The following is a 56859-nucleotide window of genomic DNA, read 5'->3' as shown; positions in this document are numbered from 1 at the left end:
CCTGCCCGCTCGCAGGCCGCAAGCCCGGCGACATCGACTACTACGTGGTGCGCGAAAACACCGAGGGCGAATACACCTCGCTCGGCGGCATCATGTATGAGGGCACGGACCGCGAGATCGTCATCCAGGAATCGGTCTACTCGCGCAAGGGTGCCGAGCGCCTGCTGAAATACGCCTTCGATCTCGCCCAAAGCCGCAAGAAGAAGCACGTCACGCTCGCCACCAAGAGCAACGGCATCGCGATCAGCATGCCCTGGTGGGACAAGCGCGCCGAAGACGTGCACCAGAGCTATCCCGAGATCACGCTCGACAAGCAGCACATCGACATCCTGACTGCACGCTTCGTGCTGCAGCCCGACCGCTTCGACGTCGTGGCCGCCACCAACCTCTTTGGAGACATCCTCTCCGACCTCGGCCCCGCCACCACCGGCACCATCGGCCTCGCGCCTTCTGCCAATCTGAACCCGGACCGCGTGTTCCCCTCGCTCTTCGAGCCCGTGCACGGCTCCGCGCCCGACATCTACGGCAAGAACATCGCCAACCCGATCGCGATGATCTGGTCCGGCGCGATGATGCTGGACTTCCTCACCAGAAGCGAAGGCGCAGGCCGCGCCGCGCACGACGCCATCCTCAAGGCCATCGAAGACGTGATCAAGAGCGGTCCGCTCACCCCGGACCTCGGCGGCAAGGCCAACACGACGCAACTCGGAGAAGCGATTGCCGCACGCATTGCGGCGCTGTAAGCCAGAGCCGCGAGTTGGAAGAAGGAGAGCACAGCGGACTCAAAAACCCGTGCCTCACACAGTCTTCTTCCAACTGAGCGAGGCGGAGTTTCAGTCTCGCATTTCGTTGTTCAGATGCCGAAGAATCGCCTCGCGCGCAGGCTGGTCCTTCAACCATGAGGCAAACCGCTGCACCTCATCAAAGCCCTCATCCCCCACCACCGTGCGAAAGCGCTGCTGCGCCGATTCGCGCAGCGCCTGGTCGCGCAGACGGCGCTGATAGGGATCGGTCGAAATAGACGTGATGCGGGTGTGCAGGCCCTGGGCCTGCAGGTACTGCCACTCGCCCGCATCGAGCCAGACTTCTTCACAGTGAAAGCAGAAGTCCAGTCCATGCGCCTTGTCGGCCAGCACATTGAAGCGCAGCATGATGCGGCTGCATTTGGGGCATGGCAGCGCGCGTTTGGTGTCCTTGGCTTCATCCTCGAAAGTCTGCGTCGAGGCGACAGGAGCGGGCTGCGTTCTGACCCAGTCGAGATACGGAGCCAACGACAGCAGAGCGCCGTTGCAGTGGTTGCACTGATAGCAGGCCGGCCCTTTGTCGTCGATTCGCGTGGGCATCAAGGTGCCGGTGTTGCAGCTGCTGCAAAGCATGGATTCTGTCTCCGTTGGAACGATGTCCGGGCCAGTGTAAAACAAGCCGTTACCTACACGTCGTCGGCAATGTTCTCGAAGTCGCGAAACCGCCACGACAATGGGCGAGCATCCTCTCACCGCCTCATCGACCGTCAGGAAGCCACCGACATGAACATCATCGCCTCGACCTTTCAACGCCTGAGCATCGCGCTGGCATCGGCCTTCGTGGCACTGGCCGCACATGCCGTCGACATCGACATGCCAAGCGGCGTGCTCAAGCTCGACATGCCCAAGGGATACACCGAGCTGAGCGGGGCCGAGATCGATACCAAGTTCGGCCGCAACGGACGCAAGCCGCTCAAGGCCTACGGCAACGCCAGGCGCACGAGCACGGTGTCGGTGACGTGGTCAGAGATGAAGAAGCCGCTCTCGCAAGGCAGCCTGCCCGAGCTGAAGGAAGCCATGGAAAACATGATGCCCAAACTCACGCCGGGTCTCGCGTTCAACGACAGCAGGATGGTGAAGATCGGCGCGCGCCAATGGGTGCTGCTCGACAGCACCGTGCCGGCCATAGACACCGAACTGCGCAACGTGATGTACCTCTCCGACATGGACGGCCACATGGTGGGCGTGAACTTCAACTCCACCGTGCAGGAATTCACCAGCCAGCAGAAGGCGTTCGAGACATCGGCTCAGACACTCAAGGTCGATTGAGCACCTTGTCACGCATCACCGCTACCAAAGCACCAGCAGCCGCGATCCTTCCTCATCCCTGATCGACTGCGCCAGTTCCTTCGCGGTGCTCAGCGCATTGTCGAAGTCCTTGTCCCGCGATTGGAAAATCCGGAGCAATGCACCTTCGCGGCTACCGTCGCATTTCCCGGTGGAGGCACAAGGCATCGCCACCGAGAATTCGCGCTCATCGCATACCAGCCCCATTTCACAAGGCACTAGCCGCGCTGCTGCGCCCACCACTTCTTCCGCGCCGGGCCGGAAGCTGCCACGCAAATAGGTGTAGACCACACGTGGCTTCGACGTCTCGGTATCTGCAAGCTGCCACTTGCGAGTCAAGCGACCAATGAAGAGAGGATCCTGCAGTTCCTTCGGGAGCTTGATGAGAATGCGCTTTCCCGGTTCCAACGTGCGATCCGGCCCCGCCAGACGCGCCCGTTCGCGCGGCGCTGCAGAGGTGTGGCGGACCTTCTGGATGATGTCCTGCTCGGCCACGATCAAAGGATCCGGCACGCCTCCGGTCCGTTCGGAACTCACCAACGTCCCCTGCAACTGGGCATCGCTGATGTTCTCGCAACGTGCACCGAGCAGCGCAATCGCCTTGGCGCGCGGCGATTCGGGCGCATCCTGATTCGCCTCTGCGGCCTTCTTCTTCCACTGCTCCGACTGCGCACGCACCAGCCGACATTCGCCGATGATCTGGCGTGCATAGAACTCCCCGCCACTCGAGAAATCCTGCAGCGCCGCCGCGAGCAAGGGGGCGTAATCCGTCGCTTCGTTGTACTGCTTGAGATACGCGGCCGAGACCAGCTGGGCGCAAGCGGGGACTGACGCTGCCACTCCGGCGAAGCCCAGCGCGATCAGAAGGGAAACTTTGGACAATTTTTTCATTGCGATTTCCTGCCGTATGACGTCGGCCATATCGGTGCCGCTGGAGCACCGCACACGGCCTAGTTTCCCCGAAATTGCGCCTCAACCCAACGCACGCGGCACGGTCTTACATGAAGTTTCGCGTGTGCAGCGACGCCAGCTCCTGCGCATGTCCCTTCTCGAATCCCAGCCGCACCAGCTTGGCATAGCGTCCATCGGCCATATCCTGCATGAGCTGCTGCACGCGCGCGGCGCCACGGGCGACGGCTTCGGGCGTCAGTTCTCCGGCGGCCACGAGGATCAGCGCGTCGAACACTTCCTCGTTCAGACCCGCCGTGCCCGCGAGCGCATCGTGGCGCGCCTCCACCGCTTGCGCGAGGCGGTGACGAAATGTGGGTTCGAGCTTCAGCCGGTGCAGCAGATGGGACATGCCGAGCGCCACGTGCCGCGCCTCGTCGCGTGCTGCCAGGCGGCAGATCTGGCGGGTGAGCGGATCGGGCGCATCGGTCTGCAGAAACTGCAGCAGGTTCACGAACGTGCCCTCACCAAGCACCGAAAGCAGAAAGCCCGCCACCGAATAATCCTTCTCGTCGAGCAGGCTCATGAGCGATGCCTGCCCTCCGGCCGTCGACAACGCGGGCTCGCGGCCGTGGCGGCGAATGCGGCGGGTGAAGACGTCGATGTGCCGTGCCTCGTCCGCTATCTGAATGGCGAGCGCGGCCTGCATCTCGCGGTAGTGCGGATGCAGCTCGCCCAGAAAGCGCGCGGGCACGACGAGCGCGGCGTTCTCGTTTTCGACCATGTAGGTCATGATCTGCACGATGGCATCTTCGATGGGCGCGGGCGGCTCGGGCGCATCGTCCCAGTCGATGTCGACATCGGCACTCCACTGCGCAGCGACGGCCTGCGCGTACAGATCGCCCGCGCTGTCGCTCCAGAATTCAGCCTTTTCGCTCAATCGAAAATTAAACGCCGGAGCGCCCTGCTCCACCGCAGCCCCGCGCGCGGCCAGCCCCCAGACGGGTTCAGCCCTGTCGGCCACCGCATCGGGCTGGGCAGCATCGCTGCGCCCGGTCTGCGCGGCGCCGCGCCAGCGCCCCACCTGAACCACGCCCCTGCGCACCTGCAGTTGCGCCGCCTGCCACCAGCCCTCGGGTGTCTGCAGTTCATGCCCCTGCGCTTTGCACCACGCGGCCAATTGCGCATGCCAGCCGGGCGCAAGTCCCTGCACGCTCACGCATTCGCCGACGGCAACGTCCGCCAGCGCATGCTTGACCAGCAGATGCGCGCCCGCATCAAAGCCCAGCGCCTGCAGCTCCACCAGCGGCCCGCGAGGTTCATTCGTTGCACTCATCGTCGTTCAGCGTCAGTACTTGTAGCCCTGCACCGCGATGCGCCCGGCGGCGTCGTAGAACTGTTCATCCCTTACCGCTCGCTCCAGCAATCGGTAGCCCGACGCACGGCCCGGATGCCAGACCTTGAGGCCTTCGAGCTCGAGCAGCGGACGCACCTTGGGATCGTCCCACGACATGCCCAGCAGCAGGTCGCGAAAGCGGTCCGAGTCTTCCTGGGTGATGCTCGGGCCCGCTGTCATGTTGCAGTGATCGAAAGCACCCGAGGTCGCGAGCACCCGCGTCTTTCCTGCTGGCAGCGTGCCCTCGGCCGCGAAGGCCAAAAAGTTCTTGGCGACCATCCACGACGCATCGATCTCGCCCGCCACCATGGCCTTGGCCGCGTCGCGCTCACCGCCGATGTGGTCGCCGTGCTTGCCGCCGAGCACATCGAAGCGGCGCGCGGTGTAGTCCCTGCCCGCCACCATGCCTGCCTGACGCAGATGATCCAGCGGAATCAGCGTGGCCTGCGGCGAATCGATGGCGCCGAAACCCACGGTCCTGCCGCGCAGATCGTCGAGCGTCTGCACGGGGCTGTCGGCAGGCACGACCAACAGGGACTGCACATCGAGATCGGTGTCGCGCATCGCGATCGATTCGACCTTCTGGCCTGCGGCTCTGGCCATGAGATCGGCACGCACGAAGGCCAGCGGCGAGTTCCATGCGAGCTGCACCTCGCCCGACATCAGCGCCTCGGTCAGGCTTTCGTAGTTGGAGTACAGCACGTAGTCGAAATACATGCCGCGCTCGATGAAGTGCGCCTTGAAGCCCTCCCAGATCGTGATCACCTTGGGCGCATAGGCCACGGCACCGAGCTTGAGAACATTGTAGGAAGCGGTCATGGTTTGCCTTTGATTGAATGAGTGAAACTTGAACGGCTCGATGGCCTGCATCGTGAATGGATCAGACGGCCGCCTCGCACATGGATTTGCCCAGCATGTCGTAGATGACGTCTGTGGTCGGCGCCATCACCGAAGCCGCGCGCGCATCGCGGAACAGGCGCTCGATGCCGAGCACCTTGCGAAAGGCCGCGCCGCCGCATACGCGCATCGCCGTGTCGGTCACGCCGAGCGCGGCCTCAGCCGCTGCCGCCTTGCATTGCAGAAGCCGCGTGCGTACATCACCGCGCTGCGCGAGCACTGCGTTCACCGCGTCGTCGCGCAGCAGCTGGGCCTGATCGGCCTGCAGCTGCGCCTTGGCGAGATAGGCACGGATCGTCGGCAGATCGGCGAGCGAACTGCCGCTCTCTGCGAACCGCGTGGCCGCCACATGCTGCACCGCGCGCCGCAGCACGCCCTTCATCAGGCCGACGGAGGTCGTCGCGATCAGCGTCGGGAAATACGGCATCAGGTAGTGGCCCTTGACCGCTTCGCCCTGCCCATCGGCACCGAGCATGTCGCGCCTGAACACCTTCACATCCTTGGCCGCGATAGGCGACGACGCGTTGCCGCGCAGGCCCATGCCGTCGAATGCGCTCGGCACGGTGAGGCCCGGCAAGCGGCTGTCCACCAGCCACAGCATATTGCCCTCGCCCTGGCTCGCGCGCGAGATCCAGACATACGAATCCGCCTCGCCCGCCGAAGTGATCATGCTCTTGTGCGCGTTGAGCAGCACCGCGTCTGCACCAACTTCGCCCTGCGCATCCGCAGTGCCCGTGGGCGCCCAGATGTGGCTGCGCGAGCCTGACTCGGACACCGCCAGCGTGGTCACGTGTCGCCCCTCTGCAATCGCGCGTCGCACGTCGTCGGCGGCAAACGGCTCGATCAGCGCGACGCCGCAGTAATGCATGGTGAGCACCATCGCCGTGCAAGGGCAGTCCTGCGCGATGCGCTCGACCACCTGCACGGCTTCGCGCAGGCCGCAGCCCATGCCGCCCACTTCCTTTGCGCTGATGAGCCCCAGCAAACCCGCATCGGCCAGCGCATTCAGCGAGCGGCGGGGATAAACAGCCTCGCTGTCGGTCTGCGCGGCGGCAGGCTCGATGACTTCGCGCACGATGGGCTCAAGGGCGGACAGAACTTCCATGACTTCTCCAGCAACCGGCGTGAAACGCTTGGCCTGTGCGGGACGAGCTGGAGACGAAAACTGCGCTCAAGGAATGAGGACCGCAGCGCATGCGATCCCGAGCGTTGCCGGTGCGGCGGCGCACCGGAACAGAATCTTGTCTCCCGTCGCACACAGACCTGCAATCACGACAGATGAACAATTTTTGAATGGAGTCATTATAGGGACCGGTCATGACCGCGCGTGCCATGCCGATCCCGACCCTGCCACCAATGCCGATTCACATCAGGCTGTCCGCCCAGATGTTCTGCGCCCAGTTCCATGCGTAGACGCCCTCAAGGTCCGACGCCGCCGCCGACACGCCGCCCGAACCGGGCACCGTCTTGTAGGTCTTCTCGGCCGCGTCGTACAGATGCACGGATGCCACGTGGATGACCTGCTTGTCGCTCACGTAGCTGTAGCAGGTGTTGGTGAGCATCGGGTTGGCGGCGATTTCCAACCCGGTGAGCTGCGCTACCACGGCCGCCGCAGCCACCTTGGCATGGGCGTTCGCCATGTGGCCGGACTTGGGCATGGCGGGAGCGATCTGGATCGAGTCTCCGATGATGTGCACATCCTTGGCGATGGTCGATTCGAAGGTCTGGTAGTTCACCAGGCACCAGCGAGCGTTCGCCGTGGCCAGCCCCGACTGCACCGCAATGGCCCCGGCACGCATGGGCGGCAGCACATTGAGCACGTCGGCGCGCACGTCGTTCTGCACGTCGAACTTCACCACCCCGGCCTTGGCATCGACCGCGACGGCCTTGTGTTCGGGACGGTATTCGATGATGCCCTTGTAGTTGTCGGCCCAGTATTTCTTGAACAGAGGCCCCTTGGACGTGACGTCCTGGTTCGCGTCGAGAATCAGTACCTTCGACTTGGGCTTGTGCTGCTTGAAGTAATGCGCGATCTGGCTGGCACGCTCGTAAGGTCCGGGCGGGCATCGATAAGGCGCCTCGGGAATCGTGAGCGCGTAGACGCCGCCGTCCTTCATTGATTCGAGCTGCTTGCGCAGCGCCACAGTTTCGGGCCCGGCCTTCCAGGCTTGCAGGATCTGGCCGCTCTTGTTCGCCGCTTCCAGGCCTTCCACGCCGCTCCACATCAGGTCGATGCCCGGCGAGAGGATCAGTTTGTCGTACGGCAGCGTCTGCCCACCCGCCAGCTGCACGGTCTTCTTCGCGGCATCGATGGACTTCACCCAGTCCTTTACCCGGCGCACGCCATGGCGCGACTCGAGCGCGGAGTAGCTCGTCGAGAGATCGCCAATCGACTTGCTGCCGCCGAGCACCAGGTTCGACAGCGGGCAGGAGACGAACTGCTCCTGCGGCTCGACCAGCGTCACGTCGATCTTCTGGCCCGACAGCATGCGCACGTACTTGGCCGCCGTCGCACCGCCATAACCGCCACCGACCACTACCACTTTGGCCTTGGCAGCTCCCGAGGTGGATGCGCCGCCAGCGCAACCTGTCAGCGCGGCCAGCGATCCCAATGCACCGACCGACGCCGATGCCTTCAAAAGCTCACGTCTTTGCATGATGTGTCCTTTCTAGTTTCGTTGTTCTTCGTTCTGGGGTTCAGGGCTTCTGCGCGGCAAAGTAGTCCGCGAGCGTCTTCATCTGATCGTCGGTGAGGCCCTTCGCGAGCTGGTGCATGACGGTCGCCTCGCGCTTGCCGTTCTTGAAGTCCTGCAGCGACGCGAGCATCTTGTCCGCCGGCATGCCTGCCAGCGTGGCCAGCGGCGATCCGGCAGCAGCCTTGCCGTCCGTGCCGTGACAGGCGGCGCAGTTGGCGGCCAATTGCCGCGTATGAAGCGCGCGCGACGCATCCTGAGTTGCCTGCGCCATGGCCGAGCCCGCGCCGAACAGCGACAGCATGAGCGCCGCTGCGGCGACAGTTGAAGTTCGAAGCAGTTTCATGGGGGAGTTCCCTTGTTTTGAATCAATGGACATGCATCAACAATACATAAGTAAACGCTCATAAACAATGTCAATGTAGAAAGATCAATCAAATGCTCATCTGGGGTTATCCCTTGTTTTCATGCAAATCAATGTTGCGACGCGGCGCTCCACTCGCAGCGTCGACCGGATAAGCCAATTCGCGACGGGCTTGAGTCCCGCTTTGTTGTCAACACACCACTCACGCCTTTGAAATCGCAATGTCTCGCGCCGATTCGCGGTACAGCCTCTTGCGCAAGGTCATTGCGGCGCTTCACAATTGCGCCTTGCTCTGTGTTTGCGGACGACCTTCCGCACACAGCCCCTGCGGTTCTGGCCTGCCATTGCAGAAGATCCCGCCGCAGCTTCGCAGCCTCTCCACCGAACCGACTTCCCGGAGATTGCCCATGACTCAGTTTTTGATCCACACCGCTCAACCCTGACGCGCCCGTCATCCGTCCCGGCTGGCACTGCGCGTCGTTAAACGACCTCACGCGTGCGCCTGCCCGGGAGCGATTCCCGCGCCTGCGCGTTCGCGCCTGCCGGGACTTCGTACTACGGAGCGCACATGAGTGCAAAAACTTTCTCGCGCGATTTCGCGCAAGGGCAGACCAAGAAACTTCGCCGCATGCGCCAGCCACTGGTCATGCAGCTTCCACCGCCATCGCCGCGCAACCACGTCGCGCGCGCCATGGTCCTGCGCGCCTCATCGGGCGGCGCAGGCAAACACATCCGCAGCCAGAGCGCACAGCGCCGTGCGGACAAGGTGGAGCTGCGCCGGCAGACGGCCGCCAGCGGAGGTTTCAAGCATTGGGAATGAACAGGAACATGGACACGACAACCACAACAATCGCCACATCCACAGCAACCAACACGACGGAAACAACAACGGAGACCATCACCATCGACCACCGCACCGAAACCCACCCCGCGCACACGCTGCTGAGCAACCGCGTGGCGCTGCGCCAGCAGGTGCTGGACATCACCGCCAAGACGCTCAAGACCGAGCTCTTCGGCCTCGACACGCTGATCGACCGGCTCATCGATTCGGTGCGCGCGTGGTATCTGCTGCCCGAGGTGATCGACCGCCCGGTCATCGTCTGCCTCTGGGGCCTGACCGGCACCGGCAAGACCCAGCTCGTGCGACGTCTCGCGCAGTTGCTGGGCTTCTACGATCGCTTTCTTGAAGTGCAGATGGACGGCTTCAGCAACAGCACGCACGGCGCGACGCGCGATTCGATTGCGTCGATGCTGGCCAGCTCATCGGTGGTCGAAGGCGAGCCGGGCATTCTGCTGCTCGACGAGTTCCAACGCTTTCGCACGCGGGACCGCAAGGGCAACGATGTCGCGGTGAAGCGTTATCAGGACGTCTGGGCGCTGCTCTCGGACGGCCGTCTGTCGCCGCCGATGGACGCGTTGGACCGCATTGAGCTCGAGCAGGCCTACCACCAGTACGAGGCCATGCAAACGCAGGTGGACAAGGCCAACGACGAAGCGGACGAGGACAGCGATGCCGCTGACCGACCACTCAAGAAGCCCAGGCAGAAGTCGCCCTTCCACCTCTCGGCCTTCGATGCGCGCGATCTGCAGCATGCGCTCAAGCTCAGCGAGCCGATCACGCAGATCATGCGCTGGACGCCCGAGCAGGTGCAGGAGCGGCTCGAGCATTTCCGCAACGACCCCAGCCGCTGGGGCACGGACCACAGCAAGCTGCTGATCCTCGTGACCGGCAATCTCGACGAAATGTACCAGGGCGTCGCCAGGCGCGTGCAGGACTGCGACACCGATGCCGATGTGTTCCACCGCTTCACTGAGCGGCTCTCGACCATCGACGTGAAGGAGGCGCTCGCCAAGCGCTTTCGTCCCGAGCAGGTGGCGCGTCTGGGCAACCAGCATCTGGTGTTTCCGTCGCTCAACCGCCATGCCTACGAACGCCTGATCGCCGACGCCTGCAGCAAGCAGGTCGAGGCGGTGCGCGGCGCGCTCGATCTGGACATCACGCTCACGCCCGCGGTGCTTGCCGCGCTCTACCAGAACGCGGTGTTTCCGGTGCAGGGAACGCGGCCGGTGTTCTCCACCGTGCATGCGGTGCTCGGCCCCAGTCTGGGCAGCGCGGCCGTCTGGGCGATGCAGCAGCTGACGCAGGCGGGCATGACGAACCAGCGCTCGCAATGCGCGCTGGAGCTCGACATGAGCGACGACGGCAAGCAGCTCGTGATGCGTCTGCAGGGCAATGGCGGCGCGAGCCTGATCGCAGAGCGGAGCATCGCGCTGCATCTCGAGATCGACAAGCTGCGCCAGCGCGCGCAGCCCGATTTCCGGGCGCTGCTCGCGGTGCACGAGGCGGGGCACGGGCTGGTCTACGCGCTGCTCAACCACTGCGCGCCCACCGACGTGCGCATCAACGTCGCGTCGTTCGAGGGCGGCTACGCCAGCTACGCGCCGCGCGTGGCCGAATCGCGCCGCATGGCGCGCGACGAGATCTGCGTGACGCTCGCGGGCCGCGCGGCCGAGCTCTGGGTATTCGGCGAGGATGCGGTGACGACCGGCGCCGAGGAAGACCTGAGCAGCGCCACGCGCCATGCCGCGCGCTACCACCGCCACTGGGCGATGGGCGATCGGCTCTCGCGCACCGACGTGACGCACGATGTGGAGCAGCACGTCAACACCGATGTCGAGTGCAGCAACCCGGCCATCGAAGCCACGCTGCAGGCCGAGATCGCGCGCGCACGGCAGCTGCTGGAAGACGCGCGCGAGCCGTTCGAGCGGCTGGTGCAGGCGCTGCTGGACAACGGCTTCGTCGATGCCAAACAGTTCGCGGCCGTCACCGGTCTCGACCTGCCGGCACGCAACGACGCGCTCGAGCCGTGGAACGCCGCATGGCAGCGCTTTGCGGCCAACGACCGGCGAGCGGCCTGAAGAATCAGCCTGAAAAATCGGCCTGAAAGAGCGGTCTGAAGGGGGCGCCGGGCTACTTGCCCAGCGCCTTTTTCACGTACTCGCTCGTCACATAAGGGCCGTAATCCGGCTTCACGGACTGCACCTTGCCCTGCCACTTGAGGAAGGCAGCGGTGAACTTCATCGCCGTCGATGCCCAGCCATCGAGCCAGCGCGTGCTGAGCTGCTCCTCGGCACTCGGAAAACGATACAGCGCCATCGACGCTGGCACCTCCTTCGCGTCGGCCTTGGACCATTTGGCGATGGCCTTGATCGGCGCGGAGTCGGGCGTCCAGCGTGCGAGTTCGCCGCGCACCTGTGCGCTCGCACGGTCCAGCGCCTTGACCATCGCGACCATGAACTCCGGATGCTCCTTCGCCCATTTCGCGTTCACGGCAATGCCTTCATAGGTCAGAAAGCCCATCTTGGCGATGCTGCCCGACGTGGCGATCACCGTGCCGGTTTTCTTGACGTGACCAAGCACCGGGTCCCACACGAAGGTCGCGTCGATGTCCGCGTTCTCCCAAGCCTTGGAGATTTCCGGGGGCCGCATGTTCATGATGATCACGCGCTTGGGATCGACGCCCTCGTTGTTGAGCGCCGCGATCAGCTGGTAATGCGCGGTGGAGAGAAACGGCACGCCGATGCGCTTGCCCACCAGATCCTTGAAGTTCTTGATGCCGCTGCCCTCGCGCGCCACCAGCGCCTCGGCATCGGCGATGTCGGCCGAGATCCAGAACAGCTTGATGTCCTGCCCCTGCGTCGCGGCGGCGGTGAGCGGGCTCGAGCCCACTTCGCCGATCTGCACCTCGCCCGCGCCCATCGCGCCGATCACGTCCGCGCCGCCCGAATACATGCGCCAGTCGATCTTGTAGCCCGTGGCCTTCTCGACCTCACCAGACTCCATCACCAGCCTGAGCGGCACCGGCATGTCCTGGTACGCGAAGCGCACCGACTTCTCCGCGGCAAACGCCGTTCCGGTCACTGCCAACACCGCCGCCGCTGCCGTTCCCTGCAGCAAACTCCGCTTTCTCATAGCTCTGCTCTCCTTGCGTTTTGAAAACTGCGAGGAGGGAGCCCGTGTCAAACGGTCTCCAGGCGCCCTCCCTCTCCGAACCCGCCTTCGCGCTTCATCCGCACTGCGTGGCACGCAGGCTGCGTCGCGAAATGTAAATATTTGTCATCCATGCTAGTGTCAGGCGAATGGAACGCAATAGGGCTTTGCACGGCAGACGGCAGATCGGGAACGCCATCGCAAGCGTTTCCATGGGAGCTTGGGAGTTGATCTATTGACAAAGACGAGCCCTCTCGTCAATCGACCGCGCGCAGCGGCACGCCCAACAAAAAGGCCGCGAAGCACGGTTGCGCTTCGCGGCCTGTCGGATTCAGGACAGAAGGTGCTCAGCTGCCGGCGACCTTCATCTTGTTGATCAGGACCGAACCCACGGTCTTCGCACCGTAGTTGTACGCATCCGCGCCAATGGCCTCGATGCCCGCGAACATGTCCTTGAGGTTGCCCGCGATGGTGATTTCCTGCACCGGGAAGGCAATCTTGCCGTTCTCCACCCAGAAGCCGCTGGCGCCGCGCGAGTAGTCGCCGGTCACGTAGTTCACGCCCTGGCCCATCAGCTCGATCACGAAGAGGCCGGTGCCGAGCTTTTGGAGCATGGCATCCAGATCGTCGCCAGCGCGGGTCAGGCGCGAGGTCAGCGTGAGGTTGTGCGAGCCGCCGGCGTTGCCGGTGGTCTTCATGCCCAGCTTGCGCGCCGAGTAGCTGGAGAGGAAATAGCCCTCCACCCGACCGGCGTCGACCACCTTGCGGGCCTGCACGCGCACGCCCTCCTCGTCATACGGCGAGCTGCCCTTGCCGCCGAGGATGAACGGGTCTTCGGCGATGTCGATGTGCTTGGGGAAAATGTCCTTGCCCAGCGAGTCGACGAGGAAGGTGCTCTTGCGATAGAGCGCACCGCCGCTCACGGCCTGCACGAAGCCGCCGAGCAGGCCTGCGGCGAGCGTCGATTCGAACAGCACCGGGCATTCGGTGGTGCGCACCTTGCGGCTGCCGAGACGGCTGAGCGCGCGTTCGGCGGCGTAACGGCCAATCGCCTCGGGCGAAGCCAAGTCCTTGGCGTTGCGCATGGAGCTGTACCAGGCGTCGCGCTGCATTTCGGCATTGCGGCCGGGCAAAGACGCGATGGGCGCCACCGACATGCTGTGGCGCGAGCTCGCGTAGCCGCCCCGGAAGCCGCGCGTGTGGGCGCTGAAGAAATGGCTCTGCTGGGCCGACACGCCCGCGCCTTCACTGTTGGTGATGCGCTTGCTGGTGGCGAGCGCCGCCGCCTCGCATTCGAGCGACAGGCGCGCTGCCTCTTCGCTGGTCACCGCCCAGGGGTGGAACAGGTCCAGATCGCGGTGCGAGCCCTCGGGGGCAATATCCTCTGCATCCGGAAGGCCGGCCACCGGGTCTTCGGCAGTGAAACGCGCGATGTCGTAAGCTGCCTGCACCGTGCGCTCGATCGCGGCCGGTGAAAAATCAGAGGTGCTCGCGTTGCCGCGACGATGGCCGATATAGACCGTCACGCCCAGCGACTTGTCGCGGTTGCGCTCCACCGTTTCCAACTCGCCCTTTCGCACATTCACGCTCAGACCGCACGCCTCCGAGGCGTCCGCACCGGCGTCTGTCGCGCCCAGCTTCTTGGCATGGGCCAGCGCCTGATCCACCAGATCGGCAAAGAAGTCGCGGGTATAGCTAAATCCGCTCTCTGGCTGAGTCAGGGCGGCATTCTTGGCGTTGGAAGATGATTTTTTCATATCGGCGGCTATGATACTTGCCACTTTGAGCCCCTGTTCGGCACTTGACCGAATTGCCGGGGCCCGCTACTGATTACCGACATGCCACGCAAACCAAAAAAAGGGTACTTCGTGCGAGGTCAGTTCGTTGCCGAAGGCAGCGAGCTCGACATGCAGCTGAAGGCCGAACTCCGGGGAACCGACGGTTCCACCAAAACTGAACTCAAGCGCGAAAGCGATGAGCTGCAGGACCTCGGCAAGGAACTGCTGACCCTGCGCACCGACCTGTTCAACCGCCTGAACCTGCCCGAAAAGCTGCAGGAGGCGATTCTCGAGGCCAAGCGCATCACCAATTTCGAGGGCAAGCGCCGCCAGATGCAATATGTCGGCAAGCTCATGCGCAAGCTCGAGGAAGCCGAAGTCGCGGCCGTGCGCCAGGCGCTCGACGAACAGCGCAATGGCTCGGCCGCCGAGAAGCTCTCGCTGCATCTGGCCGAACAATGGCGCGACCGCCTGATCGCCCACGAAGAATCCCTCGCGATCTGGCTCGACCAGTTCCCGCGCACCGACACCCAGCAGATCCGCGCCTTGATCCGTCAGGCCCGCAAGGATGCCCCCGCCGAGGACAAGGCCGCCGAATCGCAGGGCCTCGCTCCACGCAAGTCGCGCGCGTATCGCGACCTGTTCCAGCTGGTGCGCGAGCAGCTTGATGACACCAAGACCGAGTCCGATGCCGAATCGCAAGAAGACGACGCCTGATCACAACGCCCCATGAGCACGACAACCTCGACACTCCCGCCCCTGCCCGCCACGCCGCAAATGGTGAAGATCGGCATCGTCTCGATCAGCGACCGGGCGAGCACCGGCGTCTATGAAGACAAGGGCCTGCCGGCCCTCAAGGACTGGCTCACGGGCGCGCTGCACAACCCCATCGAGTTCGAGCCACGCCTGATTCCCGATGAAAAGGACGGCATCAGCGCGGCGCTCGTCGAGCTGGTGGACGCCGGCTGCTCGCTGGTGCTCACCACCGGCGGCACCGGCCCCGCTCCGCGCGACGTGACGCCCGAAGCCACGCTCGCCGTCGCCGACAAGGAAATGCCCGGCTTTGGCGAGCAGATGCGTCAGATCAGCCTGACCTTCGTGCCGACCGCCATTCTGTCGCGCCAGGTCGCGGTGATCCGCGGCCAAAGCCTGATCATCAACCTGCCTGGCCAGCCCAAGGCGATCGCCGAAACGCTGGAAGGCCTCAAGGCCGCCGACGGCACACAGAAGGTCAACGGCATCTTCGCCGCCGTGCCCTACTGCATCGACCTGATCGGCGGGCCGTACCTCGAGACCCGCGACGAGGTCTGCAAGGGCTTCCGCCCCAAGACGGCGGTGCGCACACGCGGCTGAGCGACCGGAATTCACATTCACGACAAAAGAGCCGCTGCAGGCAAACCGCAGCGGCTCTTTGCATTTGCAGGACTCACCGGATCACCCGTGAGCCCACCTCCACTCATCAGTGGGTCAACGCGCCGTCGCTGCGCTGGTTTCGGCGGCTGCGGCGCGAGCGCATCCAGGCCAGCGCACCCACGGCCCAGGACAGTCCGATCAGGCCGCCCGCGCCCAGCGTCGGCACGGGTGCCACATTGCCTGCAGGCGGCGTCACCGGACCGGCGGCGGCCACGCCGACACCGCCCGGATCGCTGATCGAGCCGTTGGCCACGAGGTCGCTGTCGCCATCTTCGCCATCCGTGAGCGTGAGGGTGACCTTGTTGCCGCTGATCTGCGCACCGCCAAAGACATACCAGTGCGCCTCGGCGTTGGCCTTGGTCTTGCCGTACTTGTAGTACTTGGCATCCGTGGGCAGCGCCTCCGGATATACCAGTTCCACCGTGGCCTGCTGGCCCGCCTCGCCACCGTTCAGCTTGAAGCTGGTCACGCCGAACGGGAAGCGCACGTTCTCGGGCGTGCTCTGTGCCGCTGCGACCGACAGCGCACTGCCCGCATCAAACGCCCACAGTCCCGTGCCACCACCCGTCACCGTGGCGCTGACGGAGCCGCTCTTGCCGACGACCGCCAGCGACGCCTCGACAGGCAGTGGCTTGAAGCTGAAGTTCACCGAGCAGTTGCCCTGGATGACGCCCGTGGTGTAGACCGTGAAGTCCGCGTTCCACGCACCAGCCGGACAATCGCCACCGGGGGCCACGCCCGCCACCGCGTAGCCGGGCATGGGCGTGATCGTGCATGCGCTGCTCTGACCGGGCACGGCACCGCTGCAGGCGACCGAGCCGCCGCTCGTGCTGTTCGAGGTTCCGGTCACGCTGCCGGTGCCGTCACCCACCACCAGAGCCACGGGCTTGCCGACGATCACATAGCTGTAGCTGCTCGTGCCCATCTGATGGCGATAACCGGGCAGCACGAAGGCCGTGCCCGCCGTCTTGAAGGTCAGCTTGCCATCGACCGGCGCATCCGCCTGTGCCGTGCCGCCGATCAGCACCAGCTCGTTGGCGGCCGTGACGCTGCTGACCTTGCCCTGCGTGGTGAGCTTCACGTCAAGCGACAGCGGCTGGTTCAACTCAATCTTGGCGGGCACGCCCGCGGCCTCGATCTCCACCGGGAAGGCCTTGGCCCAACGCGCGAAGTCGGTCGTGATGCCGTGAATGCCCCAACTGTAGAACTTGTAGAAATCAGCCTCGCCGTTCAGCGTCCAGGGCCAGTAGGTCGTGCCGCGATGCTTGGCCGCCTCCAGCGTTTCACGCTTGACGCCGCCGTAGGACGGGTTGTAGGTCGAGCCGTTGGTCTGCGTGGCATCCAGTACCTTGCGCAGACTCTCCATCGGCACAGTGCCATCCGCATTGGTGTTCAGCAGACCAAGCGTGAGTTCGGGAATCTGCTCGCGGCTGCGCTCGAGTTGCGCCGTGTCGAACGAGATCGCCACCGATTGGTCGGCCGTGGCCTCGGCCGCCATTTCCTCCTTGAGCTTGGCGACGACGGAGGGCGTGCCGCTCTTGATCTCGATGAAGTGCGTGATCGGCTTGCCCTTGAAGGCCTGGAAGAACTCGCGCATGGTCGGCACCTCGAGGCCCTTGCCCTTGGTGCGCAGTGCCTTCACCTCGGCGAGCGTCATGTTCTCGATGGCGCCGCTGCCATTGGTCGTGCGGTCCACGGTCGCATCATGCATGATCACCAGATGGCCGTCCTTGGTGATGTAGATGTCGTTCTCGACGGCGTCCGCGCCCGCATCCACGGCGGCCTTGGCGCTCTCGAGCGTGTTCTCGTCATAGTCGCCACCGGCCGGCATGCCGCGATGTCCGGTGATCAGGGGTTTGCGCAGAAGCGTGTTGGCGGGCAGCTGGCGCAGCACGTCGGCGAACAGAGCGCTGCGCGTGCTGACCACCCCGTTGACGCCGGTGGTCAACACGTTTGCGGCGTCCTGCGCCGTGCCCGCGTCGCTCTGCGCCCAGACCGTGATCAGCATCCGCTGCAGGTAGGAGACATTGGCACGCGTCGTCAAAGCCGGCGGCAGGATGGCGATCTTCGCGCCCGCGCGGTTGGTTTCACCCACGATGCGCAGCAGGCTCCCGCTGTTGTCGGGCAGCGCGGCAGCCGTGAAATCCACCGCCGTGCGCGTGGCGCTCAACCGGGCGCGCAGATCGGCGAGCAGGCCCACGTTGTCCGAGACAAAGGTGATGTCCCCCAGCGTCCGCACGTCGTTCGAGAACGCGACCAGTGCATCCACCGTGGCCTGATCCTGCACGCGTACCACGGGCACGGTGATGCGGCTCGTCTGGGCGAACAGCTCCTGAAGCGTACCCAGCGCCTCGCCGCCGGTGCCGCGCAGGTTGAGCGCGCTGTCCAGCGTGTAGAGGGAATTGCTCGAGCCATCCCCGGCCTTGGCGGCCAGACTTGTCATGCCCTGCACCAGCGAGGGGGCCATCGACGCAGCGGTTCCCGTGTCCTGCACGGCGATCGGCAGATCGAATTCGGGCAACGGCGTGATCTGCTCGGTCACCTTCACGCTCTTCACGCGGTACAGCGCACCAGCCGTCTGCAGGCCGATGCCACCCTGCGCGAGCCCCGACGTGATGGTGGTGTCATGCTGCAGCGTGTCATTCAGATACTGGCGCACGCGATTGCCGTGAACGATCACGGTCGCACGGTAGGTCTTCGCCTTGTCGATGATTTCGGGGAACGGCTTGATGCTCTCGACCCTCCAATTCCCGCCCGTGCGCAACGCGAACTCCGTGCCGTTGCTGGCCGCGGCATTCTGGCGGATCGCGAACTGGTGGTAGGGATCGTAGGCAATCGCGCCGGTCTCGGGCGAGGTGCGGTACATCACGCTGACCCAGCGTGCTGCGTCATTGTTCAGCGTGGCGTCGATGGTGTACTCCACGTCGACGCGGTAGTTGGAGAGCGATTCCAGCGCCGCGGGCAGCATCAGCCCGGTCATCTGCGTGCCGTTGGCGCGTCCGTCGATGAGCAGATTGCCAGTGGTCGGATCGAGCGCCACGGTGCCCTTGTTCCAGCCGGGCTTGCGCCAGCCGGTCGGCAGGCTCGTCTCGCCGGGATTCGTGAAGCTCTGTTGGATATAGACCTGCCCTTGCGCATCGGCCTGAGTGAGCTTGAGTTCCAGTGCCTTGCGCGCCGCGCCGGTCATGACTGCATCAGGATTGGCAGCCTGAACCGAAAAAGCGAGCATGGCGGCCATTGCGGCGACCAGAGTTGTACGTTGCATTGTTGCCCTCCTTGAAACCGCCCAGTTTTCCAAGACAACGTGACATTACGGTTATCAAACCATGAATGACACGGTCATATCCCCTGTTTCCGCACAGCGGAACAAAAGTACTCGATTACAGGGAAGACCCGACACGAGCGAGAAGCAGCCCGCACCGGTAGACTGGCGGCCCCCCCCAAGCCCACGCCCCCAGACCATTCCTGATGCGTTCGTCCGTACTGCTCACCCTGCTTTTTGCCCTGTGCACCATGATCGGTCCGCTCGGCATCGACACCTATCTGCCCTCGTTCCACGCCATCGCGAAGGATTTCGACGTGGGTCCGGCAGCGGTCCAGCAGACGCTGAGCGTGTACGTGTTCGCGATGGCCTGCACCATGCTGTTCTACGGCACGCTGAGCGACACCTTCGGGCGGCGCAGAGTACTGATGGCATCGGCCATCTTCTATGGTCTCACGTCGCTCGCGGCGGCGTTCGTGCCCAACATCCATGCACTGATCCTCGTGCGCTTTCTGCAGGGCATGTGCGCAGGATCGGGCATGGTGATCGTGCGGGCCATGGTGCAGGACCGCTTTCAGGGCGCGGACGCGCAGCGCATGATGGCCATGGTGATGATGGTGTTCGGTCTCGCGCCTGCGCTCGCGCCGATTTTTGGCGGCTGGCTGCAGACCCACGGCGGCTGGCGCGCGACGTTCTATTTTCTGGCGGCGTTCGGCTTCGTGCTCGCGACGCTGCTGTGGCGCTATCTGCCCGAGACGCTGCCGCCCGAGAAACGCACGCCGCTCAAGCTCGGCGTCATCCTCGGCAACTACCTCACCGCGCTGTCCAACCGCAAGTTCCGCACCATGGTCCTCGGTCTCGCGCTGATGGCGGGCGCGAACTCGGTCTACATCAGCTCGGCAGCCGAATTCGTGATCACCGTGCTCGGCATGGAGGCCACCGATCTCGGCTGGCTGTTCATCCCGCTGATCGCGGGCACCTTCATGGGCTCGGCGGTCTCGGGCACGCTGGCCAAGCGCATTCCCATGCAGGTGCAAAAGCGCATCGGCTACGGCTGCCTGCTGCTCGCGTGTGCAAGCAACGTGATCTACAACGCCTCGACCAGCCACCCCGTCGTGCCGTGGGCCGTGCTGCCGATCACCGTCTACACGCTGGGCATCTCGCTGCTGATGCCCATCCTCTCGCTCGAAACCATGGGCCAGTTCCCGCAGATGCGCGGCCTCGCCTCGTCGCTGCAGGGCTTCGCGCAGATGATGGTGTTCACGCTGATCTCAGCGGCCATCGTTCCGCACCTCTTCCACAGCGGACTGCTGCTGGCCACAGCCCAGTGCATCACGGTGGTGCTGGGCATGTGCGTGTGGTGGAGGGCCACACGCAAGGTGCCCGCTCAACCGTGAGCCCCCCTGAGTCGCTGCGCGCCTTCCCCTCTCTCGCTTCGCGGGAGGGGACGCAGCCAGCGCGGCGGGGCGGCCCTTGCGCGGCTGCCCTCGCTTGGGCCGCACCAGTTTCATGTGCCACGGGTGGCGCCAAGCGCCATGGACAACTGATTGATCAGGCGAATCCGCGCATCTGCGCCCACTCGCCAAACTCCGCACGATCGGCGCGCAGGTCGTTGATCGGGGCGGCCGTGTCCTCGTATCCAAGCGCGATACCGTAGGCCACACGGTACGCCTCGGGCACTTCGAGCACGCGCTCCACCGTGTCACGGAAACGCCGCCAGTAGCCCTGGGCGCAGGTGGCCATGCCGCGCTCGGTGGCGAGCAGCATGAAGGACTGCAGGTAGATGCCCAGATCCACCCATTGCGCGTAGCCCATGCGCTCGTCCACCAGCATGATGACGCCGACCGGCGCGCCGAAGAACAGGCCGTTCTTGCCCATCTGCTCAAGCCGCGCGGCCTTGTTCTCGCGCGGGATGTCGATGGTCTTGTAGAGGTCTTCGCCGTTCTTGAATCGACGGGCGCGGTACGGATCCCAGAGGCTCGGGGGATAGGCCATGTGAGGCACGACGCTGTCTTCCATCGGCGCCGCCGCCGTGACCGCATCGGTCAGCTGCTTGAGCGGTGTGCCCGAGAGCGCGACCACGCGCCACGGCTGCAGATTGCCGCCGGAGGCCGCCTTGGCGGCATCGGAAATCAGGCTCTCGACATCCTGAGCGCTGGGTACACGAGGCAGAAAAGCGCGCACCGAACGGCGCTCCTGCATGGCCTGACTGACGTTCATCGGAATCAACCTTCTCTAGCTGTGAAATCGGGGAATGATCAGGAATTGATCGGCAAATGACTGGGAAAGGACGCGAACGCGCATCTTGCGTGATACCTGCCCGCCTGTAAATCCACCAAGGGGCGCAGGCTGCCACATCGGGGACAGCCGCCGCCGCGCCGCCAGATCAGTGGCCCAGCAGCGTGAGCGCGTGGGTGAGCTTGTGCACCTGCGAGGCGCCCTCGGGCAGCGCGGCTCGCTCGCCCACGCCCGCATGCAACCAGATTGCGCGGCCCACGCCGTGGCGCAGCGGCGCGAGCACGTCCTGCTCGAGCGAATCGCCGATCATCGCGACGCGGCTCAGATCGGCCAGCCCCGAACGCGCCTGCACCGCGCGCCAGAACTGCGGCTCGCTTTTGCGAAAGCCGATGTCGGTGTAGCAGAAGATGTTCTCGATGAAACGGCGCAGGCCGCCGCGCTCGAGTGCCTTGCCGATCAGCGGCTTGGTGGAGACCGATGCGTTGGTCGCGATGCTGATGCGCTCGCCCTCAGCTTCGAGCCGAGCAAGCACTTCGAGCGCACCGTCGATGCGCCGGACCTCGGGCCACTGGGCCATCGGCAGCTCCTCGGGCCCACCCTCGGCCATGAGGGTGCCGCCCCAGTCAAAACAGATCAGGTCCCAGCGACGCGGCATGGCGCGATGCTCCTTCCATTTCAGAACCGGCGTGGCGCACGTCACACGACAAGCGCCCACCGGCCTCACTTGCCCACGAGATCGTTGAGCGTTTCCTTGGCGAAATTCTCGCGCTTGGCGGCGTCGCACGGAACGCAGTCGCCCACTTCCTTGGGCGCCGCCGAGCTGAGCTTTTCGATGCTCTGCCACAGCAGCGCGATCTGGCGCTCCTGCGCCGCAGTGTGATCGATCAGGCTGCGCATGGCCTGCGCGAGCGGGTCATCCTGCTGCCCCTCGACGCCATAGGCCGAGAACGGTGCCGGGCTGGCCGACGCGGCAGGGGCCGCCGGAGCGGCCGGTGCCGACGACGGGGTCGCCGCGGGCGCTTCGGTCACGTCCGCACTTTGGCCCGCCTTGGACGGGATGATGCGCGCGGGAATCCCCACCGCCGTCGCGCCCGCAGGCACGGGCTTGATGACCACCGCGTTGCTGCCGATCTTGGCCCCGTCGCCCACTTCAAAGCCGCCGAGAATCTTGGCGCCCGCGCTCACCACCACGTCCCTGCCGAGGGTCGGGTGGCGCTTCGTGCCCTTGTAGAGCGAAGTGCCACCCAGCGTCACGCCCTGGTAGATCGTGCAGCCGTCGCCGATCTCGGCCGTCTCGCCGACGACCACGCCCATCGCATGGTCGAAGAACACCCGCCGGCCGATCTTCGCGCCGGGATGGATTTCGATGCCGGTGAGCCAGCGCGAGAAGTTGGAGATGAAGCGCCCCGTCCACTTCAGACCATGGCCCCAACACCAGTGCGCAGGTCGATGCAGCCAGATGGCGTGCAGGCCCGGGTAGCACGTGATCACTTCCCAGGTGCTGCGGGCAGCCGGGTCGCGCTCAAGAATGCACTGGATATCGGATCGCAGGCGGTCAAACATGAAAATGGACTGTCGTTATTCGTTCTGGAAGACTTGCAGTCTAGCGTTTTGATTGGGCCGTCTGGATCATCGCCTTGGCAACACCGCGAAGGATGTGGATTTCTTCCTCGGTCAGTTGCGCGCGATTGAAAAGTTGGTTCAAACGCGGCATGAGCTTCTTGGGCGCCGCCGGATCGAGAAAGCCGATCTCGGCCAGCGCCTGCTCCCAGTGCCCCAGCATGCCCGCCACCTGCGCGGTGTCCGCACGCTCCACGGGCGCCGTGGCCTCCTGCACTGCATAGCCGCCGAGCGCCTGCCGCCAGTCGTAGGCGACCACCTGCACGGCCGACGCGAGATTGAGCGAGCCGAATTTTGGATTGGTCGGAATCGACAGCGCCACATTGCAGCGGTAGACGTCTTCATTGGCCATGCCGAAGCGCTCGCAGCCAAAAAGGAATGCGACGCCGGTTTCGTTGGGTGCGCCGGATGCGCCTGCATCGGCATTCAGCTTGCCATTCACGAGCAGATCAAAATGCTCGCGCGGCGTGCGTGTGGGGGGCCCGAAGTCACGCGGCGTCATCGCCGTCGCGCAGAGGTGGCTCATGCCATCGAGCGCCTCGTCCAGCGTTTCCACGATGCGGCAGTTCTCCAGCACATCGAGCGCCCCGCTCGCGCGCTGGATCGTTTCTTCCTTGCGCAGCACGTTCGGCCAGCGCGGCGCCACGAGCACCAGATCATCAAACCCCATGGTCTTGAGCGCACGCGCGGCGGCGCCCACATTGCCGGCATGGCTGGTGTTGATGAGGATGAAGCGGGTTTTCATGATGGCAGGACCGTCCGTCAGGCGCAAAGCGCGAAACCCTCGATTGTCGCCGCTTTGAAAGCCCCGAGTGTCCTCTGCGCGAATTGACGTGACGGGCTGCGCTGCGGCACCTCCGCAAGTCCGCCTTCAGGGTAGCCGCGTCTCGGGATTCGGCGTGGGCAGCATGGGGTTCGTGAACCCGTACACGGCCATTCCCAGCGACATGGCAGTCAGTATGTTCAGGTAAAACGCGACCCGTTCATGCCCCGGAGAGAAAACGGCATAACTTGCGATCACCCCCAGAATCGCGGCGATCTGGGCAATGGCGGCCACCCCTGCCCGAGGGCCATTCGTCCAATGGTTGCCCGCCAGATAAACCCACATGCAAACCGCACCGCCAAGGATGGTGGGCAGAACGTAAGTTCCCCAGACGCCAAGCCCGACGATCAGCAGCACCGCACAAATCGCCGCGCCGTAACGGTTGCCTCGCATGCTTTGGCAGATGTCCGCTGCGCTCAGCGTCTCTTTTTTCGGTTGATACAACCACTTCATGCGTCAAGGTCCTTCCGCCCTTTTCGTCCGCTGACGGTGTGTCCGCAAAGGGTGTCGATTTCGCCCCAATATAGCAAATGCCATGTCGTGGAAATCGACACCTGAGCGAAACACCGGCCGGTCACGAGGCTGGCGACGCGACCACCGTCGCAGCCACCTCACGCGCGTTCCTGCGGGCTCTCGACACCCGGCGCATCACCAGCGCAAACACCAGAGCCAGCACGCCCAGAACCGCCAGCACAGGCAACAGCGCGGCGGTGCCGATCACCATCGACTGAGCGCTGCCCGCCATCGCGTTCCACGCCCGCTCCCAGGTCTGCAGCCACGGGCTGTAAGTGCCGGACAGGGCCACCTGCTGCGGCTGGAACCGCATGTGCACGTATTGCTTGGCCGTGTCCTTTTCAAGCACCTTGCGCTGCGCCTGGGCCGCGTCGATCTCGGACTGCACCTGCGAGAGCGTGTCGCGGATTTCCATGAGGTCGGTGAGCTTGCGCTTGACGTCCTTCTCGCGCAGCAGCTCCCGCAGCGAGTCGCGGTACTCGCTGCGATTCTTGATCTGCGCCTCCACGTCGATCACCTCGCCCGTCTTGTCCTCGCTCGAGGTCTGGTGGTTGAGCACCTTGGCGTTGCCGCCGATGGCGCTGGTCAGCATCGCGAAATCACGCGGGTTGACGCGCATGGAGAGGTAGGCCCCGCCCGCCGAATGCGAGGTCTCGCGCTGCAGCGCCGAGGCCTCGACCAGACAGTCAAGCTGCTCGCAGCGTTCCTTCACGGAGGCCCACAGCCCTGCAAGGTCGGCGGCGGGCGTTTCGATCTGCATTTCGTGGCGGACTGCGAGAAAGCGCTCAGGAGCGGCCATCGCGACAGGCTCTTGTGGCGGCAGGGGCGCGGCAGCGGCTGCGGCTGCGGGAGCCGGTGCTGCCGGCCGAGCCAACCTTTGCACCTCTGCGCTGATGTTGCGGCTGCCGCGCTGGGCCAACGCACTGGAGTCGATGCTGTCCATGTTCGGAGAGCCTGCGGGGCTGGCGGCGACGGACTTCGACTGCGCCATGCTGATGTCGTTTTCAGAGCCTGAGCAGGCTGTGAGCAGGAGGGCTGCTGCTGACAGGGCAGCCAGGCGGGTGAGATTTTTTCTGAATGGGTTGGTTGGCTTTGGGCTGCGGTGGGCAATGGGCATGGAGGGCTCCGGTTCACTGTGTTGTGGATGGGGTGTGAATCGATGGAGCTCTGGGGATGGGGTGATGTTGTTGCAAATATTCACATATTTGAGGCATTGGCTCGGTTGTTGAGGGCGGAGGCCGGGACTGCCCCCGGCGGGGCAATCACTTTTTGCTTGCGCGCAAAAAGTAATCAAAAACGCGCTTTCAATACCTCCGGCGGAACTCGACTTCGCGCTGCGCGCTCCGCTCGGACAACCGCCGGAAGTCAGTTTGGAAGAGGTGTTTGCGGCACTCTGCTTCGCTCGTGCTGCATCTCGCGTTCGCGAGATGCATGTGCGCCTGCGGCGCGCGGCTTCACGCCCTTCTGCCCACGCCTGATTCTGTCGTTCCATCCGGCGGTCTGGATTGGCGAGTGCCAATCCAGACATCAAGCACTGACTCACGGCAGATGTCTGACCGGAGCGAAGCGCAGGGAGTTTCTGCCGTGCGCCGGATGGAGCGGCAGAATCAGGTTGCCCGCAGCGCAGCGGAGGGGCGTGGGCAGCAGGGTCGCCTTTTCTTGCCTACTTCTTTTGGCGAAGCAAAAGAAGTAGGTCGCCCGCCGGGGCGAGTCCCGGCCAGCGAGGCTCAATACGAGAAGAACCCTACTCCCGACCAAGCAACAAAAAGCACGATCTCGGCCAAAGCGATAGAATCACCCCTTTCGCGCTTCCGCATCGCCGGTCGCACCGCAGCTCAAAAAGCCGCTCCGCTCCTCACTACAATCCATGTCGTCCTCCAATCTGCACCCCATGCTTAACGTGGCCATCAAGGCTGCGCGCGCCGCTGGCGCCATCATCAACCGAGCTGCCCTCGACGTCGAGGCTGTGCGCGTTTCCCAGAAACAGCTCAATGATTTTGTGACCGAGGTCGACGTGGCGAGCGAGAAGGCCATCATCGAAACGCTTCTCACCGCTTACCCTCAGCACGGCATCCTGGCCGAGGAATCGGGCAACGAGTACGGCTCCAAGACGTCCGATTACGTGTGGATCATCGATCCGCTGGACGGCACCACCAACTTCATCCATGGCTTCCCGGTCTACTGCGTGAGCATTGCGCTTTCCGTGCGCGGCAAGATCGAACAGGCCGTCATCTATGACCCGTCGCGCAACGACCTGTTCACTGCCACCAAGGGCCGTGGCGCGTTCCTGAACGAGCGCCGCATCCGCGTGAGCAAGCGCACGCGCATGGGTGAATGCCTGATCTCGACCGGTTTTCCGTTCCGTCCGGGCGACAACTTCCAGAACTACCTCGCGCTCATGGGCGATGTGATGCAGCGCTGCGCCGGTCTGCGCCGTCCGGGCGCCGCCGCGCTGGATCTGGCCTATGTGGCTGCGGGCTTCACCGATGCGTTCTTCGAGACCGGTCTGTCGATCTGGGACGTGGCCGCTGGTTCGCTGCTGGTGACCGAGGCCGGTGGCCTGGTCGGCAACTTCACGGGCGAGGCCGATTTCCTCGAGCAGCGCGAGTGCCTGGCGGGCAACCCGCGCATCTACGGCCAGATGGTTCCCATCATCAGCAAGTACAGCAAGTTCGCGCCTGCGGGCGAGAAGGCTGCGCTGCGTCAGGCTGGCATCGATGCCGACAACGCGGAACCCGACGCTTCTTCCGCAACCGAAGCGGACGCTGCCGCCACTGGCGATGATGCAGCAACGCCTGCAACAGCGCCTGCAGACACACAGGACAAGCAGGACTGACACGCCCAGCGGCGGACCGGGGAAGAAGAGTCCCGACACTTCTCCTTCGCAACCAAGGCAGCCCGGTGACGGTGCTGCCTTTTTTGTTGCTCGTCCTTTCAGAGCGTGTCGACGATCGCAGGATGTTCAGGCCGGATCAAAACGCTCGCTGGTATCCATGCGCACGTTGCGCAGATGGGCGGTCTGCAGATGCGAGGCATACAGCGGCTCGGCGAAGTAGCCCAGCAGCAGCGTCCGGCGGCGTGCGCCGCTCGGGTTCAGGCTGCCGGCGTGGACGAGGTCGGAGTCGAACACCAGAATGTCGCCCGCCCTGCCCTTGAGCTGCACGGCACCGGTTTCATCAAGAAAGTCGTATGGCGGCGCGTCGGGCGCGGGACGGTGGGTTCCGGGCACGATGCGGGTGGCGCCGTTGTCCGGGCCATAGTCGTCCAGATAGACCAGCGCACCGACCGTGTCGCCCGGACGCTGGGACGACATGTCGCGATGCAGGCACTGGTGACCATGGCCGCCCTGCGGCTCGCGGCCCTCGACCTGCGAGAGGAAAAAGCGTTCGCCGATGAGCGCTCCCACCACCGCCAGCATCTCGGGCAACCGGCATACGGCCTGCACCCGGGCGTCCAGATCCACGAGCGCGTGATTCCAGGTCAGGCCGCGCGGCACGGGCCACTGGTCCGACGGCAAGATGCCCGCATCAAAGGTTGCGCGCAGGCCATCCAGCCAGTCGGCGGGCACGGCCGCGCGCAGCAACGCAAAGCCGTCACGCCGCCATTGCTGTGCGGGAGATTCAGTGGGAAGGTCCGTTCGAAGTGACATGCCGGTTTGTAACATGACTGAGCGTATTCCGAAAACACATAGTTACAAATAGGATGCAAGCTGCGATACTTCGCGGATGTCCCATGTACTGAGCTTTGAAGACGGTCACGTCACGGCGCAGGAAGGCGAGACGGTTCTGAATGCCCTGCTGCGCGCGGGCCTCGATCCGGCGTTTTCCTGCAAGAGCGGTTCCTGCCAGACCTGCATGCTGCAGGCCGAACGCGGCGATATTCCCGAGCGGGCGCAGCGCGTTCTGCCCATGCATCTGCGGCGTCTGCGCTATTTTCTGCCCTGCCGCTGCGTGCCCACGGGTGCGATGCAGCTGCGCCGTCCGCACCCGAACGATCTGGTCGTCGGCTGCCAGCTCTGCGAAGCCAGTCTTCTGGAAGATGGCCGCATCTCGCTGACTTTCGAGACCGGGCGTCCGCTCAAGTACCGCAGCGGTCAGCGGATGCGCATCGTGACCGGCGCAGAAGACGAGCCGGTGCTCACTCTCACCTCCTGCCCCGAGCGCGATCTGCTGGTCACCGGCGTACTGGAGGCCGCTGACGCCCTCCCGCTTGCGCCCGAGCTGCAGGGCACGCTGGGGGACGAGGAGATATTCGGCTATCCCTTCGAGCTGCGGGGTCCTTTCGACGACGTGCCGCCGCGCGAATTGCCCGCCCCGGATGCCGATGCCGCACTTTGGGACGAACTCGGCGGCGACGTGAAGGTGCGCGCCGTGATGGAAGCCTTCTACGCCAAGGTCTATGCCGATGAGCGGCTCTCACCCTTCTTCGTGAAGGTGACCCGTGAACGCGCCATCGACAAGCAGTTCTCGTTCATGAAGCAGTGCGTCACCGGCGAGAAGATCTACATGGGCGACCGTCCGCGCAACGCGCACCACTGGATGATCATCACGCACGAACTGTTCGATCACCGCCGGGCGCTGATGCATGACACGCTGGTCGAGCACGGTCTCGGCGACACGCTGATCGGGCGCTGGACGGCGTATGAGGAATATTTCCGCCCCGACATCGTCAAGAGCGCCAAGCTGCCGCGTTATCTGGGCGACCAGATGGTGGCGTCCAGCGGTGTCACGCGCGAGGTGATGGGCGAAAGCGGCATGTGCGACCAGTGTCAGGGCGAAGTGGCGGCGGGCGAGACCGTCCTGCTGCATCACCATATGGGAACGATCAGCTGCGGGCGCTGCTCCGCGGCGAGTGCCTGAGCCACGTTGCCCACAGAAGGCCGACGATGACTGGCATCAGCGATGGCTGATCAACTCCCGGGCGGCTTGCGCCCCAGCTTGCGATAGACCGTCGCCCGGCTGATGCCCAGCGCCCGTGCCGCCTGCGCCACATTGCCCCGAGCCTCAGCCACAGCACGGTGCACGAGCGCGAGTTCCACGTCCTTGAGCGGCACGGCCTGCTCCATCGTCCGCAGGCCCAGGGCCGCGCTCGCGCCCGGCCCTTCGATCTGCGCCTGCACCTGAACGCGCAGACCTGACCACAGCGGCACGTCGAGCATTGCATTGCCGGAGCGACCCCGCTGCGCCGCGTCGAACAGGAGGTTCACCGGCATGGCGAACAGCTCGTCACTGTGCAGCGGCTGGCGGCCCGCAGCGAGGCCGGAGACGATCTGGCGCGCGGCCTGATTGGCACCGGTGACGCAGCCATCGTCGTCAAGACACAGCAGCCCGTCGGCATCGCCTCCGCCCAGTTGGCCCGGCCAGTTCAGGCGCAAGAGCAGCCGGTGCGGCGCGCGCAGCGTGAGCGCGTTCTCGATGTTGCGCGCGGCGCGTGCGACCAGATGCTGCAGTTCGGGGCGCTCCGCGACCTCGACACCGGTGAGATCGAGCATGCCCACGCAATCGCCAGCCGGACCGAACACCGGCGCGCCCGCGCAGCTGTACATCGCCGTGTCGCGAAAGAAATGCTCCCCCCGGTGCAGCCAGACGGAACGCCGCTCGAACAATGCCGCGCTGATCGCCGAGGTGCCGATGCTGCGCTCCGACAGATCAACGCCCACGCGCGCGATGGCCGCTGCGCGCGGATCCGTTCTGTCCACCTCACCCGAAACATCGACCACCACGCCGTTCGCGTCGGTCAGGATCGCGAAATAGCGGGTGCTCGCGGTCGCACGCCCGAGGCTCTCGAGCGCGGGACGCGCCGCCTGCAGCAGCAGATGCTGGGCGTCCTGGGCGCGGCGCACGGTATACGGAGTGACCACGTCGAAGGCCACCCGGTGGTGTGGCCGTTGCCCCTGCGCAAGGCAGCGCCGCCATGAACGCTCGATCCACTCGCTGTCGGGGCGCATCGCGAACAGGCCCGAAACGCCGGTGTCACCCGCAGCGTCCTGCACGCGAAGCCCGCCGTCGTCGTCAAAGACGGCCATGCGGGCGCGCTGTATCTGCTGCAGACGTTGCTCGGCAAGGGGATCGTGCTGGCTGAACATGGAAGTGGGCTCGCGACGATGTGGATGTGTTCCATTTTGAGAATATTCGATGTCCGGAAACAGCTTGTGAGGGTTTTGCCTGATCTGCCGCCATTCGAAGCTGATCAGGATGAAGGGCGTTCGTTCTGCAATCCGCGAATCATCAAGGCCCATCGACAGAGGCCGCTGCACAGGAGACACCCCCGATGAAAGTGCAATTCACGGTCAATGGCCAAGCCGCCAGCATTGACGTTCCTCCCAACACCCTGCTGGTGCAGGCCATCCGCGAGCACCTGCAGCTCACCGGCACCCATGTGGGCTGCGACACCGCGCAATGCGGCGCCTGCACCGTGCATGTGAATGGCAGGGCCATCAAATCGTGCAACACGCTGGCCGTCATGCACGAGGGCGCCGACATCACCACCATCGAGGGCATGGCCGCGCCCGACGGCACCATGCACCCGATGCAGGCGGCCTTCAAGCAGTGCCACGGCCTGCAGTGCGGCTTCTGCACGCCAGGCATGGTGATGAGCGCGGTCGATCTGTGCAAGAGCCATCCCGACGCGAGCGAGGGCGAGATCCGCGAACTGCTGGAAGGCAACCTCTGCCGCTGCACGGGATATCAGAACATCGTCAAGGCCGTGGTCATGGGCAGAGAAACGATGAGTACCCCCTGAGTCGCTTCGCGCCTTCCCCCAAGGGGGACGACGCGAGTGGCCTGGCAAAGCCAGTTCCACCGCGTCCGCTGACATGGCCTGCTCCGCGGCCTTTCGAGCAGCAAAGCAAGCGCCCGATCCGACTGAATTGACCCAAAAGCAAATAGCTGGAGAAGACATATGGGAGCCACTGATATCTCAAAGCTGCCGCACATCGGCGAGGCCGTCCTGCGCAAGGAGGACTATCGTTTCCTCACCGGCGCGGGCCAGTACACCGACGACATCACCATGGCGCGCCAGGCGCATGCGGTGTTCGTGCGCTCCCCGCACGCGCACGCGGGCATCAAGAAGGTGGATGTCGTCGTCGCCGAATCCATGCCCGGCGTGATCAAGGTGTTTTCCGGCAAGGACATCGACGGCAAGATGGGCGGACTGCCCTGCGGCTGGCTGATCACCAGCAGCAACGGCGAGCCGATGAAGGAGCCGCCCCACCCCATTCTCGCCATCGGCAAGGCGCGCTACGTGGGCGATCATGTGGCGATGGTCGTCGCCGAGACCCTGCAGCAGGCGCGCGATGCGGCCGAGGCGGTGTATGTGGAATACGAGGTGCTGGACGCCGTCGTTCAGGTGAGCGACGCGAAGAACGGCCCCGCGCTGCACGACGTCGCGCCCGACAACCAGTGCTATCACTGGGAGCTCGGTGACCGCTCCGCCGTCGATGCCGCGTTCGCCAACGCAGCGCATGTCACCAGGCTCGATCTGGTCAACAACCGCCTCGTCCCCAACGCGATGGAGCCGCGTGCCGTCAGCGCGTCGTACAACCGCGCGAGCGACGAATACACGCTCTACGTCGCCAACCAGAACCCGCATGTGGAGCGCCTGCTGCTCACCGCCTTCGTGCTGAATCTGCCCGAGAGCCGGGTGCGCGTGATCGCGCCGGACGTGGGCGGTGGCTTCGGCTCCAAGATCTATCTGTATGCCGAGGACGTGGCGCTGACCTGGGCGTCCAAGCAGCTCAACCGCAACATCAAATGGACCTCGGACCGCAGCGAGGCGTTTCTCTCCGACGCCCATGGCCGCGACCATGTGAGCCATGCCGAAATGGCGATGGACAAGGACGGCAAGTTCATCGCCATGCGCGTGCACACCAACGCGAATCTGGGCGCGTATCTCTCGACCTTCTCCACCGCGATTCCAACGATTCTCTACGCCACGCTGCTCGCGGGCCAGTACACCTGCCCGCAGATCCACGTGGTCGTCGATGCCTGGTTCACCAACACCACGCCGGTCGACGCGTATCGCGGTGCGGGCCGCCCCGAGGCGACCTATCTGCTCGAGCGGCTGGTGAGCCGCTGCGGCTGGGAGCTGGGCCTATCACAGGCCGAGATTCGCCGCCGCAACTTCATCACCCAGTTCCCGTATCAGACGCCCGTGGCGCTGCAGTACGACGTGGGCGACTACAACGCGTGCATCGACAAGGCCGAGAAACTGGCCGACGTGGCGGGCTTCGAGGCGCGCAGAAAGGACAGCGAAGCCAAGGGCTTGAAGCGCGGCATCGGCTACTCGAGCTACATCGAGGCCTGCGGGCTCGCGCCGTCCAACATCGCGGGTGCGCTCGGTGCGCGCGCGGGACTTTTTGAATGCGGCGAGGTGCGCGTGCACCCCACGGGCACCGTCACCGTCTTCACCGGCTCGCACAGCCACGGCCAAGGCCACGAAACCACCTTCGCGCAGGTCGTCGCGGGACGCCTCGGCATCCCCGTCGAGAACGTCGAAGTGGTGCATGGCGACACCGGGCGCGTGCCCTTTGGCATGGGCACCTACGGCTCGCGCTCGATCAGCGTGGGCGGCGCCGCCATCATGAAGGCGCTCGACAAGATCGAGGCCAAGGCCAAGAAGATCGCGGCCCATCTGATGGAGGCCAGCGACGCCGACATCGACTTCACCGCGGGTGAATTTGTGGTCAGGGGAACGGACAAGAAGATTCCCTTCGCGCAGATCGCTCTCACGGCCTACGTGCCCCACAACTACCCGCTCACCACGCTCGAGCCCGGACTCAACGAGACCGCCTTCTACGACCCGACCAACTTCACCTACCCGGCGGGCACCTATATCTGCGAGGTCGAGATCGACCCACAGACCGGCGTGGTGCGCATCGACCGCTTTTCTGCCGTCGATGATTTCGGCACCATCATCAACCCGATGATCGTCGAGGGCCAGGTGCATGGCGGCATCGTGCAGGGCATCGGTCAGGCGCTGCTCGAAAACTGCGTCTACGACCGCGAGACCGGCCAGCTCATCACCGGCAGTTTCATGGACTACGCGATGCCGCGCGCCGACGATTTCCCCGAGTTCAAGCTCGACACCGTCTGCACGCCCTGCACCCACAACCCGCTGGGCACCAAGGGCTGCGGCGAGGCCGGTGCCATCGGCTCGCCACCGGCGGTGATCAACGCCGTGCTCGACGCGCTGCATCCGCTCGGAGTGACCGAATTCGACATGCCCGCATCGCCCTCGCGCGTGTGGGAAGCCATTCAAGCGGCCAAGGCCTGAGGAGCGCGCAGATGTACGCATTCGACTACCAACGCCCCGCCACCCTCTCCGACGCGGTGCGCCTTGCGGGCGCGGGGGCCAAGCCGCTCGCGGGCGGGCAGACGCTGCTCGCCTCGATGAAGCTGCGCCTGTCCAGCCCCGAAACGCTGGCCGATCTGGGCGCGATTCCTGAACTCACGGGCATCCGTCAGGACGGTGACCACATCGTCATCGGCGCGATGACGCGCCATGCGCAGGTGGCGACGAGCCAGGACCTGCGGGGCACGATTCCCGCACTCGCCGAGCTGGCCGCGCACATCGGCGACCGGCAGGTGCGCGCCGTGGGAACGCTCGGTGGATCGGTCGCAAACAACGATCCTTCAGCCTGCTACCCGAGCGCCGTGCTCGGCCTCGATGCGACCGTCGTGACCACCCAGCGCATGATCGCCGCCGACGACTACTTTCAGGGCATGTTCGCCACCGCGCTCGCAGAAGACGAACTGATCACCGCGATCCGCTTTCCGATCCCGCAGCGTGCGGCCTACATGAAGTTCAAGCAGCCCGCCTCGCGCTTCGCGCTGATCGGCGTGTTCGTCGCGCAGACGGCCAGCGGCGTGCGCGTGGCGGTCACGGGTGGCGGCAACGGCGTGTTCCGCCATGCCGGTCTGGAAGATGCGCTCAGCAAAGACTTCTCGCCCGCCTCCGCCGCCAGCGTGTCGATCGACGCGAGCGACCTCAGCAGCGACCTGCACGGCAGCGCCGCCTACCGCGCCAATCTGATCAGCGTGCAGACCCAGCGCGCCGTCGCGAAGGCGCTGGGGCATTGACGGGCAAGCACGGCAGCAAAGCGGATCCGGCATGAGCAAAGGCACCACCACATCGTCCACCGCAGGCTTTGAATCCATCGATGGCGTGGTGCAGGCGCTGGCCGATGTGGGCTATTTCGCCGACCGGCAGCTTGCGACGGCGGTGTTTCTGGCCGTCAAGCTGCAGCGGCCGTTGCTGCTCGAAGGCGAGCCCGGCGTCGGCAAGACCGAGCTTGCAAAAGCGCTGTCCAGAGCGCTGCGGCGCGAGCTGATCCGCCTGCAGTGCTACGACGGTCTGGAGCTGCGCGACGCGCTCTACGAATGGAATTACGCCGCGCAGATGCTGCACATGCGCGCAGCGGAAAGTCTGCATGCGGGCCGCGAGGGTGCGCGCGAACTCGAGCGCGAGATCTACCAGCAGCGCTACCTCATCCGCAGGCCGCTGCTGCAGGCCCTGCAGGCACCGAGGCCCGGCGCGGTGCTGCTGATCGACGAGGTGGATCGCGCGGATGAGCCGTTCGAGGCGTTCCTGCTCGAATACCTCGGCGAGTACCAGGTCAGCATTCCCGAGATCGGCACGATCACGGCGGCAAGCGTGCCGCTGACCATCCTCACCAGCAACCGCACGCGCGAACTGAACGACGCGGTCAAGCGCCGCTGCCTCTACCACTGGCTCGACCATCCCGAACGCGAACGCGAGCTTGCGATTCTGCGCTCGCTGGCACCGGGAGCGAGTGCGGCGCTCACCGAACAGATCTCCCTGTTCGTGAACCGCCTGCGCAGCCAGCCGTTCGCGAGCGCGTTCCAACGCACTCCCGCCATCGCCGAGAGCGTGGAATGGGCCAAGGCGCTGGTCGCGCTCGACACGCTGACGCTCGACCCCGAGATCGTCACCGGCACCGCCGGCATTCTGTTCAAGCAGCGCGATGACGTGGCCGCGCTCACGCGCGAGCTCGCGGGCGAGCTGCTCGCCCCCGACCCGTCCACCGGGCAGACCGCGCCATGACCCCCGCCCACGTCTCACCGCTTGGCGATGCGCGCAGCGGCAAGCTGCCCGAGCAGATCTTCGCGCTGGGCCGCGCGCTGCGCCGCGCCGGGGTGCCACTGGACAGCGCGCGCGTGGCCACGGCCTGCGATGCCGCGCGGCTGGTGGGCATCGAGCGCAAGCCCGATCTGCAGGCCGCGCTGCAGGCCGTGCTGATCAGCCGCGAGCAGGATCGCGCGGTGTTTGCCGAGCTGTTCGACACCATGTTCCGCAACCCCGACATCGCCAACAAGCTGCTGAGCCAGATGCTGCCGCGCACCGAGACGCGTCCCGAGCCCGCACGGCGCAAGCCGCGCGTGAGCGAAGCGCTCGCACCGCCCAGGCCGTGGACAAAGCAGGAGCCGGTGAAGGAAGACAAGCTGCAGTTCGACGCGGCAATGACCGCAAGCGCGGAGCGGCGCCTGCAGCACGCCGATTTCAATGCGTTGAGCGCGAGCGAGTTCAAGCTGGTGGAAAGCCTTGTGCGCGACATCGCCCTGCCGATTCCCACCTACGCGACGCGGCGCCTGCAGCCCGCCGCGCGCGGACACCGGCCGCACTGGAGCGGTGTGATGCGAGAGGCCACGAGCACCGGCGGCGAGCCCCTGCGGCTGCCGCGCCTGCAGCGCCGGCGCCAGCCGCTGCCGCTGCTCGTGCTGGTCGATGTCTCGGGCTCGATGGAGCGCTATGCGCGCCTGCTGCTCGCGTTTCTCCATGCGGCCACGCGTGCGGTGAGTGCCCCCAATGTGCGCCGCAAGGTGCGCCGCGATGTGTTCGCCTTCGGCACCGGGCTGACGGATCTGACGCCTGCCTTCGCGCTGCGCGATCCGGACGAGATGCTCGACACCTGCAACGCGCTGATCACCGATTTCGGTGGTGGCACGCGGCTCGGCGAATCGCTCGCCACGCTGCGCCAGCGGCATGCGCGACGGCTGGTCGGTCGGCGTACGCTGGTGCTGCTGATCAGTGACGGACTCGACACCGGCGAGCCCGCGCAGCTCGCGCACGAGCTCGGCTGGCTCCAGCGCCACAGCCGCGCGCTGTTGTGGCTCAACCCCTTGCTGCGCTACGACGGCTATGCGCCGCTCGCGCGCGGGGCGACGCAACTGCATGCACACGCGGAGGCCATGCTCGCGGTGCACAACCTGCAAAGCCTGCGCGATCTGGCGGGAAGTCTCGCCCGGCTGCTGTCGCAGCGACGCGGCACGCCCTGAATGGAATGATGGACAAGTCGAGAAGGAGCCCCCCATGGACATGCAATCAAGCCGCCAACTCGCCGTCTCCCAGCAGCAGGCCTGGGACGCGCTGAACGATCCCGAAGTACTCAAGCTCTGCATTCCGGGCTGCGACCGCGTCGAAGCCACGGGCGAGAACCAGTACGCCATCGGCATGGCGCTCAAGATAGGTCCGGTATCGGCCAAGTTCTCCGGGCAGATCACGCTCGCCGACATCGCCGCTCCGCAGAGCTACACCATCGCCTTCGATGGTCAGGGCGGCGCTGCGGGTTTCGGCAAAGGCAGCGCCAAGGTACAGCTCCATCCCAACGACGAAGGTTGCGAGCTGGCGTACACGGTGAACGCGCAGGTCGGGGGCAAGGTCGCGCAGCTCGGCCAGCGACTGATCGACGGAGCGGCCAAGTCGCTGGCGGAAGATTTCTTCAAACGCTTCGACAAGGAGATGCAGCGCCGTTTCGGACCGCCGCCCGATGAAGAAGCGGCCGCCGCCGAAAAGACCGGAATGATGAGCGGACTGATGAAGAAGATGGGCCTCGGCAAGAAGGACGACGCACCCAGCGCCAACGCCAATGCCGACTCAGGCAACGGCAACGGCAACAACAACGACAACAAAAGCGCCTGACGGCAAGGGCCTTTCTCCCACGGGAAAATGAGTGCCATGGAAAATCTTGATGTCATGGTCCTGCGGCAATTGCGCGACTGGCGCCGTGCGGGCCAGCGCGCGCTGCTCGCCACGGTGGTGCGCACCTGGGGATCGTCGCCGCGCCCCATCGGCTCGATCATGGCGCTGTGCGAAGACGGCACGGTCGTCGGCTCGGTCTCGGGCGGCTGCATCGAGGACGACCTGATCTACCGCTACAGCCAAGCTTACGCGAATGCAGCGCCCACGAGTGCGAGTGCGAACGCGCCCAAGGGCGAGAAGACCATGCCGAGCGGCGCGCCCGGCTTCGTGAAATACGGCATCACCGCCGACGAGGCCCATCGCTTTGGTCTGCCCTGCGGCGGCACCCTCGAGCTGCTGCTCGAATACGACCCCGATCCCGCCCAGCTCTCCGAGCTGGTGCGGCTGCTCGAATCCGGCCGGCTGGTCGAACGCGTCGTGCGGCTGTCCGACGGTGCCGTCACGCTGACCGCCGCCGCCGCGCCCACCGAGCTCGAACTCACCGACACCCAGCTCGTCAACACCTTCGGCCCGGAATACCGCATGTTGCTGATCGGCGCGGGGCAGCTCACCGAATACCTCGCGACCATGGCGCTGTTCAGCGGCTTCGCCGTGACCGTGTGCGACCCCCGGGAAGAATATCGCGGCGCGTGGAGCGTGGCGGCCGCCAAGGTGGTGAGCGACATGCCCGATGACGTGGTGCAGGCCTTCAAGCCCGACCGCCGCAGCTGCGTGGTCGCGCTCACGCACGACCCCAAGCTCGACGATCTGGCGCTGCTTGAGGCGCTCAAGACCGATGCGTTCTACGTCGGAGCCATCGGCTCGCGCCGCAACAACCAGGCCCGTCATGACCGCATGATCGAACACTTCGGCGAAACCGAGGAAAGCCTTGCGCGCCTGCGCGGCCCCATCGGCATCTACATCGGCAGCAAGACGCCCGCCGAGATCGCGGTCAGCGTGATGGCCGAGATTCTTGCCGTGAAGAACGGCGTTGCGCTGCCGCGCGACGTGGAGGTCGCCATCGCCAAGAACGAGCGACATCTGGCCGCCCACGACACCCCGGCGCCGGACTCCATCGTCTGCGGCCTGACCCGTCTGGAGCACGATTGAGCGCGCCGGCCTGTCAGCCAACACGCCGTACGGGGGCGTGAGGTTCCGCTGGGCTGGGACATGCCCGCTCCATCCCTTAGGATGTAGCCATCACCAGTCAGCCCACAAGGAGACGTCATGGCTCAACCCCACCGAAATGCCCTCCGCGTCCTGCTGCCCATCACGGCTGCCGGTCTGCTGCTGAGCGCCTGCTCCGGCACACCGTCACTCAAGCTCCCGCCCGCAGCCGACCAGCCCGAAGGCTCGTCGGGCTACACCGAAAAGCCCGGCTGGGCGACCACGAAGTTTGCGGTGGCCGCCGCCAATCCGCTTGCCACCGAAGCGGGCTACCGCGTGCTCAAGGCGGGCGGCAGTGCCGTCGATGCGGCCATCGCGGTGCAGATGGTGCTCACGCTGGTCGAGCCGCAATCGAGCGGCATCGGCGGCGGCGCATTCCTGTTGCATGCCCAAGGCAGCAAGGTCGAGGCCTACGACGGCCGTGAGGTCGCACCCGCAGCCGCCACCGAGAACCATTTCATCGGCAAGGACGGCAAGCCCATGGCGTTCATCGACGGCGTGGTCGGCGGCCGCTCGGTCGGCGTACCCGGCGCGGTGCGCATGCTTGAGCTCGCGCACAAGGAACACGGCAAGCTGCCATGGGCGAGGCTGTTCGAGCCCGCCATCGATCTGGCGGAAAACGGCTTCAAGGTCAGCGCACGCCTGAACACCCTGCTCTCCAACGAAAAGCACCTCGCCAACGATCCCGTCGCCCGCGCCTATTTCTTCGACGCGGCGGGCAAGCCCTGGCCCGTTGGCCACACGCTCAAAAACCCCGAACTCGCCAGGGTGCTGACCGACATCTCGAAGAACGGCTCCAAGGCGCTGCTCGAGGGCGACGTCGCCAGGGCCATCGTCGACAAGGTCAACGGCCATCCGACCAATCCGGGCCAGATGACGCTGGCCGATCTGGCGGGCTACCAGCCCAGGAAGCGCGAAGCGCTGTGCACCGACTACCAGCTCTCCGCGCGCACCTACCGCATGTGCGGCTTTCCGCCGCCCAGCTCCGGAGCGATCGCCGTCGCGCAGATCCTCGGCATCCTGAAGAACACCGACGCCACGGCCATGCAGTTGGGCGACGGCCTCACCGGCCCCGGTGACCCGCTCGGCCCGCTGCCCAGCGCCGACTGGCTGTACTTCTACAACGAGGCCGCACGCCTGGCCTTCGCCGACCGCAACCTCTATGTGGCCGACCCCGACTTCGTGCAGCCGCCCGCAGGCGACTGGAAAAGCCTCGTCGCGCCCGCGTATCTCGCAAGCCGCGCCAAGCTGATCGGCGAGAAGAGCATGAACGTCGCCCAGCCCGGGAAGCCCGGCGAGATCAAAACCAGCTATGCGCCCATGCCCGAGCAGATCGAGCACGGCACCAGCCACATCAGCGTGGTCGATGGGCAGGGCAACGCCGTCGCGATGACCACCACCATCGAAGACCAGTTCGGCTCGCGCCAGATGGTCAAGGGCTTTCTGCTCAACAACGAGCTGACCGACTTCAGCTTCGCCCCCAAGGACGCGAATGGCGCTCCCATCGCCAACCGCGTGCAGCCCGGCAAACGGCCCCGCTCGTCGATGGCGCCCACGCTGGTCTTCGACAAGACCGACGGCAAGCTGCTGATGAGCGGCGGCAGCCCCGGCGGCGCGATCATCATCCACTACACGACCAAGCTGCTCTACGGCATCTTCAACTGGGGGCTCACGCCGCAGCAGGCCATCAACCTGCCCAACTTCGGCTCGCTCAACGGCCCGACCATGCTCGAAGAAAAGCGCTTCCCCGAAGCCACCGTCTCCGCCCTGCGCGCACGCGGCGCCGAGGTGCGCGAGATGAACATGACCAGCGGCCTGCAGGCCATCACCCGCGCGGAGATCCATGGCATGCAGATGTGGCTGGGCGGCGCGGACCCTCGACGCGAAGGGGTGGTGATGGGGGATTGAGCGATTCATCCAGCACCCCGCGCGACGCCTGACGCGACGTGGCATGCCCGAACAAGGCATCGCTTTCGCCCGTTCCATATGGAGGCGGCACAATGACCATAGACTCAACCTCCTCGCCCACCTCCAACATCAACGCTTCTTCATCCATGTCGGCTCCACCATCCACCGCATCATCCCGCCCCCAGCAGGTCCACATTCCCTTCAACGAACTGCGCACCCTGCTGGAGCAGATCTTCGTGCGCCACGGCACCAGCGCGCAGGTCGCCGCGGTGCTGGCCGACAACTGCGCGAGCGCGCAGCGTGATGGCGCGCAGAGCCACGGCGTGTTCCGGATGGCGGGCTATGTGTCGACGCTGCAAAGCGGCTGGGTCGACGGCAAGGCGGTGCCGGTGGTGGAGGACAAAGCACCCGGGTTTCTGAGCGTCGATGCGGCCAACGGGTTTGCGCAGCCTGCGTTCTTCGCGGCCAAAGATCAACTGATCGCCAAGGCGCGCGCCAACGGCATCGCGCTGCTCGCGATCCAGGGCTCGCACCATTTCGCGGCGCTGTGGCCCGACGTGGAGCCGCTCGCGCGCGAGGGACTGGTGGCGCTCACGGTGGTCAACAGCATGGCTTGCGTCGTGCCGAGCGGCGGCCGCCGCGCGCTGTTCGGCACCAATCCGATCGCGTTCGCCGCGCCGCGCGCCAATGGCGACCCGGTCGTCTTCGACCTCGCGACCAGCGCGACGGCACACGGTGACATCCAGCTCGCCGCACGCGCCGGCCACGCGGTGCCGCATGGCTATGGCGTCGACAAAGAGGGCAAGGACACCACCGATCCGAAGGAGATTCTCGAAGGCGGAGCGCTGCTGCCCTTCGGCGGCGAGCACGGCGCGCACAAGGGATCGGCACTGTCGATGATGGTCGAGCTGCTGGCAGCAGCGCTCACGGGCGGCAACTTCTCGTTCGAATTCGACTGGAGCCAGCACCCCGGAGCGCAGTCGCCGTACACCGGCCAACTGATCATCGCCATCGATCCGGCTTTCTCCAGCGGAAACAATTTCGCCGAGCGCTGTGAAACGCTGGTGCAGTCCATGGCCGACGCGGGCCAGACGCGCCAGCCCGGCGCGCGCCGCTACGAGCAGCGCGTGCGCTCGATGGCGCATGGCGTGCCCGTTGACGCGGATCGCTGGGCACAGCTGCAACAGCTCGCTGGAATCGCAGATGCCTGAGCTGTCGCACTTTCCGCCCCTTGCCTTCACGCGGCCCGCGTCGCTGGTGCGCCATGCACGCGGCACGCTCGGCCTTGCCTGTCTGCTCTCGCTCTTCGGCTGCAGCCTGCCGCCGCTTGAAGGCCGCAGCGTCTCGCACGCGCTGTCCGCCGAAGAGTCCGCGCAGACCAGACTGGGGCGCGCGGTGGAGCCCGAACTGCAGGCGCATCCCGGCACCACGGGCATCCACCCGCTCGAGGACCCGCACGACGCATTCGCCGCGCGCGCCCTGCTGGCCCGCGCCGCCGAGCGCACGCTCGACGTGCAGTACTACATCTGGCACAACGACATCACCGGCACCATGCTGCTCGGGGAATTGCTCACCGCAGCCGAGCGCGGCGTGCGCGTGCGCATGCTGATCGACGACATCGGCACCTCGGGCCTCGACACCGAACTCGCCGCCATGGCGGCGCACGCGAACATCGAAGTGCGGCTGTTCAACCCGATGACGATCCGCAAGCCCAAGATGCTCAGCTACGTCATCTCGCCCATGCGCGCCAACCGGCGCATGCACAACAAGTCGTTCACGGTGGACAACCAGGCCACGATCATCGGCGGACGCAACGTGGGCGACGAATACTTCGGCGCCACCGACGGCAAGCTGTTCGCCGATCTGGACGTGCTCGCCATCGGCCCGGTGACCAAGGACGTATCGACCCAGTTCGATGCTTACTGGACAAGCGCCAGCGCGTATCAGGCGCAGGATCTGCTGCCCGCGCCCCAGTCCGGCGATCTGGAACAACTCAAGAGCAAGGCCACGGAGCTGATGCAGTCCCCGCGTGCGACGGAGTTTTCGCAGAGCATCACGCAGAGCCCCTTCGTCGCCAGACTGATGGACCGCACCTTGCCGATGCAATGGGTGCAAGTGAAGATGGTCACCGACGATCCTGCCAAGGGCCTGGGCAAGGCACCGCGCGAGCACCTGCTGTTCCCGCAGCTGGAAAAGGCGCTCGGCAAGATCGATACCAGCGTCGATCTCGTCTCCGCCTACTTCGTCCCCGGCAAGGCCGGCGTCGATGCCTTCGGTCAGCTTGCCGACGCGGGCGTGAAGGTGCGCGTGCTCACCAACGCCATCGAAGCCACCGATGTTCCTGCAGTGCATGCAGGCTACGCCAAGCGCCGCAAAGATCTGCTCGAGCGCGGCGTGACGCTGTATGAAATGCGCAGCCTCGTTCCGTCTTATGCAGGCCAGCACGAAAAGCGCTTTTTCCAGCGTTTCGGCAGCTCGGGCGCGAGCCTGCACGCCAAGACCTTCGCCGTTGACGGCAAGCGTCTGTTCGTCGGCTCATTCAACTTCGATCCGCGATCCGCCCACCTGAACACCGAACTCGGCTTTCTCATCGACAGCCCGGAACTCGCGCAGCAGCTCATCCGCGTGTTCGACAAGGAAGTGCCCCGCGTGTCCTACCGCGTCGAGCTCGGCAAAGACGGCGATCTGCAATGGGTCAGCGGCATGGGCGCCAACGCCACCGTCTACACCACCGAGCCGCACACCACCTGGTGGAGCCGGGGCATGGTGCGGTTTCTGGGCTGGCTTCCGATCGAATGGCTGTTGTAGCGCACTGACCCGTTCGTCGCCCCTTTGTGACGGAGGCAACCCACTCGCACGCACCATGTCGCGGACGTGATAGTTGAGGAAGCGAGGCATGGATATATTTCGCATACGAAATAATTTCCAGCCTCTCCTCCATGCCCAGACCGCCGCGTTTCATACATCTGCTGAACAGCGCCCAACGTCGCCTCCAACTGCGGGTTGCCGCTGAACAGGCCAGCGCCGCAGCCGACGCGAGCACCGCTCCGTCCCCCGCTCAGGCCGGAGTGCTCTTCAGCCTTGCCAAGCACGATGGCGCGACCATGGGAAACCTCTCGCAAGCGCTGGATCTCGTGCCATCCGCCGTCTCGGGCCTAGTGCAGCGCATGGAGGCACTCGGCTGGGTGCAGCGCAGATCCTGCGGGCTCGATGCGCGCACGCAGCGCGTGTGGCTGCTGCCCGCAGGCGGCGAGCAACTGCCTGCCCTGCACTCCGCACTCAAGCGCATCAACGCCGATCTCTCGCGCGGCTTCTCCAGCGCAGAGCTGGAGATCGTCGGCCGCTGGCTGGCACATGTCCAAGGCCTGCCGCTTCCTTCGTCCACCCCAACACGCAAGATCTGAAGCATGACCGCAACCCTCCCATCGGCCCAGTTGCCTCCGCAAGCCGTAGAGATCACCTGCGAAGACGGTCAGGTGCTGTCGGGTCACTTCATTGCGCCATCCAGTCAGGTGGACGCGCAGTTGCCCGTGCTGATCGCACCGGCCACCGGCGTCAAGCAGCACTTCTATCTGCGCTTCGCGCGCTGGCTGGCGGAGCGTGGACATGCGGTGCTGCTGTTCGACTACCGCGGCGTCGGCCTGTCGCTGCAGGGCCCGCTCACCCAGTGCAAGGCGACCCTCAGTGAATGGGGCCAGCAGGATCAGGTGGCGGCGCTGAACTGGCTGCTTCAGCGCACCGGGGCCGAACAGCTCATCCTTGTGGGCAACAGCGCCGGAGCGCAGATGCTGGGCCTGCTCCCCAACCATGCCCGCATTGCACGCGTAGTTGGAATTTCATCGTCAAGCGGATGGTTCGGCGGCATGCCTCTGGGCTTTTCAATCAAAGCGCGCTTCGGCCTCTCGTGCATCGTACCGTTGGGTGTGAGGCTGCTGGGCTACTCACCCACATCCGCGCTGGGACTGGGAGAGAACCTGCCCGCCAAGGTCGGTCTGCAATGGGGTGAATGGTGCGCAGCCGGAGGCTATGCCACCAATGCGGTGAAACAGCGTCCCGAGCAGGATTTCCACGCGCAGGTAAGCATGCCCATAACGATTCTCTACGCAAGCGACGACAGCATCGCGACGCACGCCACGGTGAAGGATCTCCTGCGCACCTTTCCAGCAGCGCCTGGTCAGTCGATCCAGATCCGCCCCCAGGACCATGGGCTCAAGGACCTCGGCCATCTGAACTGGTTCAGACAGTCGCATCAGGTGATGTGGCCGCTGATGTACCGGGCGATCTGTGGGCAGGCATCAGTCGACGGATGAAGCAGTTCCCACCGCTTGTTTCGCCGCGTTGAGCAGCACGAAAACAGTGTCCTGCAATCCGTCACCGTCATGCAGCGGATGGACACCCAAGAATTCCACAAGCCCATTGCCGCCGCACGCTGGCATGGGCAACGGAGTGAGGCTGGTCGATGCGCTTCCTCCAGGAGCCTGTTCACGGCTCAAGCTCGCCTCGGCTCACGCAGGCACTTCCGCGGATGAATCGAGCGGCCCGGGATTCTCGGCAGGAACCGTGGCTGGTGAGGCGCTTCCCCGCAGATAACTCCACGCACCACCCGCCAGCGAACTGACTGTCGAGACAGTGCCACTCAACAGATAGTGCGTTCCGCTGGCGATCGCCTTGGTGGAACTGACGGCAATGCTCACTCCGGCTTGAACGATCTGCGGAGTGTTCTCTTCATATTTCTTTTGCACCAATTGCACTGAGCGATCCTTGAGAGGCTTGGTGTCACCTGTGAGTGCAGCGTGCAGCGTATCACTCAGATAACCATAGATCTGGCTGTCCTTCTGGACAAGTGCCTCATCGCTCAGGATGGCTCGGTCAATGACGCTTGTGATCACTTCACCCAACCTCGCATTGCCGGTAAGACTCGTGATCTGCGCATTCAAACGATTGACGAAATGCTCTTTTCCATGGGCATTCGCCATCGTCGCAAGTATCTTCTCCAGCGGCTGCTCTTTGGATATCGACTCCATCCACCCAAGTGCCGTGCTCAACGAGCCTTCAGCCGGCACGAAGGTGCGGATGAAATCCAGAACCTCCTTCGCACCCTCGGGGCCCTTCTGGAGCAATGCCACCGTACGATCCTCAAGCGGCTTGGTATCCCCCGAGAGAAAAGCATGCAGGGTATCGGCGAGGAGGCCATAGGTTTTGCTGTCTTCCTGAACATGGTCCGGATTGCTGATGATCGCGCGGTCCACCATGTTGGTCAGCATGCGGGCGTACTTGGGGCTGCCTGTTGTCGACTCGAACTGCGCGTTCATTTTTTCAAGAAGCGCGTCCTTTCCATGAGCTGCCGCCATGGTCGCCACGATTTTCTCGAAGGGTTGCTCCTTCGCCGCCGACTCCAGCCACCCCAAGGCCGCATCGATGTTTCCGCCTTCCGGCACAAAGCCACGAACGAAATCAAGCACCGACTTGGATCCATCCGGAAGGGCCTTGAGCAGACTCACGCCACGATCTTCAAATGGCTTCGTATCACCGCCCGACAGATTGAAGTACAACGCATCTGCCAAGTAGCCAACCTTGGAGTTGTCCTCCATCACCCATTCTGGTTTGTTCAGAATGCCGTGGTCGATGATCTCCATGAGTCTGTGGCTGGCGAAATCCCCTACCAGAAGCTGCAGGCGGTCGGCGAGAACCTCGCGCCCATGCTTGGCCACCATGGTGGCCAGTGTTTTCTCAAGCAGCTTTTCGCCAACCTGCTCTCCTGCAAAATCACCAGCCAGGTCAATGGCGTCATCCAGAAATGCGGCCACTGCGGGATGTGGCAGTTGAGGCTTCGGCAGCAGCGCATGCATCAGCCCCTTGAACGCATCCTGCACGTCCGCAGTACTGTCCGCCTGCAGAAACTTGTCGATATGTGGCTTCAGCTCCTTGGTTTGAACACCCAAGGCCTCGGGGTAGGCATCCACCGCTGCACTGGTTCCAGCCCGCATTCCCGCGTGAAGCGCCGAAGTGGCCAAAGTGTCGCGGTTGATCGAGCCACCCGTCAGGCGATTGGCGATGGAGTTCAGCGTGTCCGACTTCGTCAACGCGGAAAGCGCGATCGACTTGAAGGCTGCGGAAATGCCCGCGCCAATGGTTTGCAGCGACGTCATGGCTACCCTTTCGACAACCCGCTCAGGCGCGTTGCGACATCAGCATGGACATGGGATCCGCCGGGTTGGCCACGTTCTTGACATTAGTGGGGTTGCCTTGCAGGCGCACCACCAGATCCAGCAATGCCTTTTGCCAGCGCTCCAGGTCATTCACCAGCAGTTCGATGCTGGCCAGCGCCGACTTGTCGTCCAGGTGGTCCAGTGCCAGGGTCTTGAAGAGAATGACCCTGCTCAGCTTGGGATCCAGTCCGAAATAGCAGCCATTGGTCGCCATGCCGAACAGATGGATCTGCAGCAGCGTCTGGAGCACGGTCTCGCGCGCATTGCCCGACGGCGGCAGCGCCAGCACCGGAGCAAACACGTAGACGGAGCGCTCGTCCTTGGACAGCTCGAAGGTCACTTCCAGCTTTCCGTCGAAGGAAAGTGTGCAACCGCCGTCTGCTACAGCCGCAGCGGTATCGATATGCACAGCAGCACCAAGTGCGGCCAGAAGCTGGGAGAAATTCAGCATGGTGAGGTTCCTGCGAAGGGGTAATGGACTATCTGTGCAGTGTGAGTAACCGCACAGCCCTTCGAGTTCCAATCTCACGGAAATGCCTCGGAACACGCTCTCAGATACCCTCGCCACCTTCCTGATGAAGCGCCTCCTTGCGCTCCCGATGAATCGCGAATTGCACCCCGGCCTGCCCCGCCGCAGCCGCGCCGATCAGCACAATGGCCGCTGACAATGCAGGGTTGTCGCCCCAGCCGACCATCAGCGTGAACAGCGCGCCCAGCGCCATCTGGGAGAAGCCGTAGAGCCCCGCCGCCGAACCCACGTGGTGGGCATCGACCATCAGCGTCTTGGACAGCGCGGCCGGACTGGCCGTGCCCGAGCCCATCGCGAACAGCAGCATCAGCACGACGATGGCGGGCAGGTTGAGCCAGCCGATCAGCTCCAGCACCAGAAAGACCGCGGCGCTCGCAATGCTCAGGCCGTTGCCGAACACCAGCAGCTTTTCCACCCGCACGTTGAGCACCATGCGGCGGGTGATCGCGTTGCCGATGCCCATGCCGATCATGATGATGCCCAGCGAGAGGCCCACGTCGCGCACCGGGTGGTGCAGCTGCTCGGTGATCACGAAGGGCGCGGCCGCGATGAAGGCGTAGATCGACGTGGTCGCGCAGGCACCGCCGAACGCGTAGCCGAGGTATTTGGGCGACTTGAGCAGCGAGGTGTAGTCGCGCGCAAGGGCCGTCACGCTGACAACACCGGTCGGGCTGCCGGTCTCCGGCACCTTCTTCCAGGTGAGCACCAGCGTGGCCGCACCGAGCAGCGAGAGGAACACGAACACCATGCGCCAGCCGCCAAGCTCCACCATCGTCGAGCCGATGATGGGCGCGAGCCCCGGGCCGACCATCATGATGAGGTTGAGCAGCGCCAGCGCGCGCACTGCTTCGTCGGCGCTCGTCGTATCGCGCACCATCGCGCGCCCAAGCGCCAGCCCCGCACAGCCGCCGAGCGCCTGAAACAGCCGCGCAAGCACCAGCGTTTCCACGTTGGGCGCAAGCGCGGCGACGATGCCCGCGCCGAGATACAGCGACAGCCCGACCATGAGCATGGGGCGGCGGCCGAGCGCGTCCGACAGCGGCCCGTAGAACAGCTGGCCGAACGCCAGTCCGAGGATGTAGATGCCGATGGTCGCCTGCACCGCCGCGCTGTTGGTGTGCAGCGCACGCGCCGCATCGGGCAGAGCGGGCACGAACATGTGCATGGCCAGCGTGCCGCTCAGCGTGATCATCACCAGCAGCCAAAGCGGCGCACGCACCTTGCCGATCGCGGTCACGGGCGCGTTCATGCGGGCCTCCCCGCATCATCGGATTCGAGCTTCTGCAGTTGCGCTCCAATGCTTTGCAGCACGGTGAACGCGGCCGTCAACTCGTCCGGGCTCACGGCGGAAAAGAGCTTCAGGCGCTCCTCGGCGATCAGAGCCTTCACCTGGCGCACGATCTCCAGCCCCTTGGGCGTGATGCCGATGGTCTTGGCGCGGCGGTCCACATGTCCGGCGCGAACGATCAGCCCCGCCGACTCCAGCCCGTCCAGCAGTCGCACGACCGATGAACTGTCGAGCCCCAGCGACGCCGCCAGATCCTTTTGCCGCATCGGCGCCGTGGCGCGCTCCAGATGCGTGAGCGGCAGCCAGGTCGCCTCCGTCAGCCCGAGCGGCCGCAGCAGGCGGTCCACCACGCGGCGCCATTGCCGATTGAGTTGCCCCATCGTGAACATGATGTTCTGCTGAACCTGAGGCAGGGTTTGCGCTTCGTGGAGCGACATGGATTGTTGTTCTTCGAAATAGATGACATGTCAATTATTTCAGAAATCCTATGGTTTACCCGAATGAATTGGCAAAAATCCATGGACCGCTCATGGTCGCGGACTCCGCAGCACATACATCGCTGACAGCCACAGCGTGCGCGCACTCAGAGCGTATTTACGCTGCCTCAAGCCAACGCACGTTCATCCACCACCTTCAAACCATCCGCAGGCAGGCTTCCTGCGGACACCAGTTGCACGTCGGTGCGCAGACGGGTGATGTCCCTGAACGCAGCAGCGACCGCATCGGCAAACGCAGTCCCCTGCTCAAGCGACTCGAGCTGCAGCGTCAAATGGTCCTGTTCATTGACTCTGCTGATGATCAAGCGGCACTTGTCCACCTGAGGCACGCGCTGGACGATCTGGTCGATATGCACCGGGTGCACGAACATGCCGCGCACCTTGGCGGACTGGTCCGCGCGACCGAGCCAGCCCTCGAGTCGTGGAGCCGTTCTGCCCGTGGGACAGACGCCGGGCAGCACGGCGGAAAGATCCCCGGTGGAGAAGCGGACCAGTGGATAGTCCGGGTTCAGCACGGTCACCACGACCTCTCCGACTTCGCCGTCCGCAACCACGTGAGATGTACCGGGCTCCACGATCTGGACGATGACCTGCTCGTCGAGCACAAAGCCTTCGCGCGCCACCGTTTCATAGGCGATGAGGCCCAGGTCGGCGGTGGCATAGGTCTGGAACACGTCCACGCCCTGACTCTTGAACCACTCGACTTGACTCGCAGGGCAGGCCTCTCCGCTCACGGACGCGACGCGCAAGCCTGGCAGTTCACGCCCTTGCGCACGGGTTTTCTCAAGCAAAATCCGTAAAAATCCAGGCGTTCCGCAGTAGGCATCGGGCCTCAGTTCCTCCATGGCTGCAATCTGTTGCTCGGTCTGCCCGACTCCGGCGGGGAAGACCGTGCACCCAAGCGCATGCGCTCCCGCTTCAAACATGAATGCACCGGGCGTCATGTGGTAGCTGAAAGCGTTGTGCACAAGATCGTCAGCGCCGAAGCTCGCCGCATGCAGCGCGCGCGCCATGCGCCAGTAGTCCGGCTGCACTCCTTGCGGCTCGTAGATCGGTCCGGGAGACGCAAACAGGCGCGGCATGCCAGGACCTTTTCGGAGCCTGGAAAACCCACCGAACGGCTCGCGATGCAACCCCGCACGCTGCCTCGCGAACAGATCGGACTTGCGGGTGATGGGAGTGTTCGAGAGCGCATCGACATCGCGCAGCTGCGATGGGTCGATGTCCTTCAAGCCATCCTTCAGCGCGGGAGCCGCCTCCTGCGCCGCCGTCAAGACCGAGCGAAGGGCTGCGAGTTGCTCCGCTGTTCGCTGATCGATGCTGCGCGTCTCCAGCGCATCGAAGTATTCGCGGGATGAAGTCATGATGGAATCCGTCCGGTGAAGTGATGCAGATGGTGGCGGAACACTCAGGCCAGCCAGCGCTTGCGCCGCTTGTAGCTCTTGACTTCGCGAAAGCTCTTGCGCTCTTCGCCGCCCACGCCGAGATAGAACTCCTTGACGTCCTCGTTGCTGCGCAGCTCCTCCGCGTGTCCGTCCATCACCACGCGGCCGCTCTCCAGTATGTAGCCGTAGTCGGCATACTTCAGCGCCATGTTGGTGTTCTGCTCCGCGATCAGAAAGCTCACCCGCTCCTTGCGGTTGAGGTCCTTCACGATCTCGAAGACTTCCTCCACGATCTGCGGAGCCAGCCCCATCGATGGTTCATCGAGCAGCACCACGCTGGGGTTCGTCATCAACGCGCGTCCAATGGCGCACATCTGCTGCTCGCCGCCCGAGGTGTAGGCGGCCTGCGAACTGCGCCGGGTCTTGAGGCGCGGAAAGTACGCATACACCTTCTCGAGGTTGCGGGCGATTTCAGCCTTGTCGCTGCGGGTGTAGCAGCCAGTCAGCAGGTTTTCCTCGATGGTGAGGTGCGCAAAGCAGTGCCGCCCTTCCATCACCTGCACCACGCCGCGCCGCACAAGCTGAGCCGGAGTCAGGCTGTCGATGCGTTCGCCTCGCAGCTCGATGCTGCCCTTGGTGACCTCTCCGCGCTCGCCCTTGAGCAGGTTGGAGATGGCACGCAGCGTCGTGGTCTTGCCCGCGCCATTGCCGCCGAGGATGGCGGCGACCTGACCTTCGGCCAAGGTCAGCGAAACCCCCTTGAGCACGAGGATCACGTGGTTGTAGATGACCTCGATGCCGTTGACGTTCAGAACGATGTTATTCATGCAAAGGTGTCCAACATGCGGGGACGCGGTCCAGCGCGCCCCCGCGTTGAAAGGCCGGAGTCCGGGTTACGAATTGCAGTCTTCGGCAGAACGGCGCGTCTGCTTTTTCTCGGCCAGATGCCTGTCGACCGCATCCTTGAGCAAGGGTTTGATCACGTTCGGGTCGGCCTGCAGCCAGTCCGAGCTCGCGTTCCACTTGCTTCCATCCCATGTATAGGCCTTGGCCGACGATGGCCCCATGTGGTCCTTGCAGGTGGTGACGATGGGACGCATGATGTCCGCGATGCCCAGTTCCTCAAGGCGCTTCTGGTCAATGTTGAGGTTCTCGTAACCCCAGCGCGCCTGCACGGGGGACATCACCTTGCCCTTGCCGAACTTCTCCTGAGCGCGGCGAACGCCTTCCACCGACATCATCGCGTTCATCAAGCCGCGCATGTAGAGCGCCTCGCCCACCTCTTCTTTCGGCCCCGATCCATTGCCCTTGGCGTGCAGCTTTTCAAGCACTTCCTTGGCGATCTTGGAGCTGGCGCCCGGCCCTGGCAACAGCAGCACGGCACTGTAGCCGTCGGCACCTGAAATGCCCTTCACATCGGACTCGGACCCGGAAGGCCACACACCGATCATCTTGTTGCGTGCATATCCCGTGGACTGCGCTTCCTTCAGCGCGGTCGAGTTCATCACCCCCCAGCCCCACAACAGCACATAGTCCGGACGGCTCTGGCGAATCTGCAGCCACGCGGCCTTCTGGTCCACGCCGGGGTGCGACACCGGCAGCGTCGCCAGTTCGACCCCGTTCGCCTTGGCCCGTGCGGTGAGCACCGGGATGGATTCCTTGCCGTAAGGACTGTCGTGGTAGAGCAGCGTCACCTTCTTGCCCTTGAGCTTGTCCATGCCGCCCGCCCTCTGCGCGAGGTACTGGAACTGCGTGTCGGCCGACGCCCAGTGCGTTCCACCGATCGGGAAACTCCATTTGTAGGCCTCTCCGTCCGCGCTCTCGCTCACGCCATAGGCCGGTGTCAGAATTGGAATCTTGTCGGCCGCACCGCGCTCGGTCAGCGCAAACGTGATGCCGGTGGACATGGTCTGGAACACGGTCGCACCACCGTGCTTGTCCTTGAGCCGTTCATAGCACTCGACGCCCCGATCGGTGGCGTAACCCGTCTCGCACTCCTCCCACAGCACCTTCACCCCGTTGATGCCGCCGTTCAGATTGACCAGCTTGTAGTAGTCGACGAACCCGTTGGCCCACGGCGTTCCACTCGGAGCGTAAGGTCCCGTCCGGAAGGTCAACATGGGAAAGTACTGCTGCTTTTCCTGCGCGGCAGCAGGTGCCGATGCGATGGATGCGAGCGCGGCGACCGCTGCGCTCAAAGTGGCGAAGGTGCGTTTCATCGTGTCTCCAATCAGTTGTTTTCATACGGCCCATTCACAGCTGGCGGTCCCTCTCGGGGCCGCACTCGATCAATGAGGAAACGGCCAGATCCTCAAACGTTGCTTTCCAAGTGACCACAGCTTGCTGAGCCCATGCGGCTCCACAATGAGGAACCAGACGATGAGTCCCCCGAAGATCATGGTTTCGATGTGCGCGACCGTGGCCGTGGAGATCGTCAGTCCGAAGAGCGCTCCCAGCGCTGGCAGCGCCTGGCTGAGAAAGATGGGGAGCAGCACCATGAATGCGGCGCCCAGAAAGCCGCCCATGATGGAGCCCATGCCGCCGATGATCACCATGAAGAGCAGACGGAACGAGATCTCCACGGAGAACGCGGCCGGCTCCCATGCGCCAAGGTGCACGAAGGCCCACAGCCCCCCGGCGATGCCGATGATGAAGGAGCTGACGGCAAACGCGCTGAGCTTTGCATACATGGGGCGAATGCCGATCACCGACGCCGCCACATCCATGTCGCGAATCGCCATCCACTCACGGCCTGCGGCGCTGCGCACCAGGTTCTTGGCGATGAGTGCGAAGAAGATGACGAAGGCAAGGCAGAACATGTACTTGCTCGCCGCAGTATCAATCTGCCAAGGGCCGACGTGCAGGTTCCCCACCGACACCGAACCCGAAGACGAGTTGTTGGTGAGCCACTTCACACGCAGGAACAACCAGTCGCTGAAGAACTGTGCGGCAAGCGTCGCCACAGCGAGATATAGGCCCTTCACCCGCAGACTCGGCAGGCCGAAGATGATTCCGTAGACCATGGCGAAGAACCCGCCCAGCAGCAGCGCCGGCACCAGCGGCATGTCCTGCACCCGCGCCATGACGTTGAATGCGCCATAGGCACCGATGGCCATGAACGCGCCGGATCCAAGCGAGATCTGGCCGCAATAGCCCACCAGAATGTTCACCCCGAGCGCCGCCAGCGACATGATCAGAAATGGAATGCCGATGGCGCGCAGCACGTAATCCGAGGCCAGACCCGGTATGACGACACATGCGAGCACCAGCAAGGCGATCAGCGCATACCGATCCTGTGCGATCGGAAGAATCTGTTGATCCGAGCGGTAGCTGGTCTTTATCTGGCCGTTTTCTCTGTATAGCATGGGATGTCTCTTGTCTTGGGTGCGTTTGAGAAGGCAGATGGAAAGATCAGACGCGATCGATGATCTTTTCGCCGAACAGTCCCTGAGGACGGACCAGCAGGAAGAGCAGCGCCAGCACATAGGCAAACCAGATCTCGATGCCCCCGCCGACCAGCGGGCCGAGATAGACCTCGGAGAGCTTCTCCCCCACGCCGATGATCAGGCCGCCGATGATGGCGCCGGGCACCGATGTAAGGCCTCCGAGAATGATCACCGGCAGCGCCCGCAAGGCCACCGATGCAAGTGAGAACTGCACACCGAGTTTGGAGCTCCAGATCATTCCCGCCACCAGCGCCACGATGCCCGCGACGCTCCACACGATGACCCAGATGCGGTTGAGCGGAATGCCGATGGACAGCGCAGCCTGGTGGTCATCGGCCACCGCACGCAAGGCACGCCCGGTTCCGGTCTTCTGGAAGAAAATGGACAGCACGCCCACCAGCACGGCAGCGATCAGCGCCGCGTACAGGTCTTCCTTGTTGATCAGCAGACCGCCCTCGAAGGCCTGGTCCAGCACGAACACCGGCTCCTTGGGCATGCCGATGTTGATCTGGTAGATGCTGCTGCCGAAGACGGTCTGCCCCAACCCATCCAGAAAGTACGAGATGCCGAGCGTCGCCATCAGCAGCGTCGCGCCCTCCTGATTGACCAGATAGCGCAGAGCGAGGCGCTCCACGAGCCACGCGATCAACAGCATGCACAGGCCCGCGAACACGAAGGCCATGAGATTTGCCACCAGCAGGCTCGTGATGCCGAACCACTGCGGAATCCACTCGGAAAAGCGGGCCATCGCCAGCGCTGCGAAAAGCACCATGGCGCCCTGCGCAAAATTGAAGACGCCCGAGGCCTTGAAGATCAGCACGAAGCCCAGCGCCACCAGCGCGTACAGCATTCCTGCCATCAGACCGCCGAACAGAGTTTCCAGAAAGAATGACATGTGCGCCTCCGGATGCGATCAGTGCGTGGTGCCGAGATAAGCCCGGATCACCTCTTCGTTGTGGAGCACTTCATCCGGAGTGCCGTCGGCGATTTTCTTGCCGTAGTCGAGCACCACGACGCGGTCGGAGATATCCATCACCACGCCCATGTCGTGTTCGATCAGCACGATGGTGGTGCCGAACTCGTCGTTCACGTCCAGAATGAAGCGGCACATGTCCTGCTTCTCTTCGAGATTCATGCCCGCCATCGGCTCGTCCAGCAGCAGCACCTGCGGCTCCATCGCGAGTGCGCGACCAAGGTCCACGCGCTTCTGCAGGCCGTACGGAAGCTGTCCGACAGGCGTCTTGCGATGCGCCTGGATCTCCAGAAAGTCGATGATGTGCTCGACGAAAGCCCGGTGCCGCTCTTCCTCGCGCTGCGCCCCGCCGATGCCGAAAGGGTTGCGGAAGGCCTGCGAGAGCAGACTGCTTCTGATGCGCAGATTGCGGCCGGTCATGATGTTGTCGATGACGCTCATGCCCTTGAACAGCGCTAGATTCTGGAAGGTGCGCGCCACGCCCATCTCCGCCACTTCACGGCTGCTCAGATGCTTGAAGGTTTTGCCTTTGAAGGTGATCGTTCCTTCCTGCGGCGTGTACACCCCGTTGATGCAGTTGAGCATCGAGCTCTTGCCCGCTCCGTTCGGTCCGATGATGGACCGAACCTCGTGCTGGCGCACATTCAGGCTGATGTCGGTGAGCGTCTTCACGCCCCCAAAACGCAGACTGATGTGCTGCACGTCCAGAATGACATCGCCGATTTTCTTCTTGCTCATACCGTGGCGACTCCTGCTTCGACTTTCGCGGGTGGGAAGGTTCTGGCGTCGAGCAACTTGAGCGTCGCGCTGATGTGTCCGGTGCGCCCGTCCTCGTACTTCACCTGTGTCTGCACGTATTGCTCCGACTGCGCGCTGTAGAGCGCATCGACCAGCACTGCGTATTTCTCGCCGATGAATCCGCGACGTACCTTGTTGGTGCGCGTGAGTTCACCGTCGTCGGCATCCAGCTCCTTGTGCAGCACCAGAAAGCGGCTGACCTGGCTGCCCGCCAGCAAGGTGTCGCGCGAGAGGTCTTCATTGACCTTCTCCACGCACTCGCGGATGAAGTCGCTCACCTCCGACTTGCCCGCCAGATCGGTGTATCCCGCATAGGGCAGGTTCTTGCGCTCGGCCCAGTTGCCCACCGCATCGAAGTCGATGTTGAGCATCACGCACACCCGGTCACGTCCGTCGCCGAAGGCCACGGCCTCCTTGATGAACGAATAGAACTTGAGCTTGTTTTCCACGTACTTGGGCGCGAACATCGCATTCGAGAACGCGCCGCCCTGCAGCCGGCCCACGTCCTTGACGCGGTCGATGATCTTGAGATGCCCGCTCGCATCGATGAACCCGGCGTCGCTGGTGCGATACCAGCCGTCTTCGGCGATCACCTCTGCCGTGGCCTTGGGGTTCTTGTAGTACTCCTTGAGCAGACCCGGCGACTTGACCAGCACTTCGCCGCTGTCGCTGACCTTGATCTGCACGCCGTCGCACGGCACGCCTACGGTGTCCGATCGCGCCTCGTTGTCGGGATGCAAACAGACGAACACCGCCGTTTCGGTCGATCCGTAGAGCTGCTTGAGATTCACGCCGATGGACCGGTAAAAGCTGAACAGGTCCGGTCCGATGGCCTCTCCGGCCGTGTAGGCGACACGCACCCGCGAGAACCCCAGGTTGTTGCGCAGCGGCCCATAGATGAGCAGATTGCCGATCTGGTATTTGACGCGGTCGATCCAGCCGACGGGCTTGCGGTCCAGCAGCGCGGGTCCCACGCGCCTTGCGACCGACATGCACGCGTGGAACATCCGGCGCATGATCGGGCCCGCGTCCTCCATGCGGATCATCACGTTGGTGAGCAGCCCCTCGAACACGCGAGGTGGTGCGAAATAGTAGGTGGGACCGACCTCCTTGAGATCGATCGATACCGTGCTGGCGCTCTCCGGGCAGTTCACCACATAGCCCACCACCAGCCATTGCGCATACGAGAAGATGTTCTGCCCAATCCATGCGGGAGGCAGATAGGCCAGCACTTCCTCGGTGTTCTTCAAGTTGTCGAATTTCGCTCCCGCCTGCGCACGATCGATGAGCGATGCATGCGTATGCACGACGCCTTTGGGATTGCCGGTCGTGCCGCTGGTGAAGAACATCGCCGCCACATCGGCAGAGCTGCCCGCTTCGACCCGATTCAGAAAGAATTCAGGATGCTGACGCGAGAACTGCCTCCCACGCTCGAGCAGCGCATCAAGCGCCGACAGGCCGGGCTCATCGTAGTTGCGCAGGCCCCTCGGCTCGTCATACCAGATGCTGACGAGTTGCGGACATTGCTCGCGCACTTCGAGCAGCTTGTCCACCTGCTCCTGATCTTCAACGATGCAGAAGCGGACTTCGGCATTGTTGATGGGGAAAACGCACTCCGTCGCCACCGCGTCCTGGTAGAGCGGCACAGGAATCGCACCAATCGACTGGGCCGCGAGCATCGCCGCATACAGCCGCGGACGGTTGCTGCCCAGCAG

50 protein-coding genes (2 of these 50 cut by a window edge) are annotated in these 56859 nt (G+C 64.5%); 21 read left to right on the top strand and 29 right to left on the bottom strand.

Going from position 1 to position 56859, the window contains the following annotated elements; genetic code table 11:
- A protein-coding gene (locus ISG32_RS17935; RefSeq protein ID WP_194772401.1) for a tartrate dehydrogenase crosses the window boundary here: on the top strand, positions 1 to 743 show its 3' portion. The gene continues 364 nt to the left of window position 1, outside the view; 743 of the gene's 1107 nt are visible here — the last part of the coding sequence; its start codon lies beyond the left edge, outside the window; it ends in the stop codon at positions 741 to 743.
- A gap of 90 nt (positions 744 to 833) precedes the next feature.
- Here the strand turns inward: ISG32_RS17935 and ISG32_RS17930 are convergent, their stop codons facing one another.
- A complete protein-coding gene (locus ISG32_RS17930; protein WP_194772400.1) occupies positions 834 to 1376 on the bottom strand; it encodes a TFIIB-type zinc ribbon-containing protein in 543 nt (180 codons plus the stop codon).
- 150 nt (positions 1377 to 1526) lie between these two features.
- Here ISG32_RS17930 and ISG32_RS17925 point away from each other — a divergent pair, with 150 nt between their 5' ends.
- Positions 1527 to 2072 carry a hypothetical protein gene (locus ISG32_RS17925; RefSeq protein WP_228529912.1) on the top strand — a complete coding sequence of 182 codons (546 nt, stop codon included), beginning with the start codon at positions 1527 to 1529 and terminating at the stop codon, positions 2070 to 2072.
- A gap of 21 nt (positions 2073 to 2093) precedes the next feature.
- On the opposite strand, the gene ISG32_RS17920 is transcribed toward ISG32_RS17925, so the two are convergent.
- The 6 genes from ISG32_RS17920 to ISG32_RS17895 all read right to left on the bottom strand — a co-directional run bounded on the left by ISG32_RS17920 (position 2094) and on the right by ISG32_RS17895 (position 8310).
- Entirely contained in the window at positions 2094 to 2981 is an 888-nt protein-coding gene (locus ISG32_RS17920; protein ID WP_194772399.1) for a hypothetical protein, read from the bottom strand.
- Between the two features lie 106 nt (positions 2982 to 3087).
- Entirely contained in the window at positions 3088 to 4314 is a 1227-nt protein-coding gene (locus ISG32_RS17915) for a ferritin-like domain-containing protein (protein ID WP_194772398.1), read from the bottom strand.
- Positions 4315 to 4326: 12 nt separating this feature from the next.
- A complete protein-coding gene (locus ISG32_RS17910) occupies positions 4327 to 5193 on the bottom strand; it encodes a phosphate/phosphite/phosphonate ABC transporter substrate-binding protein (RefSeq protein ID WP_194772397.1) in 867 nt (288 codons plus the stop codon).
- A gap of 61 nt (positions 5194 to 5254) precedes the next feature.
- Positions 5255 to 6376 carry an acyl-CoA dehydrogenase family protein gene (locus tag ISG32_RS17905; RefSeq protein ID WP_194772396.1) on the bottom strand — a complete coding sequence of 374 codons (1122 nt, stop codon included), beginning with the start codon at positions 6374 to 6376 and terminating at the stop codon, positions 5255 to 5257.
- Positions 6377 to 6635: 259 nt separating this feature from the next.
- Positions 6636 to 7928: an NAD(P)/FAD-dependent oxidoreductase gene (locus ISG32_RS17900; protein WP_194772395.1), complete on the bottom strand. Its 1293-nt coding sequence runs from the start codon at positions 7926 to 7928 to the stop codon at positions 6636 to 6638.
- Between the two features lie 40 nt (positions 7929 to 7968).
- Positions 7969 to 8310 carry a c-type cytochrome gene (locus ISG32_RS17895; protein WP_194772394.1) on the bottom strand — a complete coding sequence of 114 codons (342 nt, stop codon included), beginning with the start codon at positions 8308 to 8310 and terminating at the stop codon, positions 7969 to 7971.
- 586 nt (positions 8311 to 8896) lie between these two features.
- Here ISG32_RS17895 and ISG32_RS17890 point away from each other — a divergent pair.
- Both ISG32_RS17890 and ISG32_RS17885 read left to right on the top strand, forming a co-directional pair.
- Complete coding sequence (locus ISG32_RS17890) at positions 8897 to 9148, top strand: hypothetical protein (RefSeq protein ID WP_194772393.1); 252 nt, start codon at positions 8897 to 8899, stop codon at positions 9146 to 9148.
- Positions 9149 to 9156: 8 nt separating this feature from the next.
- Positions 9157 to 11247 carry an AAA family ATPase gene (locus ISG32_RS17885; RefSeq protein WP_194772392.1) on the top strand — a complete coding sequence of 697 codons (2091 nt, stop codon included), beginning with the start codon at positions 9157 to 9159 and terminating at the stop codon, positions 11245 to 11247.
- A 52-nt stretch (positions 11248 to 11299) separates the two neighbouring features.
- Here ISG32_RS17885 and tauA read toward each other — a convergent pair whose 3' ends face one another.
- Both tauA and pmbA read right to left on the bottom strand, forming a co-directional pair.
- Complete coding sequence (tauA, locus tag ISG32_RS17880) at positions 11300 to 12301, bottom strand: taurine ABC transporter substrate-binding protein (RefSeq protein ID WP_194772391.1); 1002 nt, start codon at positions 12299 to 12301, stop codon at positions 11300 to 11302.
- A gap of 365 nt (positions 12302 to 12666) precedes the next feature.
- On the bottom strand, positions 12667 to 14076 hold the full coding sequence (pmbA, locus tag ISG32_RS17875) for a metalloprotease PmbA (protein ID WP_194772390.1): 1410 nt from the start codon (positions 14074 to 14076) through the stop codon (positions 12667 to 12669).
- Positions 14077 to 14157: 81 nt separating this feature from the next.
- Between pmbA and yjgA the strand changes: the two genes are divergently transcribed.
- Together yjgA and mog are read left to right on the top strand one after the other, a co-directional pair.
- Complete coding sequence (yjgA, locus tag ISG32_RS17870; protein ID WP_194772389.1) at positions 14158 to 14814, top strand: ribosome biogenesis factor YjgA; 657 nt, start codon at positions 14158 to 14160, stop codon at positions 14812 to 14814.
- A gap of 12 nt (positions 14815 to 14826) precedes the next feature.
- Positions 14827 to 15450, top strand: a complete 624-nt coding sequence (gene mog, locus ISG32_RS17865; protein ID WP_228529911.1) for a molybdopterin adenylyltransferase — start codon at positions 14827 to 14829, stop codon at positions 15448 to 15450.
- A gap of 106 nt (positions 15451 to 15556) precedes the next feature.
- Here mog and ISG32_RS17860 read toward each other — a convergent pair whose 3' ends face one another.
- Positions 15557 to 18775, bottom strand: a complete 3219-nt coding sequence (locus ISG32_RS17860) for a glycerophosphodiester phosphodiesterase family protein (RefSeq protein ID WP_194772388.1) — start codon at positions 18773 to 18775, stop codon at positions 15557 to 15559.
- A gap of 203 nt (positions 18776 to 18978) precedes the next feature.
- Here ISG32_RS17860 and ISG32_RS17855 point away from each other — a divergent pair, with 203 nt between their 5' ends.
- The gene (locus tag ISG32_RS17855) at positions 18979 to 20169 is read left to right on the top strand and encodes a multidrug effflux MFS transporter (protein WP_194772387.1); all 1191 of its coding nucleotides are present in this window, start codon (positions 18979 to 18981) and stop codon (positions 20167 to 20169) included.
- Between the two features lie 154 nt (positions 20170 to 20323).
- Here the strand turns inward: ISG32_RS17855 and ISG32_RS17850 are convergent, their stop codons facing one another.
- From ISG32_RS17850 to ISG32_RS17825, 6 genes are all read right to left on the bottom strand, one after another.
- Positions 20324 to 20992: a nitroreductase gene (locus tag ISG32_RS17850; RefSeq protein WP_194772386.1), complete on the bottom strand. Its 669-nt coding sequence runs from the start codon at positions 20990 to 20992 to the stop codon at positions 20324 to 20326.
- Between the two features lie 166 nt (positions 20993 to 21158).
- On the bottom strand, positions 21159 to 21665 hold the full coding sequence (locus ISG32_RS17845) for an HAD family hydrolase (protein WP_194772385.1): 507 nt from the start codon (positions 21663 to 21665) through the stop codon (positions 21159 to 21161).
- Positions 21666 to 21730: 65 nt separating this feature from the next.
- Positions 21731 to 22573, bottom strand: a complete 843-nt coding sequence (cysE, locus tag ISG32_RS17840) for a serine O-acetyltransferase (RefSeq protein ID WP_194772384.1) — start codon at positions 22571 to 22573, stop codon at positions 21731 to 21733.
- A gap of 40 nt (positions 22574 to 22613) precedes the next feature.
- Entirely contained in the window at positions 22614 to 23375 is a 762-nt protein-coding gene (locus ISG32_RS17835) for an RNA methyltransferase (RefSeq protein WP_194772383.1), read from the bottom strand.
- Between the two features lie 126 nt (positions 23376 to 23501).
- A complete protein-coding gene (locus ISG32_RS17830) occupies positions 23502 to 23906 on the bottom strand; it encodes a hypothetical protein (RefSeq protein WP_194772382.1) in 405 nt (134 codons plus the stop codon).
- 121 nt (positions 23907 to 24027) lie between these two features.
- Positions 24028 to 24957 carry a DUF4349 domain-containing protein gene (locus ISG32_RS17825; protein ID WP_194772381.1) on the bottom strand — a complete coding sequence of 310 codons (930 nt, stop codon included), beginning with the start codon at positions 24955 to 24957 and terminating at the stop codon, positions 24028 to 24030.
- A gap of 876 nt (positions 24958 to 25833) precedes the next feature.
- Between ISG32_RS17825 and ISG32_RS17820 the strand changes: the two genes are divergently transcribed.
- Entirely contained in the window at positions 25834 to 26802 is a 969-nt protein-coding gene (locus ISG32_RS17820) for an inositol monophosphatase family protein (RefSeq protein ID WP_228529910.1), read from the top strand.
- Positions 26803 to 26928: 126 nt separating this feature from the next.
- On the opposite strand, the gene ISG32_RS17815 is transcribed toward ISG32_RS17820, so the two are convergent.
- The gene (locus tag ISG32_RS17815; protein WP_194772380.1) at positions 26929 to 27615 is read right to left on the bottom strand and encodes a phytanoyl-CoA dioxygenase family protein; all 687 of its coding nucleotides are present in this window, start codon (positions 27613 to 27615) and stop codon (positions 26929 to 26931) included.
- A gap of 76 nt (positions 27616 to 27691) precedes the next feature.
- Between ISG32_RS17815 and ISG32_RS17810 the strand changes: the two genes are divergently transcribed.
- Entirely contained in the window at positions 27692 to 28825 is a 1134-nt protein-coding gene (locus ISG32_RS17810) for a globin domain-containing protein (protein WP_194772379.1), read from the top strand.
- 50 nt (positions 28826 to 28875) lie between these two features.
- Here ISG32_RS17810 and ISG32_RS17805 read toward each other — a convergent pair whose 3' ends face one another.
- A complete protein-coding gene (locus ISG32_RS17805) occupies positions 28876 to 30051 on the bottom strand; it encodes a helix-turn-helix domain-containing protein (RefSeq protein WP_194772378.1) in 1176 nt (391 codons plus the stop codon).
- 185 nt (positions 30052 to 30236) lie between these two features.
- Here ISG32_RS17805 and ISG32_RS17800 point away from each other — a divergent pair, with 185 nt between their 5' ends.
- The 12 genes from ISG32_RS17800 (at position 30237) to ISG32_RS17745 (ending at position 44329) form a co-directional block, all read left to right on the top strand.
- Positions 30237 to 30707 carry a (2Fe-2S)-binding protein gene (locus ISG32_RS17800; protein ID WP_194772377.1) on the top strand — a complete coding sequence of 157 codons (471 nt, stop codon included), beginning with the start codon at positions 30237 to 30239 and terminating at the stop codon, positions 30705 to 30707.
- A 159-nt stretch (positions 30708 to 30866) separates the two neighbouring features.
- The gene (locus ISG32_RS17795) at positions 30867 to 33239 is read left to right on the top strand and encodes a xanthine dehydrogenase family protein molybdopterin-binding subunit (RefSeq protein ID WP_194772376.1); all 2373 of its coding nucleotides are present in this window, start codon (positions 30867 to 30869) and stop codon (positions 33237 to 33239) included.
- Between the two features lie 11 nt (positions 33240 to 33250).
- On the top strand, positions 33251 to 34045 hold the full coding sequence (locus ISG32_RS17790; RefSeq protein WP_194772375.1) for an FAD binding domain-containing protein: 795 nt from the start codon (positions 33251 to 33253) through the stop codon (positions 34043 to 34045).
- A 31-nt stretch (positions 34046 to 34076) separates the two neighbouring features.
- Complete coding sequence (locus ISG32_RS17785; RefSeq protein WP_194772374.1) at positions 34077 to 35030, top strand: AAA family ATPase; 954 nt, start codon at positions 34077 to 34079, stop codon at positions 35028 to 35030.
- Positions 35027 to 36262, top strand: coding sequence for a vWA domain-containing protein (locus tag ISG32_RS17780; protein WP_194772373.1), 1236 nt, complete (start codon positions 35027 to 35029; stop codon positions 36260 to 36262). The genes ISG32_RS17785 and ISG32_RS17780 overlap by 4 nt, the downstream gene beginning before the upstream one ends.
- Positions 36263 to 36296: 34 nt before the next feature.
- Positions 36297 to 36905, top strand: a complete 609-nt coding sequence (locus ISG32_RS17775; RefSeq protein WP_194772372.1) for a CoxG family protein — start codon at positions 36297 to 36299, stop codon at positions 36903 to 36905.
- A 36-nt stretch (positions 36906 to 36941) separates the two neighbouring features.
- The gene (locus ISG32_RS17770) at positions 36942 to 38054 is read left to right on the top strand and encodes an XdhC family protein (protein ID WP_194772371.1); all 1113 of its coding nucleotides are present in this window, start codon (positions 36942 to 36944) and stop codon (positions 38052 to 38054) included.
- 117 nt (positions 38055 to 38171) lie between these two features.
- The gene (gene ggt, locus ISG32_RS17765; protein ID WP_194772370.1) at positions 38172 to 40019 is read left to right on the top strand and encodes a gamma-glutamyltransferase; all 1848 of its coding nucleotides are present in this window, start codon (positions 38172 to 38174) and stop codon (positions 40017 to 40019) included.
- A 92-nt stretch (positions 40020 to 40111) separates the two neighbouring features.
- The gene (locus ISG32_RS17760) at positions 40112 to 41230 is read left to right on the top strand and encodes an Ldh family oxidoreductase (protein WP_228529909.1); all 1119 of its coding nucleotides are present in this window, start codon (positions 40112 to 40114) and stop codon (positions 41228 to 41230) included.
- Positions 41223 to 42827, top strand: a complete 1605-nt coding sequence (locus ISG32_RS17755; protein ID WP_194772369.1) for a phospholipase D family protein — start codon at positions 41223 to 41225, stop codon at positions 42825 to 42827. Before ISG32_RS17760 ends, ISG32_RS17755 begins: the two co-directional genes overlap by 8 nt.
- A 131-nt stretch (positions 42828 to 42958) precedes the next feature.
- Entirely contained in the window at positions 42959 to 43423 is a 465-nt protein-coding gene (locus tag ISG32_RS17750) for a MarR family winged helix-turn-helix transcriptional regulator (RefSeq protein ID WP_194772368.1), read from the top strand.
- A gap of 3 nt (positions 43424 to 43426) precedes the next feature.
- Positions 43427 to 44329: an alpha/beta hydrolase family protein gene (locus ISG32_RS17745; protein ID WP_194772367.1), complete on the top strand. Its 903-nt coding sequence runs from the start codon at positions 43427 to 43429 to the stop codon at positions 44327 to 44329.
- Positions 44330 to 44524: 195 nt separating this feature from the next.
- On the opposite strand, the gene ISG32_RS17740 is transcribed toward ISG32_RS17745, so the two are convergent.
- From ISG32_RS17740 to ISG32_RS17690, 11 genes are all read right to left on the bottom strand, one after another.
- Positions 44525 to 46168 carry a hypothetical protein gene (locus ISG32_RS17740; RefSeq protein ID WP_194772366.1) on the bottom strand — a complete coding sequence of 548 codons (1644 nt, stop codon included), beginning with the start codon at positions 46166 to 46168 and terminating at the stop codon, positions 44525 to 44527.
- A gap of 22 nt (positions 46169 to 46190) precedes the next feature.
- Entirely contained in the window at positions 46191 to 46679 is a 489-nt protein-coding gene (locus tag ISG32_RS17735; RefSeq protein ID WP_194772365.1) for a type III secretion system chaperone, read from the bottom strand.
- Positions 46680 to 46779: 100 nt separating this feature from the next.
- On the bottom strand, positions 46780 to 48006 hold the full coding sequence (locus ISG32_RS17730; RefSeq protein ID WP_194772364.1) for a multidrug effflux MFS transporter: 1227 nt from the start codon (positions 48004 to 48006) through the stop codon (positions 46780 to 46782).
- Positions 48003 to 48482, bottom strand: coding sequence for a MarR family winged helix-turn-helix transcriptional regulator (locus tag ISG32_RS17725; RefSeq protein ID WP_228529908.1), 480 nt, complete (start codon positions 48480 to 48482; stop codon positions 48003 to 48005). The genes ISG32_RS17730 and ISG32_RS17725 overlap by 4 nt, the downstream gene beginning before the upstream one ends.
- Before the next feature lie 167 nt (positions 48483 to 48649).
- Positions 48650 to 49906, bottom strand: a complete 1257-nt coding sequence (locus tag ISG32_RS17720) for a phenylacetate--CoA ligase family protein (RefSeq protein ID WP_194772363.1) — start codon at positions 49904 to 49906, stop codon at positions 48650 to 48652.
- A gap of 44 nt (positions 49907 to 49950) precedes the next feature.
- Positions 49951 to 50754 (bottom strand): ABC transporter ATP-binding protein, encoded by an 804-nt coding sequence (locus ISG32_RS17715; protein ID WP_194772362.1) that lies wholly within the window; start codon positions 50752 to 50754, stop codon positions 49951 to 49953.
- A gap of 66 nt (positions 50755 to 50820) precedes the next feature.
- The gene (locus tag ISG32_RS17710) at positions 50821 to 52146 is read right to left on the bottom strand and encodes an ABC transporter substrate-binding protein (RefSeq protein ID WP_194772361.1); all 1326 of its coding nucleotides are present in this window, start codon (positions 52144 to 52146) and stop codon (positions 50821 to 50823) included.
- Positions 52147 to 52215: 69 nt separating this feature from the next.
- A complete protein-coding gene (locus ISG32_RS17705; RefSeq protein ID WP_194772360.1) occupies positions 52216 to 53292 on the bottom strand; it encodes a branched-chain amino acid ABC transporter permease in 1077 nt (358 codons plus the stop codon).
- 46 nt (positions 53293 to 53338) lie between these two features.
- On the bottom strand, positions 53339 to 54268 hold the full coding sequence (locus ISG32_RS17700) for a branched-chain amino acid ABC transporter permease (RefSeq protein ID WP_194772359.1): 930 nt from the start codon (positions 54266 to 54268) through the stop codon (positions 53339 to 53341).
- 18 nt (positions 54269 to 54286) lie between these two features.
- Positions 54287 to 55084, bottom strand: a complete 798-nt coding sequence (locus ISG32_RS17695) for an ABC transporter ATP-binding protein (RefSeq protein WP_194772358.1) — start codon at positions 55082 to 55084, stop codon at positions 54287 to 54289.
- Positions 55081 to 56859 carry the 3' portion of an AMP-dependent synthetase/ligase gene (locus ISG32_RS17690; protein WP_194772357.1) on the bottom strand. The gene runs 183 nt beyond the window's last position, so the window shows 1779 of its 1962 coding nt (coding positions 184-1962); its start codon lies off the right edge, out of view; its stop codon occupies positions 55081 to 55083. Before ISG32_RS17690 ends, ISG32_RS17695 begins: the two co-directional genes overlap by 4 nt.

This window comes from Diaphorobacter caeni (genome assembly GCF_015354245.1).
Classification (GTDB): Bacteria; Pseudomonadota; Gammaproteobacteria; order Burkholderiales; family Burkholderiaceae_C; genus Diaphorobacter_A; species Diaphorobacter_A caeni.
The sequence above is the reverse complement of the archived record's forward strand: the minus strand, read 5'-3'. Positions and strand labels throughout refer to the sequence as shown.

Excerpts from the sequence above, each read along its gene's own strand:
- ISG32_RS17930 (WP_194772400.1), bottom strand. The coding sequence starts at position 1,376 with ATGCTTTGCAGCAGCTGCAACACCGGCACCTTGATGCCCACGCGAATC.
- ISG32_RS17925 (WP_228529912.1), top strand. The coding sequence starts at position 1,527 with ATGAACATCATCGCCTCGACCTTTCAACGCCTGAGCATCGCGCTGGCA.
- ISG32_RS17920 (WP_194772399.1), bottom strand. The coding sequence starts at position 2,981 with ATGAAAAAATTGTCCAAAGTTTCCCTTCTGATCGCGCTGGGCTTCGCC.
- ISG32_RS17915 (WP_194772398.1), bottom strand. The coding sequence starts at position 4,314 with ATGAGTGCAACGAATGAACCTCGCGGGCCGCTGGTGGAGCTGCAGGCG.
- ISG32_RS17910 (WP_194772397.1), bottom strand. The coding sequence starts at position 5,193 with ATGACCGCTTCCTACAATGTTCTCAAGCTCGGTGCCGTGGCCTATGCG.
- ISG32_RS17905 (WP_194772396.1), bottom strand. The coding sequence starts at position 6,376 with ATGGAAGTTCTGTCCGCCCTTGAGCCCATCGTGCGCGAAGTCATCGAG.
- ISG32_RS17900 (WP_194772395.1), bottom strand. The coding sequence starts at position 7,928 with ATGCAAAGACGTGAGCTTTTGAAGGCATCGGCGTCGGTCGGTGCATTG.
- ISG32_RS17895 (WP_194772394.1), bottom strand. The coding sequence starts at position 8,310 with ATGAAACTGCTTCGAACTTCAACTGTCGCCGCAGCGGCGCTCATGCTG.
- ISG32_RS17890 (WP_194772393.1), top strand. The coding sequence starts at position 8,897 with ATGAGTGCAAAAACTTTCTCGCGCGATTTCGCGCAAGGGCAGACCAAG.
- ISG32_RS17885 (WP_194772392.1), top strand. The coding sequence starts at position 9,157 with ATGGACACGACAACCACAACAATCGCCACATCCACAGCAACCAACACG.
- tauA (WP_194772391.1), bottom strand. The coding sequence starts at position 12,301 with ATGAGAAAGCGGAGTTTGCTGCAGGGAACGGCAGCGGCGGCGGTGTTG.
- pmbA (WP_194772390.1), bottom strand. The coding sequence starts at position 14,076 with ATGAAAAAATCATCTTCCAACGCCAAGAATGCCGCCCTGACTCAGCCA.
- yjgA (WP_194772389.1), top strand. The coding sequence starts at position 14,158 with ATGCCACGCAAACCAAAAAAAGGGTACTTCGTGCGAGGTCAGTTCGTT.
- mog (WP_228529911.1), top strand. The coding sequence starts at position 14,827 with ATGAGCACGACAACCTCGACACTCCCGCCCCTGCCCGCCACGCCGCAA.
- ISG32_RS17860 (WP_194772388.1), bottom strand. The coding sequence starts at position 18,775 with ATGCAACGTACAACTCTGGTCGCCGCAATGGCCGCCATGCTCGCTTTT.
- ISG32_RS17855 (WP_194772387.1), top strand. The coding sequence starts at position 18,979 with ATGCGTTCGTCCGTACTGCTCACCCTGCTTTTTGCCCTGTGCACCATG.
- ISG32_RS17850 (WP_194772386.1), bottom strand. The coding sequence starts at position 20,992 with ATGAACGTCAGTCAGGCCATGCAGGAGCGCCGTTCGGTGCGCGCTTTT.
- ISG32_RS17845 (WP_194772385.1), bottom strand. The coding sequence starts at position 21,665 with ATGCCGCGTCGCTGGGACCTGATCTGTTTTGACTGGGGCGGCACCCTC.
- cysE (WP_194772384.1), bottom strand. The coding sequence starts at position 22,573 with ATGTTTGACCGCCTGCGATCCGATATCCAGTGCATTCTTGAGCGCGAC.
- ISG32_RS17835 (WP_194772383.1), bottom strand. The coding sequence starts at position 23,375 with ATGAAAACCCGCTTCATCCTCATCAACACCAGCCATGCCGGCAATGTG.
- ISG32_RS17830 (WP_194772382.1), bottom strand. The coding sequence starts at position 23,906 with ATGAAGTGGTTGTATCAACCGAAAAAAGAGACGCTGAGCGCAGCGGAC.
- ISG32_RS17825 (WP_194772381.1), bottom strand. The coding sequence starts at position 24,957 with ATGGCGCAGTCGAAGTCCGTCGCCGCCAGCCCCGCAGGCTCTCCGAAC.
- ISG32_RS17820 (WP_228529910.1), top strand. The coding sequence starts at position 25,834 with ATGTCGTCCTCCAATCTGCACCCCATGCTTAACGTGGCCATCAAGGCT.
- ISG32_RS17815 (WP_194772380.1), bottom strand. The coding sequence starts at position 27,615 with ATGTCACTTCGAACGGACCTTCCCACTGAATCTCCCGCACAGCAATGG.
- ISG32_RS17810 (WP_194772379.1), top strand. The coding sequence starts at position 27,692 with ATGTCCCATGTACTGAGCTTTGAAGACGGTCACGTCACGGCGCAGGAA.
- ISG32_RS17805 (WP_194772378.1), bottom strand. The coding sequence starts at position 30,051 with ATGTTCAGCCAGCACGATCCCCTTGCCGAGCAACGTCTGCAGCAGATA.
- ISG32_RS17800 (WP_194772377.1), top strand. The coding sequence starts at position 30,237 with ATGAAAGTGCAATTCACGGTCAATGGCCAAGCCGCCAGCATTGACGTT.
- ISG32_RS17795 (WP_194772376.1), top strand. The coding sequence starts at position 30,867 with ATGGGAGCCACTGATATCTCAAAGCTGCCGCACATCGGCGAGGCCGTC.
- ISG32_RS17790 (WP_194772375.1), top strand. The coding sequence starts at position 33,251 with ATGTACGCATTCGACTACCAACGCCCCGCCACCCTCTCCGACGCGGTG.
- ISG32_RS17785 (WP_194772374.1), top strand. The coding sequence starts at position 34,077 with ATGAGCAAAGGCACCACCACATCGTCCACCGCAGGCTTTGAATCCATC.
- ISG32_RS17780 (WP_194772373.1), top strand. The coding sequence starts at position 35,027 with ATGACCCCCGCCCACGTCTCACCGCTTGGCGATGCGCGCAGCGGCAAG.
- ISG32_RS17775 (WP_194772372.1), top strand. The coding sequence starts at position 36,297 with ATGGACATGCAATCAAGCCGCCAACTCGCCGTCTCCCAGCAGCAGGCC.
- ISG32_RS17770 (WP_194772371.1), top strand. The coding sequence starts at position 36,942 with ATGGAAAATCTTGATGTCATGGTCCTGCGGCAATTGCGCGACTGGCGC.
- ggt (WP_194772370.1), top strand. The coding sequence starts at position 38,172 with ATGGCTCAACCCCACCGAAATGCCCTCCGCGTCCTGCTGCCCATCACG.
- ISG32_RS17760 (WP_228529909.1), top strand. The coding sequence starts at position 40,112 with ATGACCATAGACTCAACCTCCTCGCCCACCTCCAACATCAACGCTTCT.
- ISG32_RS17755 (WP_194772369.1), top strand. The coding sequence starts at position 41,223 with ATGCCTGAGCTGTCGCACTTTCCGCCCCTTGCCTTCACGCGGCCCGCG.
- ISG32_RS17750 (WP_194772368.1), top strand. The coding sequence starts at position 42,959 with ATGCCCAGACCGCCGCGTTTCATACATCTGCTGAACAGCGCCCAACGT.
- ISG32_RS17745 (WP_194772367.1), top strand. The coding sequence starts at position 43,427 with ATGACCGCAACCCTCCCATCGGCCCAGTTGCCTCCGCAAGCCGTAGAG.
- ISG32_RS17740 (WP_194772366.1), bottom strand. The coding sequence starts at position 46,168 with ATGACGTCGCTGCAAACCATTGGCGCGGGCATTTCCGCAGCCTTCAAG.
- ISG32_RS17735 (WP_194772365.1), bottom strand. The coding sequence starts at position 46,679 with ATGCTGAATTTCTCCCAGCTTCTGGCCGCACTTGGTGCTGCTGTGCAT.
- ISG32_RS17730 (WP_194772364.1), bottom strand. The coding sequence starts at position 48,006 with ATGAACGCGCCCGTGACCGCGATCGGCAAGGTGCGTGCGCCGCTTTGG.
- ISG32_RS17725 (WP_228529908.1), bottom strand. The coding sequence starts at position 48,482 with ATGTCGCTCCACGAAGCGCAAACCCTGCCTCAGGTTCAGCAGAACATC.
- ISG32_RS17720 (WP_194772363.1), bottom strand. The coding sequence starts at position 49,906 with ATGACTTCATCCCGCGAATACTTCGATGCGCTGGAGACGCGCAGCATC.
- ISG32_RS17715 (WP_194772362.1), bottom strand. The coding sequence starts at position 50,754 with ATGAATAACATCGTTCTGAACGTCAACGGCATCGAGGTCATCTACAAC.
- ISG32_RS17710 (WP_194772361.1), bottom strand. The coding sequence starts at position 52,146 with ATGAAACGCACCTTCGCCACTTTGAGCGCAGCGGTCGCCGCGCTCGCA.
- ISG32_RS17705 (WP_194772360.1), bottom strand. The coding sequence starts at position 53,292 with ATGCTATACAGAGAAAACGGCCAGATAAAGACCAGCTACCGCTCGGAT.
- ISG32_RS17700 (WP_194772359.1), bottom strand. The coding sequence starts at position 54,268 with ATGTCATTCTTTCTGGAAACTCTGTTCGGCGGTCTGATGGCAGGAATG.
- ISG32_RS17695 (WP_194772358.1), bottom strand. The coding sequence starts at position 55,084 with ATGAGCAAGAAGAAAATCGGCGATGTCATTCTGGACGTGCAGCACATC.